Raw genomic sequence first — 57,671 nt, 5'->3', positions numbered from 1 at the left:
GAGAAGCGGCTAATGGACTTAATAATCGGCAAATTGCCGACATGTTCTTTATGAGTCAGCGTACAGTGGAATATAACCTATCTCGCATATTTGAGAAACTGCGAGTTCGCTCCAGAGCGGAAGCGATTAGGGAAGGTAAACGACTAGGCCTTATTGACAATGAAGAAATCCGGAACTAATCGAGGAAACAAGGGGGGGATAATTCAATGCGGTTTAAAGATGTATTTGCTATAATTGGACCTTCTATGGTTGGACCTTCTAGTTCGCATACAGCTGGTGCTGCTAGACTTGGCCGCGCAGCTAGACAGCTACTTGGGCTTCAACCTGAAAGAGCAGAAATTACTTTCTATGGCTCCTTCGCTGATACCTATAAAGGACATTGTACGGATTTAGCGATTGTAGGAGGCATTCTTGATTATGATACAGATGATAATCGTCTAGTTACATCGATTGAAGATGCTGAGAATCTAGGTATAGACATACATTTTAAAATAGGCTATGGGAATTACGGTCATCCTAATACAGCAAATATTTTATTGAATCATGGCAATGAGCAATTAACGGTTAAAGGCGCTTCTATCGGTGGGGGAAATATTGAGGTAAGCAAGGTAAATGGGTTTGATGTCAGATTTACGGGTAACTACCCGACAATCGTGATTACACATCTGGATCGGCCTGGCATGCTTGCTGAGATTACAGGACTCCTGCAGCGAGAAGGTGTAAATATCGGTCATTTATCCTTGGATCGTAAAGGACGTAGTGGTGAGGCGTTAACGGTAATAGAGATAGATAACCCTATCACACAGAAGCTTCTCACAGAACTACAGAACATGCAGCAGGTGAAGGAAGTCAGAACTGTAGAATTGATGAAAAGAGGTTAGTTATGAAATTTCGTACTTTGGATGAATTGCTTAATCTATGTGAGCAGTCAGGACAGACTATTTCAGATGTTATGATTGAGAATCAAGCAGATGAATCAGGTAATACACCAGATAGTGAATTTATACGTATGGCTGAGTACTATAGCGTTATGAAAGAAGCAGTTCGCAAAGGATTGACCGAGAACACCACTTCACGTAGTGGTTTGACTGGACTTGATGCTCAGCGTGTCCAAGAGCTTAATACACAAGGTGAACCTTGCCTTGGAGGTGAAGCGGGGCGTGCGATGGCATATGCACTTGCTGTATCGGAAGTGAATGCGTCGATGGGACGCATTATAGCGACACCAACTGCCGGGTCTTGCGGGATAATCCCTGGCGTGTTTGTAAGCTCCCAGGAACGATTTGGCTGGGAGGATGAACATCTCGTACGGGGCTTATTTTGCGCAGGAGCTATTGGCTATGTAATAGCCAATAATTCATTCGTCTCAGGCGCAGAGGGTGGTTGCCAAGCTGAAGTTGGTTCAGCTATTGGCATGGCAGCAGGTGCCATGGTAGAGCTGCGTGGAGGCACACCTAGGCAAGCAATTCATGCGGTTGGTTTGGCACTTAAGAATACACTCGGTCTTATTTGTGACCCTGTCGGGGGGCTTGTAGAGATACCGTGTATCGTTCGGAATGGGTTTGGTGCAGTAACAGCACTAGCAGCTGCTGATATGGCACTAGCAGGCGTTAGGAGCGTAATTCCATCAGATGAAGTCATTCAAGTTATGTATGAGGTTGGGGTAAGCATGCCCGAGAAGCATCGAGAGACAGCTAAGGGTGGACTTGCTCAGACACCAACAGGCAAACGAATCATTGATGAATTAAGGCGCAAGGAAAAGTAATAGACTTCATACAATAAACAGCTTAAGTATCAATCGATGCTTAAGCTGTTGTGGTTCAGAAATCCTTTTGATAAATTATTTATCACTCTGATCTACATGCAGAGTAGGTGCAGTGTTCTGCTCATTACGGTGATCGATCTCACCCTCATTTAAAGAAAAGCCTTTAAGCTCCCAAGTCGTCTTACCTAATATAACATCAGACGGAAATTCGTCTCCTCGTTTAAGTGAAGTCTCTTGTCCAGATTCGTTGGCATAGACCCCATCTGTTGCTACTTTCTCACCACTCATTGGATCCATAGTTTTATCATTTGACATATTACTTACCTCCTATGAACTTGAATACGGATATATTTCCCGAAAATTATACTATTATAGAGGTAATTACAACCATAGTGTAGAAATATGTACATTGGTGCAATACATTGTCGATGTGAGGGATATCTGTGAGGACTTTATCAAAATTTATGCTTGTCTTACTTTTTATCGGAATATTCTCAATTTATTTTGCCGTTCAAAACTTTCCTATCCTCCATTCTGATCAGCAACCGACCACTTTAAGTGACTGGCAATATCGCTGGGGTGAGTCTCCAGTTAATGAGAATGGAATACCTCTGTGGATTACAGAAACAGATACTGAGAAAACCAATTGGACTTCGATTGAACAGCCCTTTAATCCTGAGGGCAGAGGCGATTATAATGAGCTATGGTTCAAAGTATATATTCCGCAAGGAGCTTGGCGCGACCCTAGCTTAAAGCTGCAGGTTCATCAGAAGTATGAGATTTATACACAAGAGCGACTCATCTATCTGTACGGTGAAATGGATGCAATTAATCGTGATTTATATCCAGGTATTTCTGCACGCCTAATTTCGTTACCAAATGATGCGTTAGGGAATTTTATATACATACATATTTATTCAAATTCTGCAGAGATAGGTGTATCAGGGAAACCGATTATGGGTTCAAAGTCGGATATTTTATTAAATGTCTTTCTAAGAGATGTAGATAAACTGATATTTGGGTCATTTTATATTTTAATTGGTATCATATTTATGTATTCGTTTTTTATTTTTCGGAATCAAAAGTTATTTATTTCTTTTGCAACATTCTCGATTTTCTTTGGTATCTTTAGTATGTGTCGAATGACAAGTATATATTATTTGTATGACCATGTTTTATTATGGATGTATTTAGAGATGTATTCGTTAAATCTTGGGCTTGTTGGGCTGATTATGTTCATTGAACATATGTTTGGTGCAGGTATCTTCAAGTTTGTAAGGCGAATGTGGCAGTTTCATTTAGTCTATGGACTAAGCGCTGGATTATTATTATCGATGGGTATTGTATCGTTTACGACTTGCATGAATATTTATCAAGTGGTTATTCTGATCACGATGGTCATTAATATCTTAACTATTTATTGTGAAATGAAAAAAGGTCAACGAGAGGCTAAGCTTATCATGTACGGAAGCCTTATCATTTGTATCAGAGGGGCTTGGGGGATTACGGAAAGTTTATATGATGTGCAGACAAGTTGGTCTTATCTGTTATCCTACGGTGTAACTGCGTTTATCTTAATGATCTTATTGCAATTAGTTAAACGGATGATGGAGCTCATGTTAGTAGCTCGAAATTCAGAGAAATTATCGATGGTTTCTCAGATGGCTGCAGGTGTTGCTCATGAAATTCGCAATCCAATCTCTGTTATTTCAGGATTTGTGCAACTGATTAAGCAGGATCCTAGTAATATTAAATTCTTGGATTTAATCTCTTCTGAGATTAATCGAATGGATGGGATTGTAAGTGATTTTCTGTTATTCTCCAAACCAACCAAAGAGAGTATGTCCAAATGGAATGTGAACATGATCATGAAAGAATCACTTGAACTTTTCAAGGCGCAAATGAGTGAAAAAAGAATTTCGCTTGAATTTATTACGGATGAAGAATTGCCAATGATTAGGTGTGAAGCTAACCAGCTCAAGCAAGTATTCATTAATATAATCAAAAATGCGATTGAGTCCATGAAGGAAGAGGATAAGCTGATTGTCACGGTTCAAAGAGATGACCGTAATTGGGTAAGAATTCGAATTATCGACCAAGGAATTGGTATTTCACCCAAGGATCTGCTCAATTTAGGACAGCCCTTCTATACGACCAAAGAACAAGGCACTGGACTTGGTTTAATGATCTGTGTGCGGTTTATTGAATATCATGGAGGGACTTTGCAATTCCAAAGCAAAGTGAATGAAGGTACGACAGTTGATATTTTACTTCCTGTACATACACCAGTATTAACAAGTTCAGGTATGACATATTAAGCAAGATGTTAAGAAACGCGCTCATCCACTTACGGGGATGGGCGCGTTCTACTGTTAAGATACTTCTCCATTTTCTAAGTAATAATCTTTAGTTAGAATACGACGAATCAGAATACGGGAGACGCGCAAATGATCGACTTCATCAATCATGAATTCATATCCATTATGCACAATCTTCTGTTGTATTCTCGGAGGAATTTCTACCTGTGAATACATCCAGCCGCCGATCGTATCATAATTGTCGGTATCAATATCCGTGTGTAGTAAGTCATTAATTTGGCTTATTAGCATGAGTCCATCAACTGAATAGCTATCTTCTTCCATAAATTCGATAGTGGGGCGTTCTTCATCAAATTCGTCTTGAATTTCTCCAACAATTTCCTCTAAAATATCTTGTAGAGTTACTAGTCCGCTTGTACCGCCATATTCATCAATTAATAAGGCGAGCTTGGTTTTTTTCTTCTGCATGAGCTGAAGAAGCGAAGAAATTTGCATCGATTCTGGAACACTTAACACCGGACGAATCAGCGAGCGAAGATCTGCATGAAGGCTCTCATTCTGCAAGAAGTCCTTTATATGAATAAATCCGATGATATTATCTTTGTCTGGATCACAAACCGGGTAACGTGTTCGCATTTCTTGCACGGAGATTTGTTTGTTTTCTGCATACGTAAGATGTGCATATAGACAAACCATTTCTGTTCTAGGAATCATAATTTCTCTAGCATTTGTTTCAGTAAATTCAAAAATATTATCGAATAATACAAACTCAGCGTTATTGATCATTCCATTCTTGTGACTATTCTGCATAAGAATCCGAATTTCATCCTCAGTATGAGCAGATTCATATTCTTCATTCGGCTCAATACCTGATTTGCTGAGTAACCACTTCGATGATTGATTAAGAAACCAAATCAGTGGTCGCATGATCTTGTAGAAAATAATCATAGGAACCGCCAGCCACAATGTAACCTGTTCCGCCATCCGAATAGCGTACATTTTAGGGAATTGTTTACCTATAATGATGTGAATAACGGTAAGTAAGGTAAACGCTACTATTAAGGAAAGAGTATGAAGAAGAAAATTTGGTAGATTCCATGTTTCAAACAGGGGTCTTAGCAAGGATGCAACAGCCGGTTCACCTAACCATCCAATAGCAAAGGTTGCTACTGTCATTCCTAGCTGGGTAGCAATCAAATAAGCACTTATATTGTTTACGATATGTTTGGCAAATTTGGCTTGAATATTTCCGCTTTCTGCCATCTCATGGATTCGAGAACCTCGTACCTTGACGATCGCAAATTCAGCAGCGACAAATACGCCATTTAAAGCAACCAAGAACAAAACTAACAATAAACTCATAAATATGGGGATGGGGTCACTTTCCAAGCAACATCCTATCTCTCCGAGGGGAGAATGATAGGTTGCACCTCCTTTGGGTAAATAGTTTAGGGAAAACAAATAATTACATAAATTATGAAGGAAAAAATCAGAACAGTCAAACTTGAGTCAAAGGGTTAAGTCTGCTGTTGATTCATATGTATTCGCAATTAGTTGTCAAATATGCTTATCAAAAGCACATCAATCATGATAAAAAACAATAACCTGTGCTAGACACACAGGTTATTACCATTCTTAATTCGCTTTTAGGTTAGGAGTAGTGGAGTGCTCATGTTTACCGCTTGGTGCACTTACTAGCTTAGGTAGGGTTGGCTCCTCAGTAGTAGTCGAAGGCATGGAGCAACTACCATTTAGGATGCCACCGTCTTCGATAATAATCGTACGAACATAAGCGTTGCCGATTAACTCGCCTGTTCGTGTGATCACGATTTTTCCTTTGGCACTTATATCTCCCTTGACTTTACCTGCAATAATGACATCGCGTGCATGAATACGAGCTTGCGCAATGCCACCTTCTCCAATTGTAACGTCTTCTGCGCAGTCGACTTCTCCTTGGATTTGTCCTTCGATTCGGATTGAAGTTTCTGACATAATTTTGCCTTCACATAGGGTGTTTATGCCAATAATGGAATCGGGTGAACCTCCAGCATAATGACTCTTCTTTCTCACAAGCATACACTTATTTCTCCTTTCTTGAAGAGATTAAGAAGGGGACGGGGCTGATCTTCACATTGTCTTTGATGACCTCATAATGAAGATGTGAACCTGTACTTCTTCCGGTACTACCGACTAGACCAATTTGTTCACCTTTACGCACTAACTGGCCTTTTTTGACGAGTATTTTGCTGAGATGCATGTATTTGGTTTGAATACCACGGGTGTGATTGATTAGTATGTAGTTTCCAAAATCGGTATGAGCACCTGATTCAATCACTTTTCCTTCAGCAGCAGCGTAGACACTGTCACCTGTATCGCCGTCAATATCAAGTCCTGTGTGCATGGAAGCTTTGGATGTGAATGGATCCTTACGGACTCCAAATCCAGAAGAAATAAGGCGGGAATCTGAAGGCCAGATGGTAGGAGTTATCTCACGAATATACTGGGCTTCTACCAATTTCTTCTCAGAATCTGTTAGTGAACCTAGTAATACCTCAATGCTGCCTACAAGATCGTTCAAATCTGTCTTGGTATCACCAAGCAGCTTGATCCAATCCGCGTCTGAAATTGGTTCTTCTAGACCGCCTACGTCGGGTGTGACCTGCGGTGTTGTCCTGTTGTTGGGGTTAATGGAGCTTTGTGTGCTAGAAATCGAAGTTTCGGTCATGATGGATATCACATGCTCTAACTTCTGAATTTCCGCAAGCTTACTTTTGAATTGGTTGGCTTGCTCTGAGAAGTCAATTAATTCATTTTGTAATTTTTGCATCTCAGTGGATTGAATAGCGATCTTCTCACTAAATTGCTCTTCTTGTTGCTCATTTACCTGCTGCAGGGAAAGTGTTGTTTCATTCAAGTTAGATTTCATTACATACAAGGTGAGAAGAAAGCCGATCAGAGTAAGCCCTAACACTGTCGGAATAATTACAAAGGTGCTTTGCGGGAGCTTCATGCGAATAACACGGCGATTGGCGCCGGGAATGATCATTAGGGTGAATTCCTTTTTGCCCCAAATGAACTTCATGCATTCTCCTTTCCCTCCATAAAAACAACCCCTGTTTATAGTTGTATGCCTCTGAAATACGGGACATGACGAAAATTACAAGTTAAGAGTTTAAAAAAGAAGCCTATTATACATTCTCTTACTTTGAAAAGAGCAATTAATGAGGTCTCCTAGTATGCGTTTCCCCTTTTTTTGGATAGTTCTTTCGGAATCGGTTTATTAAGAGCCTTGTTTTCAGGATCGTACAACATTTTAATCGATTAGATCATTTTTCAAATTAGGGCTTGCTATTCAATTTTTTACAAAAATTTCCGATAAGAATAATTATAATATAAAAATTAATATATTTATGGTTATTTATGCAGAAAAAGAAGTATTTAGATAACTTTTAGAAGGGAATGAAAAGAAGTATATTATTTTGGAATGAGTGGTATTAACTCAAAATGTATGCTTTTTTTAAAGAGCTTTATTTATGAATATTCTTAAAGTATTGAGAAGGAGGTGATAAATATGAGGATTATTGTAAATATAAAAGGAGGAAATGGGTTTAAATTATATGAGGTGTTATGTGAAGAGGGTGTTCCTTGTAATAAATTTGTTCCACCACCTAATCGTATTTCATTACATAGTATTTCAAAGTATGACAAGATATTAATGAACGATGGATAACAGATTTTATCAACAAGCACATTAGAATTGTTCTTCCTGTGCTATCAAACAGATCGATGAATAATTAGTCGCCAATATTATTTGATAAATAAAATATTTTAATAAAATTCAGAAAAATATTTGCTATTTAGGAGGTATTTCATACTAATGAAATGGAAAAAGACACTCTCTGTAATGTTTACTATAATATTGAGTTTAAGCTTAGTTCAGTCTAGTATCACTTTTGCAGATCCTACGAAAAATGTTAATTCGATGATGGATGGATCATACAATCCTGTTACTGATGTATCGGGAAACCCATTACCTGAACTTCCAGAAATAGAAAACCCTGTAGTACCACCCATTGGGGAGCCGGAATCAGGAAATCCTATAGTACCTCCCCCTGAGGAACCAGAAGTTGAAGACCCAACGCTGCCACCGACCGATCTGCCACAAGAAGAATTAATTCCGCCATTTGAAGATGCTTCTACTCTGGCTGATAATATTGAACTTATAATGTATCCAGGTGAATCTTATTCATTTACGAATAATGGAAAAGTAACGCAGACCCTCCCTATAAATACATCTTCTACAAAAGGCATCTATTTTGATTCTGCTACATATAAAGCAGATGGGACACTATATACAGCTCATATGGATTATTTGTATGGAATCTCGATTACTGGTGGTTATACGACAATTGTTACAGCATCGGGTACTAGTGAGATGAAGGTGACAATAAAGCCAGATATTTCATATGCACATTCTTCAAACCCAGCTTTAAAACGGGAGACATTATCTTATGGAGACAACTATCGATTTATCAATGAGAGTACGGACTCTCAAACCTTATTAAGTGATGCGGCAAGCAGTAAAAATAAAATTTATGACTATGCCGTTTACAAAGAAGATGGTGAATTGAGTACTTCAGATATGAATTCGGTGGGAAATCCTTCTATTCCTAAAGGAGGAGAAATAATAATCACAGGTATTGGTGCTGCACCTGTTACTGTAGGTTTACCCTACGAAATGTTTTCGGGAAAAATAAGTGCAGAACCAGCTTATTCCCGTGTGACTTTAAATCAGGGCGAAAGCTATGAATTTACCAATATAAGTAGCAAGGCAGATTCCTTAGAAAGTAATGGAACTTCAAAGGATCGATTTGATTATGTGATCTATCTAGCTGATGGGACAGAGAGTTCACGTGGTAGCAATACTAGTTCAAAGCCTTCGATTGCATCTGGGAAAAAATGTGTTATTACACAAGTGACAGCGACTCCTGTTACATATGGTGTTCCTTATCGTACATTTGATGCACGGCATACTGGAGGAGATGCGATAAGTAGGATAACCGTATTGCCAGGTGAATCTATCGTATTTTATAACAATGGATCGCTGACTAATCCGATTAAAAATGATGCTAGTTTATTTAATGGTAAGGTTTTTGATTATGCAATTTATAACATGGATGGAAGTTCCTATTCTAATGATTTTCATGCGACAGTTGATCCAAGCATTCCTTCACACGGATATGGAGTATTTACGGTTTCAGGAGAAATAGCAATTATATTCGATTATACGGATGATTTCTCGGTTGAATATTCAGCGGAGCCTGCTTTTCATAGTGTGACTTTAAATAAAGGGGAAAGTGTCACTTTTATTAATCATAGCGAAGGACAAGAAGAATTGGAAAGTAATGCCTCAACATTAAATAATCTAAGATTCGATTATGTAACTTATTATCCTGATGGCACAGAACGCTACACAGGGAAAGCATCAAGAAACAATCCAACAGTTCCCGCAGGACATAAGTCAGTAATTACAGGAGCTTCAGATGAACCTGTGACGATGGGAGCACTCTATAAATTGTTTGATGTGGAGAATCGTTCAGATGAAGCAATTAGCAAAATAACAGTTTATCCAGGTGAATCCGTTATATTCTATAACAATGGATCACTGTATAATCCAATCAAAAATGATGCTAGTTCTTCTAAAGGTATGATATTTGATTATGCGATTTATAAAATGGATGGAACTTCCTATTCTGATGATTTTCATGCGACAGTTGATCCAAGCATTCCTTCATACGGATATGGAGTATTTACTGTTTCAGGAGAAACACCAATAGTATTCGATTATACAGATGATTTCTCAGTTGAATATTCAGCAGAGCCCGCTTATCATAGTGTGACTTTATATAAAGGGGAAAGTGTCACTTTTATTAATCATAGTGAAGGACAAGAAGAGTTGGAAAGTAATGCTACAACATCAAATAGTCGAAGATTTGATTATGTAACTTACTATCCTGATGGTACAGAGCGCTACACAGGAAAAGCAACATATAACAATCCATCAGTTTCCGCAGGACATAAGTCAGTGATTACAGGAGCTTCAGATGAACCTGTGACGATGGGAGCACTCTATAAATTGTTTGATGTGGAGAATCGTTCAAATGAAGCAATTAGCAAAATAACAGTTTATCCAGGGCAATCTGTTCTTTTTCGGAACAATGGCTCATTGTCTAATCCAATAAAAAATGATGCCTCAAAAGTTGGTGGAATATTTGATTATGTAATGTATAAAACAGATGGAACTGTTTATACTGATGGTTTTAATCAAAGATCGAGCAGTCCATATGTTCCAAGAGGTGGCGAAGCGGTTGTAACAGTTGCTGGTGATCAGCCCATAGTATTTGACTATACAGATGACTTTTCGGTTGAAGAAAGCAATGAACCTGCATATATCCGAGTGATCTTAAATCGTGGTGAAAGTTATTCTTTTGTTAATATTGGAAGTGAACAAGAAGGATTAGATAGTAATGCATCTTCAACTCAACAACGGTTATTTGATGTTGTGGTTTATCGAACTGATGGAATAATTCGCTCCAATCATCAAGCTTGGACTACGCCACCTGTTCTTCAACCTGGTGAAAAAGTAGTCTTTACAACTGCTTCTGAAAATGCAGTTACCTATGGTGCTATATATAGGATTTTCCGTGGAGAAGATGATAGCGGTGGGCATAATTCTGTCGTAATCAGTCCTGAACAAAGCGTTTGGTTTACTAATACAAGTAATCAACCTTTTCAGCTTGAAAAAACGGATGGCTTAGGAAATAATACCGATTTTGCTGTTTATCATGCCGATGGTACATTAGTGGCAAGTGGATTTGATACTTCTTCGGTACCAAGTGTTCCTTCCGGCGGAAAAGCGATTATAACTAATATTTCTAAAAAAAATGTGACTGTACGCTTTACAAAGATAATTCAATCAGAGTTTGTTTCTGAACCTGCCTTTCATCGTCATATTTTAACAAAAGGAATGAGTTATCAATATACCAACATCAGCTCTCAGAGAATACCTCTTAATAGTGATGCTGATTCTAATAATCAAAAATTATTTGATTATGTCATTTATGCGGCTGATGGTACACAGAGGGCTCAAGAGTTTTCTACTTTTGTTGAGCCATCAGTTGGTCCTGGTGAGAGAGTAGTCATAACGGTAGTTTCTGATTACTCAATTAATTTTGGAGCGGTCTATCGATTGTTTGAGGTTACTCCTGTGAAAACCCCGAGCAAAAAACAGATAACTATTAATCAGGGGCAAAGCTATGTCTTTCTTAATGAAAGAGCAGAAAATGCCACAGTTGAAAGTGTGATTTCTCCACATTCCAATGTATTGTTTGATTATGCACTCTACATGATTACAGATCAACCAATGGAAGCTGGAATGGACACTTCTGCAAAGTCAGTTATTTTGCGAACCAATGATTCACTAGTTGTAACTGTTACATCTGCTAATCCCATCACTTTTGAATATGATAGATCAGTTATTGTGCTATTGAGTTCGAAACCAGCTTTAGTCAAGAAAACGCTAGAAACAAATGAGCAGATCGCATTCCGGAATACTACTTATTACCAAAGTTCCGTTATTAGTGATGCAACATCTTCTAAAGGAAGTTTTTACGACTTTAAGATTCTGGATGACAAAAATAATCAACTCAGTAAAGGTGAACATGCCTATGGGGCGCAAATAATTGGTGGTAATTTAAGTATTCAACTCTTTAATACCTCTAAGGAAGTAATTCACTTTGGTGGACCTGAAAGGGCCTTCTCGATTGAAAACATAAAAATACTCTTTACCGATTTAATCGATATGGTAGAACAGCAAGTTTCCAGTCAGAAGGGTCAGATATCCTATTATCGATTTCAACCAAGGTCAACAGGAACCTATCGTTTTGCTATTAAAGAAACGGGAGAGAAGGATACCGAGCCTCAACTAGTTCTTTATCAAGATCAAGAATTAACTACGCAACTGATTACTTCCACAAAGGTAGAGCAGATATATGGAAATGACTATACGACACTCGAGTGGGATTTGGTTGCTAACCGTTATTATTATCTCAAGCTAACTGAGAAGGATACTCAAGCATTTAGCGCAGTGATTAAAGCTGCAAAGATGAATAAGCAAGCCAAGAGCGTATATGAATATGGGGCGGCAAATAGACTTACTAAAATCACTTTATCTACGGGAGATCAGATTCATTTTGAATATGATCAAAACGGAAATTTAGTTCAAAGAATTAAAAATATTTTCCCTTTTCAAAAACAATTAACTACTAAGATTATCGAGGAGTGAATATCGTTGAAAAAGTGGTATATGGTATTACTTTGTTTGGTATGTTTATTTAGTCAGTTTAATGGTATTGCATATGGTGAACAAATAAAAGCAATTTCAGGAGACGAAGGACAAGCTCCTTTCTCAGTCATTACTTTAAAGGGATTAGAAGAGGGATACAACAAAGACGAGGCATGGATAGATCGACAGATTGATTCTGGTTATTCGTTATATCAAATCTATCAAGCTTTAAATGCTGAACAAAATGGTGTGACATCTGCTGAAACGTGGCTAAGCAAAGAGCAGGTAAAAAAACAAGTAATTAATAATTCAGGTGTTGATTTAAAAGTGAATGAGGCAGCTGATCCTATTCATGGACAGAAGGATAAATTAACTAGCATTTATCCAACAACTGATCCTTTAGTGGATGATACTGCATGGAAACGGCTTAACTTGCAGGATACATCTTCTATGTACATGATTACATATGGATCAGATGGGATTTCTTTGGCTTCGGGAGATTTGCAAGTCAGCAGTGTTGACTTGGAATTACCGGGACTTATTCCGTTTAACTTAGCTCGAACTTATGATAGTTCACGTGCAAATGACCAAATTGGGGTGCATATAAATGAAAATGGTACTTATCAGAATGAAACTACAATTCGAAAAGAAGAACTTTCTACATCATTAGGTCGCGGTTGGTATTGGGAAGTTCCTTCCATAAATCTTCATGCTGGAGTGAAGAAAGTATATCTTCCTTCGATTGGTACTTTTAAGTTAACCGATACATTGCAACTTGAGGGGTATGCATGGAAGGATATAACTATACAAGCAGATTCTACAGTCAGTGTGAATGGGATTACAAGCACTTATCGAATTTCAATCCTTAATGGTTATGATTATTTACTTAGCGCAGAGGGTGCTTTGCTGCAAATAAAAGATTCGTATGGGAACAAGATTGATTTTACTTATACTTCTCAAAATGGTGTTTCTGTTCTTGATCAGATTCGTAATCAAGAGGGAAGTGCTCTGCAATTTTTGTATGAGGAATCTCAAATTACGGTACAGTTATCAGGAACAGCTCGTAAAGTGATCTATCAAAAGTCAGATGTGAATGGATATAAGGTATTAAACAGAGTAATTGATTCAATGAATCGTACTACGAAATACAGTTATGAAACAAACAATTCACGATTTAACTTTCTCCCCGGACTTACAGCGAACATTGAGGAGCAAGGAATTAATCAGGCAACTTTACTCACACAAATCATCCATCCATCCTCAGCGGTGACGAATATTCATTATATATCGTTGCTAAAAAAAATTGGACCAGTAGCAACTCAACATGTCTACAAAGTTCTTGGCCGTGATAATCAATATAGCACAACATTAGGTCAAGAGATTTTGGGAAGTGTTAGTTTTACTTATTCAGGTGAAGATTTGGACTCCTATGGGAAGGCTACTAACTGGGTGACTACGAGCCAAGATGGCAGAATTCAGGGAAAGTATAGTTTTACTAAATCATTTGGAGGTGAAAAGCAGCCTGATTGGATACGATTGAAGCAACAACTTCAAAAAGGCGATGAAACTACTTATACAAGTAACTATAGTTATGCTACAGAAATTAATCGGAATACGCCTCTACAAGTAGAGGAGTTTGCTGAACAAGCGGGTCTTGTATCAGATAAATTGGTCTCAAATTACACATATGATGATCAGGGAATGATAACATCTTCAAAACTCAGTACAGGGCAGGAATCAACGTATAAATATCAGTTCTCTGCTGCACCGTATCACTGGCAATTGCCCTTACGAACAGAAGTAAAAGTGAATGATACGCTAAAACGTATAGAGGAGTATAGTTATAATCCGAAAGGAACTAGTATAAAAAGTGTAGTCTATAACGGTTCTGGTGGGCTACTGCTCGCCCAATCTGATTATGTAATTGATGAGAAAGGGAGATTGAAAACCAGCATAATCAAAGATAATCGGAACGATATTCAGACTACTTATGCCTATGAATCTCCTTATGGGGCTTATCTACCTACTTCAGAGTCTACTACAGTGCACGATGCACTTTCAAAGACACAAGTGGTTACAGAGCGGTTCAACTACACACCAGCAGGACAACTACAAAATCATACGGACGGTTCTGGAAAAGAACAATTCTTTGAATATGATGCTAATGGGCGACTAACTAAGACGGTATTTCGAGATGGTACCGAGGCTTTAATTACGTATGATGATGTGAATCATTTAATTATTCGGAAAGCGGCAGATGGGATCATCACGAAACAACAATACAATCCGTTTGGTTTGATGGTGGAAGAACAAACTGCAAATGCAGCATATCAATTCGTTTATGATAGAGAAGGAAATCTTATTTCTTCTACTGATGCAGAGAAAAATACAACAAGATATACAACAGATGCTTTTGGTCGCCAGGTACAAACACAATTTCCTGATGGCACAACAGCTCTGAAAGAATATAATGTGGTTGGAAAAAATGTCATTAATACAGATGCAGTTGGTAATAAGATAAGGGGAAATACAGATTTGTTAGGTCGAATCATTTCAGTTGAGGAATGGAAGGAAGGTTCATTTGTTCCACTAGAGAAAAGGGAATATGATTTATCTAGTAATATTACATCAGTAACTGATGGAAACGGACAGCGCACGCAATATACGTATGATGCTATCGGTCAGTTACAATCTGTATTGACTCCTGATCAGCGAACAACACGTTATATTTATGGCTTGACAGGGCAAATTTTAAGTATGATTTATCCTGATACACAAGTAACTACTAAACAATACGATGAATTGGGACGATTAATTAAGCAAATTGATCCGCAAAATCAGTCAACAAGTTATTTTTATGATTTACGTAGTAACCTGATTCAACAAATTGATCGATTAGGAAGATCGACAGCCTATACGTATTCTAGTGAGAATTTACTTACAGGTGTAACGGGAACTGATTTTTCGGTTACATATACGTATGATGATAGAGGTAGAAGAAAGTCCATGACAGATGCTACGGGTACAACATCTTACACGTATGCACAAGCAGATGGATTTTTGCAAAGCATGAGTTATCCAGATGGAACACAAATTGATTTTGAGAACAATTCACAACAGCGAATTGGTTATTCAGTAATTGATACAGTGGGTGCTTCTTTAAAGATATCTGGCAAACTAAATGAAATGAATCGCGTTACTTCGATGGATGTAACAATAGGTTCAGCAGCTCAGGAGGCTGGTGTCACTTCAATTGCTTCTCCGCTTGATAATATGACGTTTGAGTATCAGGCAAACGGCTTGCTTAAAAGCCAATTACTTGGCAGTGGACTGCAGACTGGGTTCAAGTATGATGGATATCAATTGGCTAGCTTGACAACTCAGCAAAATAGAACAATGATGTCTGATTTTGGATATTTGTATGATAATAATAAGAACATCTCCTCTCGAACTCAAAATGGAGTAGAAGATCAATATTTGTATGATTCCTTAAATCGTATCAAGAGTGAGTCTGGTAGCCAGAATGAAAATTATTCTTATAATGCGAATGGGAATCGTTTGGACAGTGGGAGCGGGAAAATACATGGTTTGAAAAACGCCAATTACACCTATGATGCCCAAAATCGACTAGTGAAGGTGCAAGGTGAAGGCAAAGATGTGGTTTATAGCTATAATGGCGATGGTCTGTTATACGAGCGCAAGGAAAAAGATGAAATAACTCGATATTATTATGATGATGAAGCAAAGTTAGTAGCCGAAGCAAAGATTTCATCATCTGATGGATCAAAACTAAGTTATGTTTATGTATATGATTTAAATGGGCAATTAAAATCGCGCTTAGATAAGGAAAGTGGAAAAATCCAATATTATCAGTTGAATGGCCATGGAGACGTAATTGGACTGGTCGATGCTGAAGGTAAGATCCTTAACAGTTATTCGTATGATATTTGGGGCGGACCTCTAACAGCAAAAGAGACTGTACCGAATTCATTGCGTTATTCAGGTGAATATTGGGATGATACAACGGGTTTACAATATCTTCGGGCAAGGTGGTATGATCCAGGAACAGCTAGATTTATGAATGAGGATACGTATGAAGGGGAACAGAATAATCCGTTGTCGTTGAATCTTTATACGTATGTACAAAATAATCCATTGAAGTATGTTGATCCGAGTGGGCATATAGGGATATCGATGTATCCGAGTCCTGCATTGATATGTGCATCAGATCCCGAAAATTGTGAATTCAAGCTTAAAACACAAGTTGAAGTAAATAAGACAATTGCAATTGAAGCAGCTAATTTCTTATTATTTGATGATATAAATACTTTAAAAAATTCTGATACTTCATTAGATGAAAAGGCTCTTGCTTTAGCTAGCTTGGCTCCATGGGGGAAACTCATAAAACTAGAAAAAGTCGGATCGTTGGTTAAAAAGGGAGAAAAAATACTTGGAGATTGTAATTGTTTTACAGCTGGGACTAAGGTTCAAACAGACGAAGGGGAGAAAAATATCGAAGACATTGAAGTCGGAGATAAGGTTCTCTCAAAGAATGAAGAGACTGGAGAACAGGCTTACAAGGAAGTCACACATCTATATCGAAATGATAAGGAAATCATCTATGAACTTACTATAGGTGACCAAGTTATTGAAACGACCGATAACCATCCATTCTGGGTTGAAGGTAAAGGATGGGTTCTAGCGGTTGATTTGCAGGTGGGGGATAAGCTACAGCAGAGTAATGGTAATACCTTAACGATTGACACCATCAAGATTGTTAAGCATGATGAGAAAGTTAGGGTGTATAACTTTACTGTTGCTGACTTCCATACTTATTTTGTAAGCGATTTGGGGATTTGGGTTCATAATATAAATAAGTTCTGCGGTTCAGCTTCCGACTTAGCAGATTTGGCTAGGAACTCGAAGAAAAATGATGGTTTACAAGGTGCGAAAGTTTCAGCCGATTTAATACATGATGCTTCAATTGATTTCGTTGGTAAGGGAGCGAAAGTACAAAAGATTGACGGAGGAATGCTCTATACTAGCAAAGATGGGTTAAGTTCAGTTAGAACAGGGCAAAAGTATGGTAAGGGCGTATATGAAGCCAATTTCGAATCGTTTGATAAGAAAGGTAATAGACTCACGAATTACCATGTCGAACTTGAGTAATTATTGATTGGGAGTGATTTTATTGATAGTTCCTGTTTTGAAAAGAATCCTATTGCGTGGTGAGCCTGAGATAGTAGATGATTTCGTACTCCCTGCAAGTGCAGATATAGGAACTGCTGAGTCAGAGGGAGTTGAATACTTTTATTTTAGGATTTTGACTCCTAAAAGATTACTTTCAATTTTAGAAGAAGATAAGATACTAGATGGCAGAGCAACTTTTTTGGTGAATGAACTTGATTTGACGTTGGTGGAAAAAGAAATAAATTTAATATTGGAAGATTGTGTACGACCAACTTGGGATGAGGTAGCTAAGGCACTTAATCGTCACCTGAATTGGGAATATGATAACATCCAATACGAAACGCTTGATGAAGCAATGGGAAGACTAAATAAAGATACTTGATTTATAAGACCTTGGGGGCGGCAATCCTCAAGGTCTTTCTTTTACCCCCACCCAGTGCCGAATGAATCGGGCGGCAGTCTCAAATGAAACTTTACTCTCATCAGACCCATATGAAATTTCTCCAAATTCGTATGTACGTACTCCTTTAAGTTTTGAATAGTATAACCTACCTGAACGAGTAATCATCTTCATATAACCCTCAGAATCATCAGATACCACTGTATTTAGAGGCAAAAACATTAGCTTTGTTTTCTCACGGTTTTTCCAAAATAAATAGAGTCTGTAGATGACCACCATGAGCGGTCTTTTTAAGTTGAATCAGATTTGCAACTTATCAATAGCATAGCCCGACCACTATAGTATGAGCGGCGGATAAAATTTTTTTAGTTTGTTCTGCAACGATCTGGACATAAGAAGCGATGATTACCCTGAAAAGATAAACGGTGGGGGAGGAAACGTAATGAATGTCATAGGTTATGTCAGAGTTTCAACAAGTGGACAAGCCAAGGATGGTTACAGTTTGTCCTATCAGCAGGATGAAATACGTTCCTATTGTCAGGAGCAAGGTTGGTACTTACAAAATATCTTTACGGATGAAGGAATCAGTGGGGCAAAAGTAGATGAAGATGCTCTTGAGGTGGACAGAATAGGCTTTCAGAGCATGTTGACTGCCCTATCTACTCGAACCTATGATGCAGTTATTGTACTGAATACAAGCCGTTTATGGCGCTCTGACATCGTTAAAGTTCTCGTTCATCGAGAGTTTAAGAGATATGGCGTAGATGTAAAAAGTATCGAACAACCTACGTATTCGATTCATAAGAAAGACCCGTCAGATTTTCTTATCAATGGACTCATGGAATTACTCGACGCATACCAAAGGCTTGAAATTAGCATGAAGTTGAGCCGAGGAAGAAACAAGAAGGCACAGCAGGGCGGCTACGCAGGTGGACGAGCGGCGTTCGGCTACAAAGCTAGTAAAGGACACAAAGCAATTGAAATCAATCTGAACGAAGCTTTAGCTGTCCAACGCCTGTTTGAACTCAAGGAATTGTATCCTGATAGGTCACTATCAAAATTGGCATATCAGTTGAACTACGATGGTTTTACAACACAGCAAGGCAAACGATTTACAAAAGTGCAGGTCAAACGAATCTTAGACCGCAAAGCGTTCTACCAAGGACTCTATTTATATGGCGATATTCAAGCTGACGGGCTTCATCAAGCCATTATTTAGGTGGTGGGGCAGATGAACGAACAAATGGACACATATAGTCGCTACGTCGAGGAAGAAGACACATTCTACAAGCAGTTAGAAACGTTGGAACAATGCCAATGTGCCATATTCCACTATATCTTTCGGTATGGTGAACAGTTCAATAAGTTAATGGTTGAAGAAGTGTTACTGGGCATTAATCAATTAGATATAGATGTTCAATTGGAATTAGTACATCTACGACTGGCGAAAGCTTTTCTAGCATATGAAATGAATCTAAACTAACGCTATCTTATAGCGTTTATAGAGGAAGAATAGACACGCTTACCCTTCAATGTACACCTTTCTTGGTGAATACTAAACAGACGATGCGGCTATTCTTTTTCCCTAAACGCTATAAGTAGCAAGGGGGATACTCGACGTGAAGCACCATAAGCAACAGTTTATTTATGTTGGCGTTGATTTACATAAGCGGACGCATACCGCCGTTGTTATTAATTGTTGGAATGAGAAACTAGAAGTAATAGAATTTGAGAATAAGCCATCAGCATTTTCAGCGGTCATAACGAAGGTAAAAAGACAGACATGTTCAGGAAGGCATGACGGTCGTATTTGGACTGGAGGATGTGGGCGGCTATGGAAGGTCGCTAGCTGTTTACTTAGTCGAGAACCATTACCTAGTTAAAGAAGTTAACGCCGCTCTATCTAACTGGAAACATAGAAGTTATGCGATGACAGAGAAGCATGACAGTTGGGATGCAGAGAATATTGCAAAACTGTTACTGGATGAACTAGACAGATTGCCGACCGCTCAACCTCAAGACGACTATTGGATTCTAAAGCAGTTAGTCATGCGGCGATACAGTCTACGGGACACACTTGTTATGCTCAAGAATCAATTACATACACAGTTAAGTTACAACTATCCAAGCTACAGCAAGTTCTTTTCCGAAGTGGATGGGGCAACGGCTTTAGCGGTATGGCATGAATACCCTTCACCGTATTTACTGGAGGGCGTGACACTTGAAGACCTAACAACCTTTCTAAGAGAAAATAGCAGAAATGTATGTTCCACGAAGAAAGCTAAGTTCATCTTTGAAAGTGTTCAAGCAGATGGTGATACAAAGCGAAAAGGTCAGAAGTACCGTGATTTCCTAGTCCGTAGTCTTGTGAACCAAGTTCGGGATGTACACCGTGAGATGAACGATGTCGAGGACAATATCTGTGGCATCATGCAGAAGTTAGACTTCAAGCTGAATACTTTCACGGGTATTGATACCGTGACCGCTTCCGCTATCGTAGCTGAAATTGGAGATATTAGCCGATTTAGTAGTGCTGACAAGCTAGCGAAGTATGCAGGGCTTACACCAAGCCAAATGAGTAGCGGCGGCAGAGGTAAAGACCGCAATCAGAGACAGGGGAATAGAGCGTTAAACAAGATTCTGTGGGGGCTAGCGGTAAGACATGTTCAAACAGCTAGAACGTCCAAGAAGCCACTTAATTCTTTATTCCATGCGTACTATGAGAAGCGGTTAAGTGAAGGGGAAAAGAAGAAACAGGCAATCATATGTATTATGAGAAGACTAGTAAGCATCCTTTATAGCATGATGCGGAACAGTCGGAGTATCGTGTTCCACCTATGCCAGAACTGGCGGCGATAGCTTCATAAAGTTATCGTCGTTCCGTTTGCTAGAGTTAAGTTTATAACTAACGAAGGTGAGAAACCTATCGAGGAAATCGAGGTAGGGGATAAGGTTCTCTCTAAGGATGACGAAACCGGAGAAGTGGCATATAAAGAGGTCGTGGGGCTGTTCCAAAAACAGGCTGACGAAATCTACTATGTCCACATCGGAGACGAAATCATTAGAGGTTACAGGTGAGCATCCGTTCTGGTTGGATGGTGAGGGATGGACGTTTGTAAAAGACCTGAAAGTTGGCGACTTGCTTGTTTCAAGTGACGGTACTAAACTGGCAATAGACAAGATTGAAAAAGAGCCACGAGAAGCAACGGTTTACAACTTTGAGGTTAAGGACTTTAATTCATACTTTGTTTCTAACCTTGGAGTATGGGTTCATAACTGTGCATTGCAAAATGTATATAAATCAATTAAAGATTCACCTCTATATCCACAAGGATTCTCAGGTACTAAAAACGGAACTGTGAAAAATAAAGTGAACAATGGAGAATTGCTAGAGGAATTACGAGCAATTGAATCTGGAACATGGAACAAGATTTACAAGGATGGTGTGGATGCAAACGGTAAAAAAATCTCTATCCATTACTTCCAAAGTCAATCTGGACAGGTATTCAATGTTAAGACGAAAAATGGATGGAGTAACTCATCAAGTCAAATGCCTTGATAAAGGAGTGATATATTGAATTTACAAATTAACTTGGAGCAATCAGAAGAAATTCAAAAGTTTTTATGTATATTAAATCTCGGAATGCTCGATTCCTTGCTTGAAGGGGCTTTAACTTTTGAAGAAGCATATGCATACCTATATCGTCCTTATGTAGCACAACTGCTAAATGAGAATGAAGCCAATAAGGCAATAGTCGAGTTGTTTGAAGAGTGCTGCATGTTGGAGGATATACGTGATATTGCCCCCGAAAAGCTAAAGGCCGCAATTACACTGAAAAAACTAGAAACTATAAGTTTCCTTAAATCATTATCTAGTACAGGGAAGCCTATGTATTGGCTCAATAATTTTGATGAATAATTTAGAGACCTTGGGGGCTTGTCCTTCAAGGTCTTTTCTTTATAACCCCACCCAGTGCCGAATGAATCGGGCGGCTACGCCAAAGACAACTCTATCCTCATCATCTCCGTATGAAATTTACTCGAATAGGTGTATACACATACTCGTTTAAATGTTGAACATTATAACTTACCTGTTTTTAAAGCTTTATTCCCTCTACCTCCCGAATTCATCAGACACCACCATGGTTTGATTCAAATAACTCACCTTCGTTTTCTCACGACTTTTCTTGAATAAATTATAATTTCAAATATTCGAAATGGATAGGGAGCTGTTGGAGGCTGAGAATGAAGATTTTGATACTTAATGGATAAATATCCCGACCACTATAGTACAAGTGGTTTATAAAATATCTCTTTTCTTCCGCAACTATCTGGACATATGCAGTGAAGTTTATTGTTTAAGGACAATCCGGTAGACATGTTTCCAATGTCTCGAAGTAAACACTGTCTACATTATCAGAACACAGATGATTGAAGGTACTTGTACGAAGTCCTGTCATTCTTGCCAATTCCCGTTGAGAAATCCCCTTCTGTTCTAACAACTGTCTTAATTTTACTCAAATTTCCATGTCTATTCACCTGATGAGTAACACTTAACCGTACAACGTACTAAATATGAACCTGTTTGGCCTTCCTCGTAAGTCAGAACAGCTACTAATTAAACGCTGGTGCATGCGTGATGTTCTTCTCTGTCATGTTCTGTAAGTTTGGGTTTGTCTCCTACTACTTTAGCTCTTTCTCGGAGTATCAGTTTCCTCGCTTTGACCAACCATTCTTATTACCCATTTTGCTTCCTCCGTTCCTGCATCTTAGTCTGATTAAAACACAAATGACCCGTAAGAGGGTCACTTTTTTGCATAGCTTCCTTCTTATGGGTCACAGTTCAGCTCAAACTTAGTAGCGCTTATATATAGCTATAAATTAGTCGTAATTCACTAATTTTTTGCGACTCGTATAGCACTTACGGCACACTGGGAGATAGCTTTCATTGCCTCCAATAAAAACTTGTTGTCCGTGAAATACCGGTTCACCGTCATGTAAACGCATATTCATAGTTGCTTTGCGATCACAGTACCAGCAGATGGTTTTGATCTCTTCAATTTTATCGGCAAGTGCAAGAAGATGATAGCTGCCTTCAAATAACTCTCCCATGAAATCAGCACGTAGTCCGTATGCGATAACGGGTATGCTTAGCTCATCGACGATGGAAACAAGCTGCAATATATGATGCTTTTGAAGAAATTGAGCTTCATCAATAATAATGCAATTCGGATGTTCCGCGCGCGCGATTTCAAACATATCGGCATTTTCTTTAATAATGATCGCTTCTTTTTGCATACCAATTCGGGATGCGATGATGCCAACTCCACTTCGATTATCTATAGCAGGCGTGAGTAGCATGACCTTCTTGCCTTGTTCTTCATAGTTATGTGCAGTACGTAGCACCTCAATCGATTTCCCACTGTTCATTGTCCCGTATCGAAAATAAAGTTTAGCCAAACTTGCTCGTCCTCTCTCAAGTAAAATCAACAATCAACAATATCTTTTAATATCATAGCATGTTATACAAAAAATGCATCTTCTGTTCACAAATTAGGTGAAGAGAAATCGACATATTATGCTATAATAGGTTAAAATATACATTTTATCTTTTATAAAATAGGTTATTGAGCGAATTGGCAAATCGACGAATCAAGTCGCCATATCCGCGGAGAATCTGAATCAAATTACAGTTGATCTATAATTCATTGCGTTCGTATTGGTATATTGTGCAATTGCCTCAGGGATTTGACGTAGGGAATCGAGCTCATAGAATGCGCCCTGAGGTACAACATTCATCGCAACCTCATTATATTTCCATTCGATTTTGGCTTTCATATAAATGGCGTTAATCCCATTTTCTAGTGCGGGTAACATATCCGTGCGTACGGAATTACCAATCATCCATGTACGTGAATGATCAAAATCATATTGGTGTATGAGTGATTTGAGATATTCAGTCGTTTTGTGAATCGTAACAAAAATACGCTCTTGGAAGTAATTCGATAGATTTGCATTCTCAACTTTGCGCATTTGAATAGAGGGAGCTCCACCTGTGTATAAGCATAAGGTATGTCCTTCATTCTGTAGCTTGCTTAATGTCTCATGTAAATACGGATAAGGCTCTGCCTCTACATCATATACACTAAATCCTAGCTTTCGTAAGTAATCCTGTTGTTCCCCATTTGGCTGATGTCCGAATTGCTTGCAAAAATGACGATATGTTTCTACGAGTGAATCTGGAAATCTCTCAGGGATAAGTCCATGAATTTGAACACCCGCTAAATCCATCTCAATCTGACAATGTAGAATGTCATTCTCTTGTAGTCCGTATGGTCTAAACCAAGCGGCTAATGTCTGCGCAAATTGCTTAAGTATCGCATTGAAATATTTGTTGCAATGAATAAGCGTATCATCTAAGTCAAATAAAATTGTTTGTTTGGTCATTGTAATCTCCTATGATAAAGCTCGATAAAGCTCAACTTTTAAATTATATTTATAAATTTGAGGCTGTTGAATGTAGTAGAGCGGAGGCTTCTGAAGTACTATTTGAATCCATTTTGCTTAAGCCATGAAACATGCCGCCTTCATATATTGTAAACGAAGTCGTGCTGATATTGCCATACAATTGTCCTGTTGCAGCGATAACAATCTTTCCCTTTGTCGTAATATCACCGTGGACTTGTCCTGCGATAATCACATCACGAGCTGATATATTAGACTTAACTACGCCTTTTTCCCCAATAATTACATCACCTGTGCAATCAATTATACCTATAATAGTACCCTCCACACGAATAGTGGCCTCTGATTTTATTTTACCTTCAAATACGGTACCTTCACCTACGAGCGTATCAGTAGTATTGGGATTAATTACATGATTCTTAGATTTGAACAAAGGGATCATTCCTTTCGCTTCTCTTTAATCATTCAGATAAGGTGTGGGGTCAATCGGTGTTCCATCTTTCATGATCTCATAATGTACATGTGGTCCAGTGCTTCTTCCTGTACTTCCACTAAGTGCGATCTCTTGCCCTTTGGTTATACTGTCGCCTTCTTTAACGATAATTTTATTCAAATGCAAGTAGCGTGTTTGGAGGCCGTTCGAATGATTAATAATCATGTATTTTCCTGGTGAACGGTCGTAGCCAGTGAAAGTAACGACCCCATCCGCAGTAGCATAAACGACTGTATTACTGCTGGCCGATATATCAAGTCCTGAATGAAAGGAAGCACGCCTCGAAAAGGGATCGATTCTGTAACCGAATTCCGAAGTGATTGAACGTGATTCTGTAGGCCATATGGTAGGTGTAATAGATAGTTCATGCTGCTTCTCCTCGGCGTATTGCTTCGCTTCAATTAGAGAGTTTGTTACATCAAGCATCTGATGATCGAGTTGCAATAATAAGTGTTCGGTTTGCTCAGATAGCTTAATCATTTCTTCATTCGTGACCTCATTCAAATCTCCACCGATTCCTGAACGGAGTGGGAGTGTAGTAAAGTCATTTGGCTTAGAATTAAGTGCGATTACACCAGGAGGTGAATCCTTGGGCTTAACGATCCCTTTCACCGTTTCTTCTAATTTCTTCATCTCTTCAAGCTTCACTTGAATTTCTTTGGCTTGAGTCGAAAGTTCAATCACATTATTATGCAGTTCATTAATGGTCGTATCTTGCTCAGACATTGTAAGTTTAGACTGTGATAAGGTATTTTCCAGCTCCGCTGAGTAGCGAAGATTATCGATACGTAGATAATAGAGAAAGGCTATTCCAATTATAATCATGATGAAGATTAGTGAGATGAAGTAAAGCGTATATTTGGATATTCGGAATCTGACAACTGCTGAATTCGCATCAGGTACGATTAGAAAAGTTAGTTTCGTATTCTTAACTAAAGACATAGGGACACCTCCACAACGAATGTCTATCTTGCGATAGATAATAGGTAAATAGTAATAGATTCGTTAAGAGAATTAATAATCCTTGCTAAATTGACTAAATATTTAAAAATCATGATCAAATATAGCTCATTTATGACTTTTTGTCGGATTCGAAGTATAAGGTTTGTGGATTGAGCGCATCCTATCGCTAATAAAGATTACAGTCTTATTGGTGGCTGGGGGGACTTTAGTGCTACTTACTATCATTCTGTTGGGGTTATTCATTATTCAAATAGCTTCTATACTGTTTATTGAACATCGTCGTCCATCCAAAGCGCTTGCTTGGATGTTTTTATTGTGTATTTGTCCGATTATCGGATTTCTTTTATATTTCTTTCTAGCGAAGCGGTTTAGTCGAACTGTCAAAATAAAGCGGAGATCAGAGTGGTTGTCAGTCCGCTTCACCAATTCAGAGTGGACTGATGATAACAATGTACAAGTATGGAGTGATGGAGTCGAATTCTATGATGCCTTATATAAAGCTATAGAAAAAGCTGAAACGTACATATGGTTTCAATTCTATATCTTGGAGGATGATCAATCTGGACAGCGATTCCAGGAAATTTTATCTCGGAAAGCACAAGAGGGGGTGCAGGTCAAAGTACTTTACGATGGTCTCGGAAGCTATAGCTTGTCATCGAAATATATTCGTCAGTTAGAGGATAATGGGATTGAAGTATATGCATTCCTTCCTGTAATCAGCTCTTTATTCAATCGACAAATTAATTATCGTAATCACCGTAAAAATGTTGTCATCGATGGTACGACTGGATTTATGGGTGGTTTTAATATAGGGGATGATTATGTAGGGGCTAGTCAGAAGCTTGGCTACTGGCGAGACACACATCTAGAGTTGACTGGTAGTTGTGTCGTTTATTTGCATCGCTTATTTCAAGTAGATTGGGAGTTAGCTACTGAGCAACGCTTGATACAGGAACCGCCAAAAGATCGTGCAGCCACAGTTGAACCAGTATCCATTCAAATTATCGCTTCATTACCAAGCCTATATTTTGATGTTATCTATGAATCGTATTTTGATGCCATTACATCTGCTCGTAAATTCATTTACATGGAAACGCCTTACTTTATTCCAGATGCAGGCATCATGACGGCTTTGAAGGTCGCAGCTCTCAAGGGTATAGACGTTAAAATTATTATTCCATCTGTAACGGATCATGCCTTAGTTAAGTGGGCTGGCTTATCGTTCGTAGAGGAGATGCTGAAGTCAGGGGTTCGGATGTACGAATATAAAGCTGGCTTTATGCATGCTAAGGTGATGGTAATCGACGAGGGTATGGCTATTGTTGGTTCAGCAAACTTCGATGTCAGGAGCTTTTATGAAAATTTTGAGTTGAACGCGACTCTAAAAGATAAGAAAGTTGTTGGACGACTTATGGATGATTTTACCCGTGATTTAGATAAAAGTCAGGAGATCATATTAGCCGAGTTTAAAGAACGATCTAGAATGAATAAGCTTAAGGAGTCCTTTGCACGTATGATTGCGCCATTATTGTAAGCCTTGAAGAATCATACGTAAATTTTGTGGGGGAATGTGCTCTATGAGATCGCCTTTATTCAGTAGACGATCATGTATTGTATGGAGATTAAAATCCTGGATATTGCAATCAGCCCTTACTTCTTCCCACAGCAGAGGGGTTGATACAGTTGCCTTCCTCTTGGCACGAGGTGTATAAGGAGCTGAAAGCGTCTTCCCATACCAATGCTGTAAATAGTCGATATAAATTCGATCACCACGATCCTTCTTGAAACGTTCGATTGTGAACAGCTTCGGATACTTCTCTGATGCATAGCCTGCAATAAACTGACCAATTTTACGGAGTTCTTCAAAGGTAAAGCCTTGCTCAATCGGTATATAAATTTGAACGCCGGTTGCACCAGAGGTTTTGGGGATAGACTGAATGTGCAGTGACTGGAGAATGTCTCCGATCAATGCTGCTGCCTCCATAATACGAGGCTCTTCTTCTAAGCTTGGGTCCAGATCAATAACCCATTCAGCAGGTGTATTCACATCGATGTAATGGAAAGAAGGATGAAATTCAAGGCAAGCTAAATTCCCTAACCATAGTAATGTTGAAATCGAATCGAGATTTACATAACTAATATTAGCTGATGTCGCAGTGTGTACGTAGCTTGGCAATGGCTTTGGGGCATTCTTCTGATAAAAGAACGGTTCATTCACACCGTGGGGATATCGAATTGTAGTGAGCAATCGATTGCTGCAGTACTTTAGTAAATAGGGAGATAATCCAATCAGCTTATGGAGGTAGTCGAGTTTGGTTATACCAGCTTCTGGCCACAAGAGTTTAGTTGGATTTGTGATTGTAAGTGGCTGCCCATCAACCTGAATGGTGCCATAGTCATTCTTTACATTCATAAGTTATCACCTTCGGTTTATCTACATAATAGATAGGCTATGTAATCTGGTTTGTATGACAATTAGATAGGGGTATATCCTCGATCAAGCTTTGAATACTCGGGTGTCTTAAGGAGCCGCTAGGCGTCCATTCCATAAAATTTACTTTAACAACTAACTGGGGTTTAACCCAGAATAACTCTTTATTGCTAGAAGGGTAGTTAATAAAAGGATTATGATCCGTAATCAGAGGGGTAGCCTTCTCTGTTAGTTCAATCCAGCCTTGCATCGTGATTTTGCCAGTACCTGCATGACCAATATAGTCTAAATCTCCGCTTGGATTAACAAGGCCAAGTGCTAGTGAATGGACTATCTTATTTTTAAAACTGATACCACCTACAATTGCAAGCAAATCCCTATTTATTTTGTGTTTTTGCCACCTAGAATCCTTGCCGTTAATTGTGTAGGAGCTTGTGAGATTCTTACTTACAATTCCCTCGATGCCTTGTTGTTTAACTGCCTCAAATAACATGTGACCATCCGAAAAATTCTGGACAATATGAACCTGCTGATTCGGCTTCATGATGCTATTTAACTTGTCTTGCCTTTCAATTAAAGGCTCTTTCGTCACCCATTCATTCTGTAGATAAAGAACATCAAAAACCATATAAGTGATAGGGATGTTGTTAACAGCTGAATCGATACTGTGCTGATTACGCAATTGATCTCTTTTCATAATTTCATAAAAGGAAGGCTTCTGTGCTTCAAAAGCAATGATCTCGCCATCTAATATAAAGGAAGATGCGGAGCAAAATGTATTAGGGGATAACAATTCTGGATACTGTAAGGTTCGATCGTTTAATCTGCGATTCACTAATCGCATACTTACTCCATCGTAGTAAGCAAGCATTCTTACACCATCCCACTTCACTTGGGCAACCCAGTCCGGACCAATTGGGATCTTCTCTGCTCGTATAGGTTCGAACGGAATGACAGGGTTTAAGTCCATATGGATCTCCTTTAGGAAAAATAACATTTTAGAAAAATAACATCCGTAATCCCCAAAATGTATCCTAGTCTATTTCCAGGAAAGTTTATTTTGGGGACTCGAATGGTATCTAGGTTTATTTGATGGTTATGTGACCGCTTTTTTGGGTGAACGACCCACCCGTTTCTTCTTGGTAGTTGTTGCTTTAGTTGATTCCTTAGCGGGCTTAACAGGATTTCCGGGTTCAGTTGGAATCATAGCCGCTGGCTTCATGGTATCTAAACTTGCTTGCAAAGCTGACATTAAATCAATGATATTAGATTCTGGTGCTTGTGGTGCTGTTTTAATTTCCTGCCCAGCAATTTTCTGCTGGATGGCATCCTGCAAAGCAAGACGGTATGAATCTTGGTATTTAGCAGCATCAAAAGGTGTAGACAGCTGTTCAATTAACATTTTGGCCATTGTCATTTCTTTGTCATCGACAATAATTTCCTCTGGAAGATTAGGAACTTGCGTAATTTGCCTGATTTCATCAGGGTAGAAGATAGTCTCCATCGCTATACAATTATCAATGACACGAATCGCAGCAAGGGAGCTTTTGGAACGGATTGAAACTTTAGATATGCCGATTTTACCCGTTTGGCGCATCGACTCAAGTAACAGGCTATAGGCACTCTTCCCGGTATCTGCTGGTGATAAATAATACGTTTTCTGAAAATAAATAGGATCAATGTCTGTTAAGTTAACGAAATCCAATATTTTAATTTCCTTGGTTGCTTCTCCAGAAAGCTTCTCTAGCTCTTCTTTCGTAAAGGTTACAAATCGTCCAGGTTCATATTCGTAGCCACGTGTAATTTCAGACCACTCTGTTTCACGATCACAGGTTGGACATTTACGAACATACGATAGTGGTGTGTTACAGGTTTCGTGTATATATCGCATGGATATATCCTTGTCTTCAGTTGCTGAGAACATGCGGACTGGTACGTGTACAAGCCCGAATGAAATTGCCCCTTTCCATACTGTGTGCACGAAGCTCCCCCCTTCAAGATGATGAGAAATTTAAAATGATGCAAATGAAAATGCTCTACATCATAATCAGTGCTTGCACTATAGAAGCTTATGCAGATTGTAGCGAAGGGGGCGGGATTTTCCTGAAGAAGCGCCTTTGCCACCGGATTTCTACCGCTATATGCGGTATTCGATCAAGAAATCTGGTGGCAACAGCGATCGTAGGGACAATCCGTCCACGCAGCGGTCATCTAACGAATCCATTACAAACTTCAAGCACTGATTCTGGTGTTGAGCTAGTGAAAATGAATGCTTGTAGTATACCTTGATTTGCTTATCTGTATGAATGAAGGTAATGGGTGAAGGAGACATTAGGATGAAAATGTCTGCAAGCAGACAGATGGAGGATGCATGAATGGATAACTTGGATCAAGGTGGAACTCAGAAGGACTCCAATAAGCGATTGTCGGACTCTAATCATGAGGGACGTGATAATTATTTTATGGATATTGATCGAATGATTAATGAGGGTCTTGGAGGTGGGAATGTCACAATGCAGAACGGATTGATTGAAGCATCAACAACCGATACAATTGGGGAAAGTGAATCTGAGGTTGAAGAAGAATTGTGATTTGCTACAACTCCCATCAGAGGGCTATAATAGGTACAAATCAAGAAGGCGTGTGATGTGTACGTGGGGGATGAGTTTGCACTAATCGAATTGCTAACACAAGGCAAGCAATCTACCTTATGGCAACGTGAACATGGTGTCGGAGTCGGTGTTGGCGACGATGCTGCTGTAACTGGCCTTACTCCTGGTTATTCACTTGTTATGGCTTGCGACACGATGGTTGAAAACATTCATTTTGCATGCTGGTCAATGCGAGATGAGGACGTCGGGTATAAGGCGATGGCTTCTAATATTAGCGATATGGCGGCAATGGGAGCAATCCCTCGGTATGCGCTGGTCGCTTTATCTGTGCCACAAGGCACGGATGAAGGTCGACTCGAACGCATCTATGCGGGGCTCTACGAGTGCGCAAGCACATACGATGTTGCAGTAGTGGGCGGCGATACAACTGCCTCACGTGAGGGGATCGTGATCACGGTCACGATCATCGGTGAAGTTGAAGCAGGCAAAGCCCTGCTTCGATCTAAGGCAAAGACGGGCGATGCCGTCTTTGTAACTGGTGCCCTCGGCGGCTCAGCCGCAGGGCTTGCGCTGAAGCAGTATGCGTGCGCGGAGCATAGCGCGGGCGATGCTGCTGCGCAAATGCAGATGGCGCCTGAGCTGCAGGCGCTAGTGCAGGCGCACCAGCGCCCAGTGCCGCAGGTCGCCGCAGGGCGGCTGCTGCTGCGCACGGGGCTTGGCCGTGCGCTTAACGATATCTCCGATGGCATTGCCAGCGAAGCCGCTGAGATCGCAGAAGCGTCTCGCGTCGGGCTGGTCATCGAAGAGGCTCTGTTGCCGCGACCAGCAGGCCTTGCTGCAGCTGGGCTTGCCTTAGCTGTACCGCCGCTTGCGTGGATACTCTACGGCGGCGAAGATTATGAACTCCTTGGCACGGTTGCCAAGGAGCATGTTCCCGCACTGCAAGCCGCGTTCGTTGAAAGCGGCTTGCAATTGCATGTCATCGGGTATACGACCGATGACTTTACGGGTGTCCGTCTGCTGCGCGCAGACGGCACGACAGAGCCCCTCGAGAAGCGGGGCTATAATCATTTTTGCCGAAAGGAATGATTCGGCTTGAAGCCTATTTATAAGTATCATGCTGATAATGAACAAGCAACTGAACAATTAGCGGGGCATCTGGCTGCTGTTGCTGTACCAGGTACAGTGATTACACTAGATGGTGATCTCGGTGCAGGTAAAACCCGGTTCTCCCAAGGATTTGCTAGAGCAATTGGTGTATCGAGATTAGTAAATTCGCCGACGTTTACGATTATTAAGGAATATGAAGGGACTAAGCTTCCCTTTTATCATATGGATGTATATCGGATTGGTATAGAAGATACCGATGATTTAGGCTTAGATGAATATTTCTATGGTGATGGCGTGACATTGATCGAATGGTCCAAGCAGGTCGAAGATATTCTACCGAGTAATCGACTCGAAATTGTGATTGAACGAACAGGTAATCAGCTGACAGAACGCATCTTTCGACTCATCCCGCATGGTGAACCCTATGTGGCGTGGTGCGCAGCTTTTAAGGGGAACGGATGGATATTATGATGAAATCAAACGAAATTGAAATGAAGCAAGGCTACTTACTTAGTATGGACACATCGACTTCAAATATGACCATTGCGTTATTGAGCGGTGGCCAGGTCGTTCAGGAACATGAGACTGAAGCAGTTCGCAATCATTCGGTTCAACTATTGCCTAATATTAAAAGTATGCTAACGAGTGAGGGAATTAAGCCCAAAGACTTAGCTGCGATTGCAATTGGTCAAGGCCCAGGCTCCTATACAGGAGTTCGAATTGGTGTGACAGCTGGGAAGACACTCGCTTGGTCGCTAGGAATTCCACTAATTGGCATCTCTTCGCTAGAAGCGATGGCACACAGTGGCTACAGACAAGTTATTCAGTCTCAAAACACAGGGAATTTGACTATAAATGTCGAATCAGGCACTGTGAAGGATAAAGTGCGTTATATCATACCCTTAATGGACGCTAGACGAAGTCAAGCTTTTACAGGTATATATGAATGTCGTGAAGATCAAACATGGAATTGCCTTAAGCAGGATGGCATTCGGGTCATTTCAGCGTGGCTTGAGGAATTATCCGTAATGTTAAATCATAATTCAACTTCAGCTAATGGAGCCGGACTTCCTGATGAAATTATTTTTGTGGGTGAAACAGAACTCTTCACAGATGCAATTAAAAGTTTCGCTGATGAATGGTCTGATCGGATGGGGAGTGGGGCAGTCTACTCGTCCTCATCGCATATTAAAGCTGCTGATGTTGGTTATCTAGCTAATAAGCTGTGGAATGAGGATACATTTAAATCAGATGATTTTTATGATTTTGTACCTAACTACACACGACTTGCTGAAGCGGAGGCTAATTTACTCAAAGCAGCACAAGAACGGGAGTAAGGTGGGGAACGATGGATCAGCAATCACAATGGATGGAGCCACCACAGGAAATACATTCCTTGGAGTTTCGTCATATGACATTAGAAGACATTCCGCATGTCGTTAATATTGAACGAGAATGCTTTACCACACCTTGGTCAGCAACTGCATTTACCAATGAGCTGACGAATAATCATTTTGCTAAATATATGATTATGGAATGTAACGGAGATATAGCCGGTTATGGTGGCATGTGGATCATTATGGATGAGGCGCATGTTACGAATATTGCGGTGAGGACTATGTACCGTGGAATTAAGCTCGGCGAGCGGCTTCTATCTGAATTACAGCGTACTGCTGCTTTTCTTGGTGCTGAGAAGATGACACTTGAGGTGCGTAAATCCAATATCGTAGCTCAGAATTTATATCTGAAGCTTGGATTTAACAGTGCAGGTGTCAGACCTAAATATTACACCGACAATAATGAGGATGCCTTGATTATGTGGGCTGATTTGCCGAAGTATACAGATGATTGAGAGATGGTTAATATGACTGATAACAAGAGTACTTACATCCTGGCAATTGAAACGAGCTGTGATGAAACAGCTGTTGCCATTATTGAGAACGGCCGATTCATACGCTCAAATGTCGTGTCATCTCAAATAGAAACGCATCGTCAATATGGAGGTGTCGTTCCTGAGATTGCTTCTCGTAAGCACGTTGAGTCCATTACCCTTATTATGCAGCAAGCGCTTGAAGAAGCTAAGCTGACGACAGATGATCTATCAGCGATCGCTGTCACACAAGGTCCTGGGCTTGTTGGTGCGCTTTTAATTGGGATCATTGCAGCTAAAACGCTAGCTTTAACACTTGATCTACCGCTTATCGGTGTGCATCATATCGCGGGTCACATCTATGCGAATCAACTGGAGAATGAATTGCTATATCCTTCAATTGCTTTAGTTGTGTCAGGAGGTCATACAGAGCTTGTGCATATGAATTCGCCCGGCAGCTTCCACATTATCGGGCAGACACGTGACGATGCAGCAGGTGAAGCTTATGATAAAGTCGGACGAGCACTTAATTTACCATACCCTGGCGGTCCTCACATTGATCGTCTTGCGCATGAGACCGATCATGAGGTTGTTATGCCACGTGCATGGCTCGAACCTGATTCGTATGATTTCTCCTTCTCTGGACTTAAATCATCAGTGCTTAACAAGCTTAATCAAGCACAGATGAAAGGCGAAACGATCGTGCCTGCGGAGATTGCTCGTGGCTTTCAGGAGTCCGTTATTGACGTCCTCGTAACGAAGGCAGAGCGCGCCGTTCAAGAGTTCGGCGCACGCCAATTGCTGCTCGCTGGTGGCGTGGCGGCAAACCGCGGCCTGCGTACGCGTCTTGCTGAGCGCTGCTTGCAGATCGGTGTTCCACTCATCGTACCACCGATGAGCTTATGTACAGATAACGCGGCGATGATTGGCGCCGCCGCTCAGATCAAATGGGATAAACGAGAATTCGTTTCCCTCGACTTCAAAGCGGACCCGATGCTGCCACTTGAAACTTGGTAAATCGAGATGTCATGCTTTTAAATTATATTATGGCTAAAAGCCCGTCGTCTCTACTATAAGAGATGGCGGGCTTTTATGTGTTATACAAGTGGGTGGCATGACTCTTGGTGATTAGAGCAGCATAGGAATTGCATTAACCACATGTAATGTCCATTCTTGATTCTTGATCGACATGCATTCAGGCTGTTTATGTAAATACAGAACTGTACACAGGGCTTGTGTATGAAGTTATGCACAGGCCCTGTGGATAGTGTGTATAAGTGCCTCAATCTCTTATGTAACCTACTGTTGCTATGGTTGCAAAACTGGAATAAAATCTGAGTAACTTTTGCGCGAATTTTTGTGGATAATGTGGATAAAGCTGTGCAGAAGTGCATAAATAAGCGAAAAAACAGGGATTAACTCACAAATTGTATGTGGATAAAATTGTGAAGAAGTAATATTGTGAATATTTTTGATTGTTATACACAGCCCCGCATTCTATTCGTGAATGCGGGGCTGCAATGATTCGTATTTATTTGAGACTTAGTAATTCCTGAGCTGTCTTCTGCTCTTGTTCTACTTTGGATTTAGATTTCTCGGTTAATAGTGTGTTCCACGCTTCTTTGGTTGAGTCGTGGTTGCGGACATTCAGAAGTAAGTAAGATTTATATTTATCGCGTTGCTTCTCAGAAGCATTCATATAGCTAGTAAACAGAGAAGATACATAGGCAACAGGCATCGTTCTTCCGATTGTCTGATAAGAGGCTGCAGCGTTAACAAAGACGTTATCCGCTTGTTCATTTGGTAAAATGCTTTCAAATATTTTCATTGTTCTAGTGCTCGGGAATTTATATAAGTAAAAGGATGTCGTATATCGAACATCATCGTTAGGATGAGTTTTCATAATGATTTCTAGTTGATCCACAAGTGGGTCAGTTGGGAGTGAAGCAATCAGATCTGGCAGGGCAATTCGATAAGCCGACGGACTCTTGGTATCAACGGCTAGTTCGAAAAATACACCTAATTTGGACATATAATGTTGTTCAATGAAATCCAGTACTTCTTTGCGTTCTTTGTTGTAAGATTCGTATAGTGCTTGGACAAGCTGCTTCTGATCAATTAACTTCAGATATTCTAAGCTGTCATTAGCCAAATTATCTAGCTGACCATTAGTTTTCACATTAATCTTAGGCAAAGTCTCTTGAACTACACTGACGAGTTTATTCAAATCTGTGTAGACAATGGTTTTAGGATCAATTAGAACGGTCTTGGTTGGCGCTTCGTATACGACTTTATGACCAAGGGCTTCAGCAACAATACGAGCAGGTATAAATACACGATCGCCAACTAACTTAGCAGGAACATCAAGCTCGGCATATTGCTTACCATTCTTATAAATAACTTTATTCCCAACAGTCAATTCAATTTGAATAGAGTCTTTAATTGCTGTAACACTTTGTTTATCCTTGTCCCAAATAATATGAGCTTCATCATTCGTTATTCCTAGCCCTACTAATAAATCACGTAAGGGTGTTAATGTACGTCCATCTTCAATAAAAGGCTGAGCAAATACAAAGGAAAGTGCTTGATTCCCAACTTTCATATTAACGTCTGAAGCATAAGCACTCCCTGGGTTCAGGTACGATGTTGTTAAAGTAAGTGCCAATGATAGATATAGAGCCATCTTTTTGTTCATTATGATCTGCCTCCGTTATATGAGTGTGAGAATGCTGCGATTATAGTTAATAGTAATCGATAGTTGTAACGGATGGCAAACGATTTCAGAACTGAACTTTCGAGCTAAATCTTGGTTATTTTCTTGTCGGATCTTGTGGATCCAGGAAAGAAGGTCGTTTAATTCTGGCTGGAACTGGAGAACGCACGAGAACATCTAGTAATGCACGTCCGTTGAATGGTATAAGTGGCCATAGATATGGAGTCCCCAGTGAACTTGTTGTTAAGAGTAAGATGAACCAGGCAGTGCAGCCTAATACTAATCCCCATACATGCAACCATGCTGTAAGAATTAATAATGAAATTCTCACAAGCCGGGTCGCTAGACCAAATTCATAGCTTGGAGTTGCGAAGGTTCCCATAGCAGCAATGGAGAAATAGAGGATGACATCGTTGCTAAGCAGACCAACTTGAATCGCAATCTCACCAATCATTAGGGCAGCTACGAGTCCGAGAGTAGTTGCTAATGAAGAAGGTGTATGGATTGCCGCCATTCGTACGACATCTATGCCTATTTCGACAAGTATCAACTGGACAATTATCGGTACTAGTCCAGGATCTTTGGGAAATACAAACTCCAGTTCAAGCCAGCTCACAGGCAGTAATTGCGGTTCTAGATAGAACATGAACCAAATCGGAAGCAAGAACACGGATGCTATCATTGCTAGTAAACGAACCCAGCGCAAATAAGCACCGACAATCGGTTTCTGTCGATATTCTTCTGCATGCTGTACATGGTGAAATAGTGTTGTGGGAGCAATGATAACACTAGGTGATGTATCTGTGAAAATGAGTATATGGCCTTCTAATAAATGTATGGCTGCAACATCAGGCCGTTCTGTGTAACGTACTAGTGGAAATGGATTCCAATTATGCTTGAAAACAAATTCTTCGATCGTTTTATCAGCCATTGGTACGCCGTCAATATCGATGCTTTGTAGTTGTTCTCTGATCTTCTCAATCAGCTCGGGATCAGCCACATCCTCTAAATAGGAAATGACGACATCTGTTTTCGATCTTCTGCCAATTTGCGTGTATTCCATTCTTAGTGAGGGATCACGTAATCTTCGACGGGTAAGAGCTGTGTTAAAAACGAGCGTTTCCGTATAACCATCACGTGCACCACGAACCACGCGTTCATTATCTGGTTCAGCAGGTGTGCGAGCAGGATATGTTCTAGCGTCAATAATGAGCGCTTCATTAGATCCTTCAGTTAATAAGACTAGTGGTCCTGATAAGACAGCGGTAACGATCTGTTCGACATTCGTTGTCTTATCTACTTCTAAATAGCCGATATATTTATGGAGTAACTTATGAACAGCATCAGTTGTCAACTCGTCATTATGAAGTGTTGATAAATTGATCGTAATCAAATTCATAATGTCATCTTTTGCAAAACCGTCGACAAAGAAAAGCGCAAATTTTTTACCGCCGTAATCTAATTCACGATGAATGACATCAAAGCTTTTATCAACACCTAAGGCAGTTTTTAAATAGGTAACGTTATCGCTCAGTTCAGTTGTAAGCTTGATCATTGATAATACCTCCAGATGGAATGGACTTACAAACAACTAGCTTTTTTAAGTTATATCCATTATCGAGGTACTTAAATCAATTCTAAATTTATTTGTAATAATTTTGAATTTTATGTTATATTTTCAATGTGAGGAGATGTACATTTAATTTGAAGGGTTGGGTGATTGAGTATGTTGAAAGAAATGGTAGCTTACTTGCAAGGTAATAGGGATGTTCTTGCTTTAGTTGGTAATGGACAAGCTTCATTAATAGGTGTTACAACTATAGAGCAAAAGGCGCTTATTGAAGTAATCAGCGGCAATAAACAGAGCACGATTACTCCCAAGTCAATTTGGTTGTAATGGAGGATTAGATGTCTAGAACTAGGATTTACAGCATTATGATGCTACTAATTGCGGCTCTAGTTGTCGCAGTTGTATTCATTAATGTGTCACTAAATACAATATATATCGGAGTCGATCTCAATAAAACATCCGAGGGGAAATGGATTGTAAGCTACACAGATCGACAAGGCTGGGGCGCACATAATGGTATTAGAGTTGGTGATCAGATGCTGCAAATCGACGGAGCCAATCCTGACCAACATTCGACAATTAAATTTAACTCGATTGAACAAGCAAAAAGCATAGAAGTAATCCGTGATGGTAGGCATATTATTGTTTCTGTTGACGAAGATTTCAATTCAACTAAAGCGCGCAATAATTTGAGAATTCCAATTATTATTTTCCTCGTACTCTATCTTTTTTCCTTATTTCTCTTTATTAAAGCAAGGAAAGATAGCTCGGCGCATTTATTGATATTGTTTTTTATGACAACTGCATTATGCTATCTAGGCAGCATGCCATCCGGGATGAGATTTGCTTACGCACAAGTATTCGTCGCAATAGCTTTAACCTTGGTTCCGATTCTACTTTTAAATTTTTTGTACAGCTATTTTATAAAATACAATATTAAAGTGTTGAATCCTAAATTGATCTACGGTTTCTATGGGATAAATTCATTGTTTTTTATATTTGTAGTTGCATCTATATACACAGACTTTGGATACAAGGTTCATCCATCTTTGGTAGCTAACGGATCATTGCTGCTTTTTTCATTCGGTTATATCTATATGATTTATATTTTAGTAACTAGATATATTCAATTTCGTAAGACGATTTATAATCCGATCTTTAAATACATGATTATCGGGAATTTACTATCTTTCTTTCCCTTTATATTCTTGTATGCTTTGCCACGATTATTGTTTAATGAAATCTTCTTATCAGCCTACGTTGCCGCAATCGGTTTACTTCTATTTCCAATTGTGTATGTCTATTTAGTTGTATCTAAGAAACTGCTAGATATTGATTTTATAATTGATCGTTTACGTTATTATTGTTGGTTTGCAATACTACCATCTCTTATTATTTCTTTAAGCCTATTTTTATTTGTAGATTTCAGTAGATTTACATTAGCCCACTTTCTCTTCGCTTTCATTATCGTCTATATCATGATTGTTATTCTGTTGTACGTGAAGGAAAGATTGGAATCACCTTTGAACACGACTCCTTTCAAGAAGAAACTGAACTTTCAGCTAAGTTTAAATCAGTTCTCTGAGCAAATTAGGAAGGTTAATAAGCAAGCTGATTTAGAAGATTTAATCATACAAGAAGTAACAAGAATGCTCCCTATTTCGTCAGCAGCTATTATAGAAGTGGATAATGAATATCAATGCGTAGAGATTCGAAAAGAAAGCAATCAACTACCGGATGTTAAGTTTATAGAATTAACGAACCAGACGAGTAGGACGCATGAAATTGGTGAGCTCCTTAACTTGAATATAGGTATTTGTATACTAATTGGTAAGAAGCAGAAGACGCATTACTTACTGTGGATTGATAATAAGCAGAATCGTATGAAATACAATCCGGATGAACTCATATGGCTGCGAACACTAGCCAATTATATTGGGATCGTATATGAGAACCTGGATATGTTAGCAGGTATTATTTCGGAGTTTGAACTTAGAAATGGGCAAGATTCTCCAGCCTGGGTATCACGACTCGTCTTTCGACTAGCAGAGAATGAAAGACGTCGACTTGCTTCGGATTTGCATGATTCGGCCTTACAGGATCAATTGTTATGGTATCGAAAATTTGAAGATATTTTGTATGATAATAACTTTCCAATTGATGTTCGCATTCGTATGGAAGAGATTAAAGAAGGACTGCTTGATGTTATTCATCAGATCAGGCAGACATGTAATGAGCTTCGACCACCGTTTCTTAAAGAAATGGGAGCTGTCGAAGCAATTGATCAACTATGCGTTAATGCTGGATTGAATGCAAATTTTAATATTGAATTTGAACATGATCAGCTTGATTTGAAATTAGATGATGAATATGTACTGATGTTCTATCGTATTACACAAGAGTTATTACGTAATACAATGAAGCATGCATCAGCTACTGAGGTAGAACTAGTAATTCGGAATGATGATAAGACAATCACATACGAATATGTAGATAATGGCGTTGGAATGGATTTAGTTCATTCCAAATCCACCTCCAAAAACATGGGAATATCGGGTATCCGCGAACGAGTCGCAAGCTTGAACGGAGAGACCATATTTCAATCAGCAATAGGAGCGGGATTCAAGGTAACGGTCATTCTACCGATCATGTAATAGACAAGCAAAGAGCGCGTTCACCCTATATCTTGAGAACGCGCTTCTTATATCATACTTACATTAAAGTTTCCCATTCTGCATATAGTTGTTCAAGCTCAGCCTTCTTGCTATCGATAAGAGCTGTTTTCTCACCTACTAGTAAATAGTCATTGAAGACGGCTGGATCTGTTAGTTCTGTTTCTAAAGCAGTTAACTCAGATTCAATTCGAGCTATTTCAGCCTCGAGTGCTTCAATTCGCCGTTGCCTGGTTCGTTCTTCTCGCTTCGACTGCTTGTTCGCCTCGAAATCTCCTCGCTTCTCTTCCGTAACTCCTGCTGCATGACTAGAACTATTCGCAGATTGAGCATTGCTTCGTCGATCATTCTCCTGTATTAGCCGCTGTGCTTCCATATCAGCAAGTTCTGCTTTTTTCTCGACATAATCATCGTAGTTGCCAAGATAGTCTGTTATACCATCAGGAGTCATCTCCATGATATGCTCTGCCATTTTGTTGAGGAAATAACGGTCATGTGAAATGAATAATAAGGTACCTTCATAATCCATGAGTGCAGACTCCAAAACTTCTTTGGAGTAAAGATCCAAATGGTTGGTCGGTTCATCTAAGATTAGCACATTTGCTTTCTGTAGCATTAGTTTAGCTAGAGAGACACGAGCTTTCTCGCCTCCACTTAATGAGCGCACTTTCTTAAAAACATCTTCGCCAGAAAATAGGAAATTACCAAGAGTCGTACGTATTCGTACTTCATCTAGATGGGGGAATGTATTCCATACTTCCTCTAGAACACTATTATTTGGATTTAGATGTGTTTGTTCTTGATCATAGTATCCAATACGCACATTGGTACCCCAATCGACTATACCTTGATCTGCTGTATGTTGATCTATTAGAGTACGTAATAGTGTGGTTTTACCTATTCCATTAGGGCCAAGTAGGGCTGCAGTTTCGCCGCGCTTCATGGATAATGAAAGATGTTTAGCCAATGTTTTACGTGTTACTCCTTCACCAACAGATATGGATAATCCGCGAACGTTCATAACATCGCGCCCTGATGGCTGTTCAACCTCGAATGTGAAAGAAGCGCGCTTCAGATTGCCCATAGGCATGTCCATGCGATCCATTTTATCTAATGCTTTACGTCGACTTTGTGCTCGTTTAGTTGTGGATGCTCGAACGATATTGCGTTGTACAAACTCTTCTAATCGAGCAATTTCATCTTGTTGCTTCTCAAAATGCTTCATTTGTATTTCATAATCAGCCTCTTTGAGCTCGATAAAACGCGTATAATTGCCTGTATATCGTTTGGATGTCGTACGTTCAATTTCATAAATACTTGTTACTAGTGCATCTAAGAAATAGCGATCATGTGAAACGACAAGAATTGAGCCAGGATAGGAGCGCAGATAGCTTTCAAGCCAGGTCAGAGTTGAGATATCCAAGTGATTCGTAGGCTCATCGAGAATAAGCAAATCTGGTTCTTCAAGCAACATTTTGGTAAGTGCCAGACGAGTTTTCTGCCCGCCGCTTAGCGTTCCAATTAAAGTGTCCGGAGGCATTTGACTAAAGCCCATACCGTGTAAAATACCACGTATTTTCGCTTCAAATTCATAGCCGCCATGCTTTCGGAACCATTCGGATTTCGCATCGTATTTTTCGAGGATAAGTGTGTATTGCTTTTCATTTGCATGGATAACCGGATCCGCCATTTGTTCCTCTAATCCGCGGAGTTCCTTCTCAGCTTCTATTAGCGATGTAAATACAGATAGCATTTCTGCACGGATCGTTTGATCTACACGTAATCCTGAGTTTTGTCGAAGATAGCCAATTCTTGTTTCCTTAGATTTGAATATATCCCCCGAATCATAAGGTATTTCCCCGGCAATAATCTGCAGGAGGGTTGACTTGCCTGCGCCATTGACGCCTACCAGACCAATTCGTTCCCGTTCTTCAATCTGTAAGGATATATTTGATAATATGGTTGTGACACCATAGCTTTTGGACACACCACTTACTTGCAATAGCATAATGCTGTAAACCTCCTAATTCTATTCAGTCTATTCAGCAAGAAGAAACGGCTTCACCGTTCTCAACTAATTGACGAGAAATTTGGGTACCTCATGACAACAGTTTACAGGAAAATGTGTGAAATCAAAAGAGTCAACGTTTTCTTCACATAATCTTGATATGTTGCTAAAGCTTTATCTCTAGAAGTTGGGACACAAAGCACAATATGGTACAATAGAAGCAATAAAGTCTACTAATGGAGAATGAAACTCACAATGAACATGTACCGACGTAAAATAGAAATGCGAGAGCGAATTGAAGCGAAACGAGGCGGCCTTGTATATGAGGAGCGTCAAATCAAAGAGAAGTTGATTGTTTCTGAACTAATCAAGGTGTGCATAGATACGTTCGGAGAATCGGATGATGGAATTCTGATGACTTATATGCCATTTCGCAGTGAAGTGGATATAACGCCTGTTATGGAATGGTGTTGGTCAAAGAATATAGGTGTTGTTGCACCTAGAACAGTTAAGCAGACAAAGCAAATGATTCTACATGAAGTTAAGGGCTATAATGATTTCTCGGTAGGTGGATGGGGGATTCGTGAGCCACTAACATCACTTCCTGTTATATCTGATTTGTCCTCTATTCGGATGATTCTTGTTCCTGGACTTGCCTTTGATCACAAAATAGCAAGACTCGGATATGGGGGCGGTTATTATGACCGTTTCTTTAAACGGTTCGGAGAGAATGGGCTCAGGGAGCCCTTATTAGTGGCTGCAGCGTTCGATTTACAAGTTGTTCCCGAAGTACCTATTTCGTGGAATGATGTTAATATGGATTATCTAATAACAGAATCATTGCAGCTTCGAGTGCAATCCAAATAAAATAAATAAGAATATGAGGTGAAACGATGGCAGATTCAGAATTCACACATTTGAATGAGCAGGGACGAGCACGGATGGTTGATGTGTCAGATAAAGAAGTCACGAAACGTGTGGCGACTGCAAGAACGACTCTGACTATGAGTCATACAACACTTCATTTAATCAAGCAAGGACGTATGAATAAGGGAGATGTGCTAGCAATTGCTCAAGTAGCAGGTGTAATGGCAGCCAAGAAAACATCAGAATGGATTCCACTCTGTCATCCCATTCCACTTACGGGTATTAATATTGTATTTGACGACAATGACAGTAACGAATTATATATAGAAGCAACAGTTCGAACTACAGGTGTAACAGGTGTCGAGATGGAGGCACTAACAGCTGTTTCAGCTGCAGCTCTTACCGTGTATGATATGTGTAAGGCTGTTGAAAAAGAAATTATGATCGGACCAACGATGCTAATTATGAAAACCGGTGGTAAAAGTGGAAGTTATCACAAAATAGATACTATTTCTTCATCATAAATTTGTTACATTAGAATTGGGGGCTGAATCGATGCACTGGAAGGTAGCGATATTGACAGTTAGTGATCGAGGTTCTCGAGGTGAGCGAGAAGATACAAGTGCTCAAGTGATTCGAGAATTAGTCGAAGAAGAATTAATGGGAGATATCATTGAATATCGAATCGTACCTGACGAGACTGACGAGATTATGGCAGCACTCATCGAGATGTCCGATTATTTTGAAGCGGATTTGATTATTACAACGGGAGGAACAGGACTTAGCCCACGTGATGTAACACCTGAAGCTACACTTGCTGTAATCGAACGGGATGTTCCCGGTATGGCAGAAGTCATGCGGATGAAGTCGATGGATAAGTCGCCAAGATCGATTCTATCGCGTGGTGTAGTTGGGATACGAGGTAAATCACTCATTATGAATTTGCCTGGTTCTCCAAAAGGCGTAATGGAGAACTTAGCCACAGTTATGGAAGTTCTACCTCACGCATTAAATATTCTTACGGGCGTAACAAAGGAACATAATGATGAAAGCTAATTCTATGCTAAGAGAAGTTAAGGTTGAGGAAGCGGTCGGGATGATTCTTTCACATGATCTGACACAGATTATCCCAGGACAATTCAAAGGACGATTGTTCGCTAAAGGACATGTCATTCGCGAAGAAGATATACCCTCTTTACTGTCTATTGGCAAGGAACATATCTATGTAATGGATTTACAATCAGGCTACATACATGAGGATGAAGCAGCGCTTCGAATGGCACAAGCGATTGCAGGTGATCGAATTAAGCTGACCCAGCCACACGAAGGTAAAGTAATGCTTAAATCAACAATGCATGGTCTCGCTAAGGTGAACAAACGATTTATAGATGAAGCCAATCAATTAGACCAAGTTGTTATCTCTACGATTAAGACGAATACGGTCGTTAAACCGGAGCAATCTCTTGTCGGTACACGTGTCATTCCCTTGATCATTGAGGAAGCGCAGGTTGCATCGGTTGAGCAAATTGCAAGGCGGTATGCAGATCTAGGAGAAACATTAGTTTCAGTTAAACCATTTCTCAAGCTACGTGTTGGGTTAATTACAACAGGCAGTGAAGTTTACAAAGGCCGAATAAAGGACAAATTCGGTCCTGCTGTCAAAGCCAAGGTTAATGAGCTGGGCTCTGAAGTCATTGACCAACTATATACCACTGATGATTGTGATCAGATTATTGAGGCTATTCGGCATTTTGAGAGACTAGAAGTTGATCTTATTTTGCTCACCGGAGGTATGTCGGTTGATCCTGATGACCGTACACCGGGAGCAATTAGAGCATCAGGTGCTCGTGTCGTTTCGTATGGGACGCCTATGCTGCCTGGTTCAATGTTAATGATCGCTTATCTTGGATCAATCCCAGTTATGGGATTACCAGGCTGTGTCATGCATGATCAGTATACTTCATTTGATGTGTTTCTACCGCGGATTTGTGCAGGTGAAACGATTAGTAGAGAAGAAGTGACTGTACTTGGCTATGGAGGATTAATGTAGTTAATTTATTGAATCGATTGATGATTCTTATAGAGGAAGAGACGTGAGATTATGGGTATCGGTTTATCAGAATATTTGTTAATTGCTGTCGTATTATTGATTTTATTTGGTCCTAAGAAACTACCAGAGATGGGCCGTGCATTAGGTAGAATGATTCGTGAATTTAAGAACAGTGCGCAAGGAATTCTGGATGATGAAGATGATTCCGCTTCCAAGCCAAAACCTGCAGCAACAGAGCCAGCAGTTCCTGTGAACGTGGAAGAAAAGAAATATAGGAATACGGATTCTAGACGCTTACCGGATTAATTGTTAATCATTTTAATTAAGGGCTAGGTATCGTGTACTTGACTTATAAATTGCAGGAATTCGAATGTGAAGGAAGTAGGTGTAGCTTTCATGGAACTAAATCAAAAAACAGACCTCGTAGAGCACTTGGGAGAATTACGTCGTCGTGTGATGTGGGTGGCACTTATTCTTGTGATCGGAATGGTTGGAGGAATTGCTGTCGCTAAGCCCGCTATCTTATTTATGCAGAATGTTCCACCTGCAAACGGGATGAGTTGGCATGCATTCTCCCCGTGGGATAATTTACGTCTGTATATGAGCTTTGCTTTTGTAATCGGATTCCTAGTTACACTACCCGTTTTGTTGTATCACTTGTGGGCTTTCGTTAGCCCAGGATTGAGCGTCAGGGAGCGTAAATCAACTCTACTCTATTTACCTTTTGCCGTATTACTTTATTTGCTTGGACTTGCTTTCGGGTTGGGCGTTGTGTTTCCGCTCGCATTTCATTTCTCAACTTCGCTTGGTTCTAGCTTGAATATTGAAGAAACGTTTGGCGCAGCACAGTATTTTTCATTCATGTTCAATATCGTCATTCCTATTTCGATTATTTTTGAGTTGCCAATTGTCGTGATGTTTCTGACGAAACTGAGAATATTAAATCCTACTCGGCTTATTAAGCTTCGTCGTATTGCATACATGGCACTTGTCGTGATAGCAGCCATCATAACGCCGCCTGATGCGATATCAATGATTCTTGTATTTGTACCGATGATCATCTTGTATGAATTTTCCGTTTACTTATCTCTATTTATTTATCGTAAACAATTGATTGGCGATTTAGAAAGAGAGCAGGCATTTAATGCTGAACAGATGTAATTTACATAACCGAAGGTATTGTCTATAGGAATTGGACATAGTTTCGGTTTTTTTCTTTCATAACTTCTTATCAAAATACTTGCAAAAGTCACCAGAAATCAGTATCATAAAAAGTGTTGTTAGCACTACATAGCTTTGAGTGCTAAAGTTCTAAAAAAATCCAATAAACCCATTTAATTAAAGGAGGCAATTTTCCATGATCAAACCGTTAGGTGATCGCGTAGTCATTGAAGCTGTTGCTAAAGAGGAGACTACTGCAAGTGGTATCGTTCTTCCAGATACAGCAAAAGAAAAACCACAAGAAGGTAAAGTTGTTGCTGTAGGTAGCGGCACACTTAAGGACGGAGAGCGTCTTCCACTTGAAGTTAAAGAAGGGGATCGCATTATTTTCTCCAAATATGCAGGAACTGAAGTGAAATTCGAAGGACGCGAGCTACTTATTATGCGCGAAAGCGACATTCTTGCGATTTTAGCCTAATATAGCGCAAAATAAGATTCAATTTATTGGTCTACTATTGTAGACCGCTTAGATGGAATCTATAACGACCATATATGATAACTCCGAAGGATGAACTTCGGGTAAAATTTGAGGAGGTTCTTGACGATGGCAAAGGATATTAGATTTAGTGAAGACGCACGCCGTGCAATGCTTCGTGGTGTTGACGCTCTTGCGAATGCAGTTAAAGTAACTTTAGGACCAAAAGGACGTAACGTTGTTCTTGAAAAAAAATTCGGTAGCCCATTAATTACTAATGATGGTGTTACAATTGCTAAAGAAATCGAGCTTGAAGATGCATTCGAGAACATGGGTGCACAGCTTGTTAAAGAAGTTGCAACTAAAACGAATGATGTAGCTGGTGACGGTACAACTACAGCAACTGTTCTTGCTCAAGCGATGATTCGTGAAGGCTTGAAGAACGTAACAGCTGGCGCAAACCCTATGGTTGTTCGTAAAGGGATTGACAAAGCAGTTCGTGCAGCAGTTGAAGAATTACAGAAAATTGCTAAGCCAATCGAAAGCAAGCAATCCATTGCACAAGTTGCAGCGATTTCTGCAGCTGATGAAGAAGTTGGCGAATTGATCGCTGAAGCTATGGAAAAAGTTGGTAAAGACGGTGTTATCACTGTTGAAGAATCCAAAGGCTTTGCAACTGAGCTTGAAGTTGTAGAAGGTATGCAATTTGACCGTGGATACAACTCACCATACATGATTACGGATACAGATAAAATGGAAGCTGTTCTAGACAGCCCATACATATTAATCACTGACAAGAAGATCACAAACATTCAAGAAATTCTACCAGTTCTTGAGAAAGTTGTTCAATCCGGTAAACAACTTCTAATCATCGCTGAAGATGTTGAAGGTGAAGCACAAGCAACTCTAGTTGTGAACAAACTTCGTGGCACATTTACTTGCGTGGCTGTTAAAGCACCTGGATTCGGCGATCGTCGTAAAGCAATGCTACAAGATATCGCTGCATTAACTGGCGGTCAAGTGATCACTGAAGAGCTTGGTCTTGATTTGAAATCCGCAACTGTTGACCAACTTGGTAGCGCACGTCAAATTCGCGTAACTAAAGAAAACACAATCATCGTTGACGGTGCTGGTGCGAAAGCAGATATCACAGCACGTGTGAACCAAATTCGCGCACAACTGGAAGAAACAACTTCCGAGTTCGATAAAGAGAAACTACAAGAGCGTCTTGCTAAGCTTGCAGGCGGCGTAGCGGTAGTTAAAGTTGGTGCAGCTACTGAAACTGAGTTGAAAGAGCGTAAATTGCGTATTGAAGACGCATTGAACGCAACTCGTGCAGCTGTAGAAGAAGGTATCGTATCCGGTGGTGGTACAGCTCTAGTGAACGTATACGCTGCAGTTGCAGCAGTAAACGCAGTATCCGCTGATGAGCAAACAGGTGTGAACATCGTTCTTCGCGCTCTTGAAGAGCCAGTTCGCATTATCGCAACGAATGCAGGTCAAGAAGGCTCGGTTATCGTTGAGCGCTTGAAGAAAGAAGCAAACGGCGTAGGCTACAATGCTGCTACTAACGAATGGGTTAACATGATCGAAGCGGGTATCGTTGACCCTGCTAAAGTTACTCGTTATGCACTGCAAAACGCAGCATCCGTTGCAGCTATGTTCTTAACAACTGAAGCGGTTATCGCTGATAAACCTGAAAAGAATGCACCAGCTATGCCTGACATGGGCGGCATGGGTGGAATGGGCGGTATGATGTAAGAATAGCTCTCAAGCCCTTATACAGTAAGGGTTTAGTGCGAGGACTTACTCAATATTTAACATTTATTTAACGGAGAGGTTTCTCATGAGTTCACTGAACTTGTGGGAAGCCTCTTTTTTCTTTGTTTTTGTCACATGGAGATATACGCTATTTGTGGTGTCATCATCCTTATGGCCAAGCCCATGGTATCTTGTAACGGAACGCCAGCCTCAGCTAATAACGAGCAATGAGAGTGTCTTAATGAGTGAGGTGTGAGCTCATGATTTAAACCTGCTAGCTTTAATATTCGAGTCATGCGGTTTTCATCCTTTTTGATGTAGATCGGGTAACCGTGTTTTTTAACCAAATCAACAAATACAAAGTCGTGGTTATGATACGTCTTCTGATGCCTCATCTTGACTTCGTTTTGTATAGCCAGATGCTTCTCCAACTCATTGAACACAATGGGATCAAGCTCAATTTTTCTTTCGGAAGTAATTGTCTTAGGTGGGAGCTACGTATACTTTAATACATTGTTGATGGGGTTATAGTATGTTTTGGTGATACTTAAAGTAAACTCGTCCGCATTGAAATCCGACTTCTTGAGAGTGCATAGCTCACCGTCACGAATATCGCTATATGCGAGAGTCAAAAATATGAGGTAATCCCCATCGAGACCATGTTTCTGTGCAGTCTTTAGAAATAATGCCAACTCTTCCTTTTCTAGAAACTTTGGTATCTCTTTCTTGCTCTCGATTTCCTCCACGGTTCTTTGAGGCCTGGGAAGGGTAGCATATTGAATAGGATCCAGCTTAATCACGTCGAGCTCAACCGCCTTTTTAAAGATCATCAACCGAGTGGCTTTTTACATATCTAAGAGGAAAATCCTTCCTTGTGTCGAAGTATGGCTTAAGGAGGATGATAAAATGTCTGAAGAAAACCGCACAGTAGTAGTAACATTTACATTAATTAATGGGACGCAGAAACAAGCTAAATTCTATGAAAAAACAAAGCGAGAAGTTATGGAGTTAGTATTGGAAAGAGGTAGTCACAGGATATTTCCGCATGAAGATGCAGGGTTGATTTTCTTGGATAAAGTTTTATATATCGAATTTGAAGAATATTAAGCACCCAACGGTGCTTTTTCTTTTGAAGTCACTCTATTGAGTGGTTTTTCTAATGATATAGAGGAAAAACCTTGCTTGTGTCGAAGTATGGCGATAGGGGGCGATTTTATTGAGTAAAGTGAACATTTTTGAAGGTGTTAAATTACCTGATGGTTTATCTGCAAAACCTTTTTGGCTGCTGTTTGCTTCATTAATTACATGGGTTGTGATTGTCTCTATGTTCAGGAATAAATTAGGTAAGGCTGTAGGTACACTTGCATCTGTTGGAGCAATAATTATTATTGCGATATGGGGTTGGTATATGTTCTTTAAATAAAGAGGGAAAACCTTCCTAGTGTCGAATAGTGACACATATAGACAATGGGGACAAAAGGACGGTGATTGTATTAAATGGGACAAACGGACCAAATTAAAAAATGTTTCATTGTGACTCCGATAGGTGCAGATGATTCGCCTATACGAAGACAAGCTGACGGAGTTATTGATGCAGTAATAGAACCTATACTAAAAGATCTAGGTTATCAAGTGATTGTAGCTCATAGGATGAGCGAAGGAGGTTCAATTACACGACAGGTAATCGAGAATGTCTTAAATGCGGAGCTAGTTATTGCAAACCTAACAAATTTAAATGCCAACGTGATGTATGAGCTAGCAATAAGACATGCAGTAAGAAAACCAGTAGTCCAAATCTGTGAAAAAGGAACGCCATTACCTTTCGATATAAGTGAACAGAGAACTATATTTTATACAAATGACATCAAAGGTTCAGTTGAACTTTCCGACCAATTTAAAGGCATGGTAGAAAAAGCGTTAACAGATGTGATGCCAGATAATCCTATATATAGAGCTATTCAAAGTGAAAGTATCATACAAAGTGTGGATATTACAGACTCAGATAAATACTTGATTCAAAGGATGGATGATTTAGAAGCTAAAATTATGGGGGTAATTACATATAATAATCAAGACAATAATGTTAATGTCTCCTCTACTATAAGTTTTAATGAATATAAAATAATAGAGCGTATATTACATGAATGTTATAGCGAATTAGGTACATTGCCTTTCAAAGAAATTAAAATAAGATTATTTGAAAAGGGAATTGACGTAGAATCAATAATATTGAAAAGATTTATAGATAAAGTTGCAAAAGACATAAAAAAACAAGAGAATATTGGTTGAATAAGCACCATAACCGGTGCTTTTTCTTTTGCAGATACTCTTAATATTTATTTATCTAGCGGTGGTCAAACAACCCCCTCTACTGGTGGTCAAATAGCCCCCACTAGTGGTGGTCATTTGACCCCCCAAGAAAGAAAGAAAGAAAAAAGAAAAAAGATATATATATTATGTCGAACATTCTGTTCAACATGTAGCTATAAAAATAGATTAAAAGTCACTCTATAAATGAGTGGCTTATTTACGTTTAAGAGAGGAATGAATTAAATGCAATGTCTATATCCAAATGGAATGAAGCTAACAAGAGAACAGAAAGAAACAATTAACAACACATGGGAACGAGCGAAGGAACGCTTAATGAGGTTAGCTGAAGCTATCGGTAATGTATTTAAATCCATAGTTGATCGGATTGACTGGACTATGTTTCGAGTGATGGTGAACAGAAAGTATAAGACCGAACGGCAACATAAGAAGCACCAGAGAAAGCTAGAGCGCTTATTGGTCAGCCAGGTATTAGATCGCAGCCCGATGAGAAAAGTCAATCGGAGTTATTGTTAGGAGGGATGAACTTGAAGTGGTTAAAAGTTGATCAGACAGGAATAACCCTTTACGGAAGACTCGCAGAGTTCATATCTATTCTCACTGAGATCATCCCTGTTCTATTCGGGATATCTATAGTGCTCTCATTAAGTAGAGGTAGTTATGATGGTGCGATATTTATTGCACTCATGTGGATCGTGTGGTTATCGTGTAAACAAAAATGTTGGAGATGAAGCTTAGTGGATGAGAGTTAGATTATTAGGGATCAATTGCTCTCACACTATATGAGCTTCATACAAGCATTTTAGAACACATGTTCTATTCGGATGATACATTGGTCGTCCTTAGTAGTTAGAAGCTTACAGTGAGCCTGTCAGAGCCTTCACGGGTCCTTCTGACGAATAAATTACACTGCGGGTGCTTGCGAGCCCGAAAACCCTCTAGATTTCAATTTCAAAATTCACTTTCGCTTTCTCTTTGGGGTTACCCAATCGGAAGCTTCTTTAATTCCCGCTTCGAATTAATACCTATAATTTAGATAGGTTGAATATGGAGATAAAAGCGAAAGTACGGTATGTAATTAAAACGAAAGCTTCAATTCGTCCCTCCTTTGTACCACGCATAAAATGATTCCTTTGGAATCTTTATTTTCCTACCAACCCTAACGTGATGGATCGTGCCCGACCGTACTAAAGCATATGCTTGATTAATGCCGCATCCTAAGATTTTCCTGATATCAGATACCTCAAGTGTATCTTTCTCGAAATCTTCCTTATTGGTTTTTAACAAAGTCATAACCTCAACTCAGCTCCTATTTTTCTGCATAATTCCAGTTAAAGCTTCTTAATAAAAAGCCTGCTAACGGATATTCTTATAAATGGTCCAGATGTTCGGCGATTGAAATAAAGTGTGTTAACTATTCTTGATGCTACAGGTCAGTTGTAAGCTAGCTGATACTCACACACACTCCTACCCAAAAGACCCATGAGTCATTTGAGCTCCATTATTTATCTGATTTGATTTCTTGTCCATAGTTATCACTCCTTTTTGCAATTACTATACCATTATTTGGGAATTTGTCGAAACCTATGATATTTTCGTAAAGGAAAGCTGATTTGAGAAGGTGAATTTACATATAAGCCTGATCGAAAGGATGGACCATATGAAATATCATTTGATGCTACAGCAAGCAGCTAAAGAAGGAAGTAGACTCCATATAATCACTCAAGATGGTGAAAATGTAATTGGTTTTGCGGAACAGTATTTAAATGGTTACATCAAGTTGAGACTTAGAGATGGACTAATTTATATATCGCATAATGAGATTGTGAAGCTATTTAAAACAAAGTGATCTGCAAAAATTCCTACTAACCTTTGTTATCTGCAAACATTTGAGGGTTGTGATTTCGAGCCCAAAAACGTTGTTAATGTATGCAGGAAAATGTAACAACATGCCGAATTGTAATACATCAGATCTAAGGGATGGCAATGTTTAAGCGTCATTAACTTTAGTAAAGCGAATTATTTAAAAATTAAATTTTTAAAATTGTTATACTTAAAATAATAGGAGTGATTTTTTTGGACAAAGAGGAGTTTGAAGATGCGGAATATGACGTAAGTGGAAATAAAGCATTTAGTGGTAATTTCTTCTTGATTCCCCTTACTATGATGATAGTAGCAATAGAAAATAATTCAATGTGGCCTGTTATTTATACCGTTATTGCCCTTGTGATTATTGGGTTAATCTATCGTTACATTCATTTATTTATTTTAGATTGTATACTTGCGTTATTGTTTACCTCTTATTGGATTTATGCTGGTTGGTATGCAGGAAATGGTTTATTAGAGGAGGGTGTCGACGGTGCAAATTATGGAGGATTATTGTTTGGGCTACTAATTGGCCTCTTATTAAATAGGGTACATCTCAAAAGAATATTTAGAAGATAATAATCTTGGTATTTTCCCTACTAACCTTAATTGGTCGGTAGGGATTTATTTAAGTATAGCTTTTTTGAAAAAGTTCATGAATTGGGTAATGTAAAAGTTTAACAGCGGAAAATTATGTATTGTAGTACAATGAATTTATAAAAAGTGATTATAAGGTGAAATAAATACAAATGATCGGAGTCGGTCCCTTGAATAAACATGAATTTAAGGATGCAATGCATGAATATGAATCGCAAAAAGCTGATACAGCGCTCTTAATATCTCAATTCTTTTTCATTCCAATGATTATATTCTGGATTGGAACTGAAACAAAAACAATGGTACCATTCCTCATTAGTCTGGCAGCTTCAATAATAATGTGGTTAGCACAACGTTTTATTAATTTGGGTGTAATTAAATCTATAGTCGGATTGGTTTTTACGTTATTTTGGGGCACCTCTGGTGGCGCTATTGGATACGGAGTTAATTTAGAATATGAAGTATATGGCGCAGAATATGGACTATTAGTAGTTGGTTTATTGTTGGGATATTGGGTAAATGCGACTTGGTTAACAGCGATATTTAGAAGAAGATAACCTAGGCATACTTTTTGACTGGGTTATTTTTTTGTCTTGAAATAAGAACTTGTGTTCTTGTATAATAGACGAAATAATCTTATACAGGAGCAAATACCATGAAACAAACAACTAAAAGGAATAGAAGTAGCTCATGCAATTTTGGTTCACACAGAAAAAAGAGGAAACGCCCCAACAGTGAAAGAGTTAGGAAAAACACTTGGATATAGTACTCTCTCGTCCTTATATGGACAATTAGATCGTTTACATGAAAACGGGACTATTAGTTGGGGAGAAGGTCAGATTAAGACTGTTCAAGTTCTGCAACCAGATTTAGTAAAAGAAGAATACAAAACTCACATGAAAAAACATGAAGAGATTTATTCAAATTATTAATATTAATGATTAGGTAACGAGAAAGAACAAAAGAGCAAGAGGGGCGTGATTCCCTCATTGCTCTTTTTATAATTGAATTGCTTCAGGGCTAATCATTTCCAACCTTCGAGAATATAAATTAAAGGTTGTTTCAATTCGTGAGTGTCTCAATCGCTCTTGAATCAAAAATCGATCTACAATTTTTCCAACTCGCTAGCAAGGGGAGTTTATCGTCAAGTTGACGTGAAGGTATTCCTAATCTTATGATCCCCTTACAACGTTGTTAGAATGTGGTCATGTTAAATATTTAACAAAAATTTAACGCGGTCATAGTCTCGCATGTAATATAAGGTTAATAATATTACACATTAAACGTGAAAATCCCTTATATAGCGAGGTTTCTTCAAAAACTATTAACGATGTTACAGAGTATACCTTCATGGGCGGCATGATGTAATAAGGGGCTTTAACCCCTTATATATCAAGTGTTTCCGCTAGCGGAAACGCTGTTTGGCAACATTTTGGTCACATCGAAATAAAAAAGGCTTCTCACGAGTTCGAATTCGAACTTGGTGAGAAGCCTTTTTGTTACCACAAAAAAATATAGGGTTTGCAAGCTGTGTGGAAACATAAATCATTATGGGAGATAAAAACTATCTCTATTGCAAAATTTATACATAGTCGCATGGAAGTTGAACGTTCCCCTCAAGGTCAATGTACTTCCGAATCGTCCGTTGCATCTCTTTTCAGTAAATAATGTTCGATGAATTAGTACTATGAAATTTAAAAATGAGCTTTATATTAGTTATACTAGTGTATAATCCTCAAAAGAGCTAGCTTCTTGATTATTGCTATATAACTTGCTAGTATAGTAACTGTAGCTTGGTGAACTTGTAGCAGGAATATTTCCAAGAAAGTACACTTGGATCCTAATACGTTTCGAAAGTAACTTGAGCGTGTCACAAGCATCCTTGGTTATTCCAAGGTTGCTTTTTTGCTATGCATATAAAAAAGACAAGACAGGAGTAGTAGGAATTATGAAAAAAATGAAGTTAGCATTTCTAGGCTGCGGATATTTAAATGAGATTGTTGCAACTGCTTTACATAACGGTTATCTTCCGGAATATGAGCTTGTTGGTGCAATGGGCAGGAATCCTTTACGGACAGAGGCTTTTGCCGAGCGCCATGACTGCAAGCCTTGCCATAGTATAGAGGAGCTTTTGGCACTAGATCCGGATATTATTGCAGAGGCTGCCTCTCCTCAAGCAGTAAGAGAGTACAGCGAAACAATTTTAAAAGGCGGATCCAACTTGGTAGTATTGTCTATTGGGGCTTTTGCGGATGCTGAGCTATATAACCGAGTAAAAGCAACCGCAGCAGAGCATAATACAAAGGTTTATATTGCAAGCGGTGCAGTTGGCGGTTTTGATGTTCTCCGTACTGCAGCCCTAATGAGCCCAATCAATGCAACAATGACATCTAAAAAATCATTACGTTCCTTGTTTTACACTCCGCTCTTTAAAGAAGAGCTAATGAATATTACAGAGCCAGAGCAAGTCTTTAGCGGAAATACGAAAGAGGCTATTGAAATGTTGCCGTTTCACTTTAATGTGGCAGTTGCCACAGCACTTGCCAGTGCCGGCCCTGAACAGACAATTTTGAATATCGATGCAGTTCCCGGCTTTAGAGGGGATGAATATAAGATCGAAATTGAAGGAGAAGAAGTAAAAACGGATCTTAATATTTATTCCAGAACATGTAACATTGCTGGCTGGAGTGTAGTTGCAGTGTTGCGAAATATCGTATCACCAATTGTATTTTAACGGTCGCCATAGCGGCTAATTCAGCAAAAATCGTAAAAATCCATTGAAATGCACATAATAGGCTCTGCTACTACAGTTAAAAATCCAGAGTGTGCAAAAACATCGAAATAAGCTCTGTCGCAACCGTTAAAGTAAATATACTTGTAACCACTCTGTGGTATTTTGACCACACAATGACCACATTTTGACCACGAACTCATCGGAAGTATCATTCTCAGCAACACATAATGTACAAATTTACTTTAAACATTGGATTTAATAGATCGATAATGCAGCAAAAAACTCAATAATCTAATTAAGAAGGCCTTTCATCAATTCACTGAATTGTTGAGAGACCTTTTTTATTAGGTGAGGTTACTAAGATTCTTTTTTCACCCATAAAGGTCCTGTTACATACCAAATAACAGTAACAATACCGAATCCAGGCAATGCTTCGAAAGTGTTATATGCTTCTCCGGTTATTGAAAGTATAATATAAAAAACGCCCATAACTATTAGATAAATTAGTACAGCAAGCAGCCATTTTTTAAAGTAATACATTTCATAGTGGTAATCTTTTTTCTTGTTTGTTTTAACTCTATTAATTTTATTATCCAACCATTCAATAATCGTTTCTCCAAATGCTAATGTTACACCTAAATAAATACCAGACAAACTATGACTATAAGAAAAAGGTTCACCGATTAATAGTGAGACAATATTAAAAATAATTAATAGCAAATCGTCTACAGGAATAAGTATTAAGAAAAGCTTCCCAAGTGGTATTATCCCCTTTAAGTAGACACTCAAAAAAACCGTCATGTTATCATGAGGGTTGGGAGTGACTCTTGGAGGGGATATTTTTATGGCTAAAAAAGGACAATCATTTCAAACATATACAGAAGAATTCAAACTGAAGGCGGTCAAAG

Annotated in this window: 58 protein-coding genes and 2 pseudogenes (1 of these 60 running past the window's edge); 41 read left to right on the top strand and 19 right to left on the bottom strand. The window is 39.3% G+C overall.

Translation table 11 applies throughout. The annotated features are described in order from the left end of the window. The 3 genes in view from AC1DOK_RS22130 to sdaAA are tightly spaced (at most 27 nt apart) and all read left to right on the top strand, a layout consistent with a single transcriptional unit that may run on beyond the window. A protein-coding gene (locus AC1DOK_RS22130) for a response regulator (protein WP_477556473.1) crosses the window boundary here: on the top strand, positions 1 to 179 show its 3' end. 508 nt of this gene lie to the left of the window's left edge; 179 of the gene's 687 nt are visible here — the last part of the coding sequence; the start codon falls outside the window, past its left edge; its stop codon occupies positions 177 to 179. Positions 180 to 206: 27 nt separating this feature from the next. Further along, the gene (gene sdaAB / locus AC1DOK_RS22125) at positions 207 to 881 is read left to right on the top strand and encodes an L-serine ammonia-lyase, iron-sulfur-dependent subunit beta (RefSeq protein ID WP_477556472.1); all 675 of its coding nucleotides are present in this window, start codon (positions 207 to 209) and stop codon (positions 879 to 881) included. 2 nt (positions 882 to 883) lie between these two features. Continuing rightward, positions 884 to 1,765 carry an L-serine ammonia-lyase, iron-sulfur-dependent, subunit alpha gene (sdaAA, locus tag AC1DOK_RS22120; RefSeq protein ID WP_477556471.1) on the top strand — a complete coding sequence of 294 codons (882 nt, stop codon included), beginning with the start codon at positions 884 to 886 and terminating at the stop codon, positions 1,763 to 1,765. A 75-nt stretch (positions 1,766 to 1,840) separates the two neighbouring features. Here sdaAA and AC1DOK_RS22115 read toward each other — a convergent pair whose 3' ends face one another. Then, on the bottom strand, positions 1,841 to 2,080 hold the full coding sequence (locus AC1DOK_RS22115; RefSeq protein WP_477556470.1) for a hypothetical protein: 240 nt from the start codon (positions 2,078 to 2,080) through the stop codon (positions 1,841 to 1,843). 149 nt (positions 2,081 to 2,229) lie between these two features. On the opposite strand from AC1DOK_RS22115, the gene AC1DOK_RS22110 reads away from it, so the two are divergent. Beyond that, complete coding sequence (locus AC1DOK_RS22110) at positions 2,230 to 4,083, top strand: ATP-binding protein (RefSeq protein ID WP_477556469.1); 1,854 nt, start codon at positions 2,230 to 2,232, stop codon at positions 4,081 to 4,083. A 54-nt stretch (positions 4,084 to 4,137) separates the two neighbouring features. Here AC1DOK_RS22110 and AC1DOK_RS22105 read toward each other — a convergent pair whose 3' ends face one another. The 3 genes from AC1DOK_RS22105 to AC1DOK_RS22095 all read right to left on the bottom strand — a co-directional run bounded on the left by AC1DOK_RS22105 (position 4,138) and on the right by AC1DOK_RS22095 (position 7,165). Further along, positions 4,138 to 5,445 carry a hemolysin family protein gene (locus tag AC1DOK_RS22105; protein WP_477556468.1) on the bottom strand — a complete coding sequence of 436 codons (1,308 nt, stop codon included), beginning with the start codon at positions 5,443 to 5,445 and terminating at the stop codon, positions 4,138 to 4,140. A 273-nt stretch (positions 5,446 to 5,718) separates the two neighbouring features. Continuing rightward, complete coding sequence (locus AC1DOK_RS22100) at positions 5,719 to 6,159, bottom strand: bactofilin family protein (RefSeq protein ID WP_477556467.1); 441 nt, start codon at positions 6,157 to 6,159, stop codon at positions 5,719 to 5,721. Between the two features lie 4 nt (positions 6,160 to 6,163). Beyond that, entirely contained in the window at positions 6,164 to 7,165 is a 1,002-nt protein-coding gene (locus AC1DOK_RS22095) for a M23 family metallopeptidase (protein ID WP_477556466.1), read from the bottom strand. Between the two features lie 489 nt (positions 7,166 to 7,654). Between AC1DOK_RS22095 and AC1DOK_RS22090 the strand changes: the two genes are divergently transcribed. The 9 genes and pseudogenes from AC1DOK_RS22090 to AC1DOK_RS22050 all read left to right on the top strand — a co-directional run bounded on the left by AC1DOK_RS22090 (position 7,655) and on the right by AC1DOK_RS22050 (position 21,936). Continuing rightward, positions 7,655 to 7,813 carry a hypothetical protein gene (locus tag AC1DOK_RS22090; protein ID WP_477556465.1) on the top strand — a complete coding sequence of 53 codons (159 nt, stop codon included), beginning with the start codon at positions 7,655 to 7,657 and terminating at the stop codon, positions 7,811 to 7,813. 147 nt (positions 7,814 to 7,960) lie between these two features. After that, positions 7,961 to 12,427 carry a hypothetical protein gene (locus AC1DOK_RS22085; RefSeq protein ID WP_477556464.1) on the top strand — a complete coding sequence of 1,489 codons (4,467 nt, stop codon included), beginning with the start codon at positions 7,961 to 7,963 and terminating at the stop codon, positions 12,425 to 12,427. Between the two features lie 6 nt (positions 12,428 to 12,433). Further along, positions 12,434 to 17,596 (top strand): polymorphic toxin-type HINT domain-containing protein, encoded by a 5,163-nt coding sequence (locus tag AC1DOK_RS22080; RefSeq protein ID WP_477556463.1) that lies wholly within the window; start codon positions 12,434 to 12,436, stop codon positions 17,594 to 17,596. A gap of 37 nt (positions 17,597 to 17,633) precedes the next feature. After that, a complete protein-coding gene (locus AC1DOK_RS22075; protein ID WP_477556462.1) occupies positions 17,634 to 17,999 on the top strand; it encodes an Imm8 family immunity protein in 366 nt (121 codons plus the stop codon). Between the two features lie 460 nt (positions 18,000 to 18,459). Beyond that, positions 18,460 to 19,236, top strand: coding sequence for a recombinase family protein (locus AC1DOK_RS22070; protein ID WP_477556461.1), 777 nt, complete (start codon positions 18,460 to 18,462; stop codon positions 19,234 to 19,236). A gap of 12 nt (positions 19,237 to 19,248) precedes the next feature. Beyond that, positions 19,249 to 19,500, top strand: a complete 252-nt coding sequence (locus tag AC1DOK_RS22065) for a hypothetical protein (protein ID WP_477556460.1) — start codon at positions 19,249 to 19,251, stop codon at positions 19,498 to 19,500. A gap of 136 nt (positions 19,501 to 19,636) precedes the next feature. Continuing rightward, positions 19,637 to 20,884: pseudogene (locus AC1DOK_RS22060) on the top strand (IS110 family RNA-guided transposase). A 34-nt stretch (positions 20,885 to 20,918) separates the two neighbouring features. Continuing rightward, positions 20,919 to 21,576, top strand: a pseudogene (locus AC1DOK_RS22055) (polymorphic toxin-type HINT domain-containing protein); the annotation flags it as partial. A 15-nt stretch (positions 21,577 to 21,591) separates the two neighbouring features. Next, positions 21,592 to 21,936 carry a DUF3969 family protein gene (locus AC1DOK_RS22050; protein ID WP_477556459.1) on the top strand — a complete coding sequence of 115 codons (345 nt, stop codon included), beginning with the start codon at positions 21,592 to 21,594 and terminating at the stop codon, positions 21,934 to 21,936. 439 nt (positions 21,937 to 22,375) lie between these two features. On the opposite strand, the gene AC1DOK_RS22045 is transcribed toward AC1DOK_RS22050, so the two are convergent. The 5 genes from AC1DOK_RS22045 to AC1DOK_RS22025 form a co-directional block, all read right to left on the bottom strand. Further along, the gene (locus AC1DOK_RS22045) at positions 22,376 to 22,519 is read right to left on the bottom strand and encodes a helix-turn-helix domain-containing protein (protein WP_477556458.1); all 144 of its coding nucleotides are present in this window, start codon (positions 22,517 to 22,519) and stop codon (positions 22,376 to 22,378) included. Positions 22,520 to 22,898: 379 nt separating this feature from the next. Then, on the bottom strand, positions 22,899 to 23,477 hold the full coding sequence (locus AC1DOK_RS22040; protein WP_477556457.1) for a thymidine kinase: 579 nt from the start codon (positions 23,475 to 23,477) through the stop codon (positions 22,899 to 22,901). A gap of 222 nt (positions 23,478 to 23,699) precedes the next feature. After that, positions 23,700 to 24,464 (bottom strand): HAD family hydrolase, encoded by a 765-nt coding sequence (locus AC1DOK_RS22035; RefSeq protein ID WP_477556456.1) that lies wholly within the window; start codon positions 24,462 to 24,464, stop codon positions 23,700 to 23,702. A 49-nt stretch (positions 24,465 to 24,513) separates the two neighbouring features. Beyond that, complete coding sequence (locus AC1DOK_RS22030) at positions 24,514 to 24,924, bottom strand: bactofilin family protein (RefSeq protein ID WP_477556455.1); 411 nt, start codon at positions 24,922 to 24,924, stop codon at positions 24,514 to 24,516. 15 nt (positions 24,925 to 24,939) lie between these two features. Continuing rightward, entirely contained in the window at positions 24,940 to 25,917 is a 978-nt protein-coding gene (locus AC1DOK_RS22025) for a peptidoglycan DD-metalloendopeptidase family protein (RefSeq protein WP_477556454.1), read from the bottom strand. 229 nt (positions 25,918 to 26,146) lie between these two features. Between AC1DOK_RS22025 and cls the strand changes: the two genes are divergently transcribed. Next, a complete protein-coding gene (gene cls, locus AC1DOK_RS22020; RefSeq protein WP_477556453.1) occupies positions 26,147 to 27,472 on the top strand; it encodes a cardiolipin synthase in 1,326 nt (441 codons plus the stop codon). On the opposite strand, the gene ligD is transcribed toward cls, so the two are convergent. From ligD to ku, 3 genes are all read right to left on the bottom strand, one after another. Beyond that, positions 27,464 to 28,351, bottom strand: coding sequence for a non-homologous end-joining DNA ligase (gene ligD, locus AC1DOK_RS22015; RefSeq protein ID WP_477556452.1), 888 nt, complete (start codon positions 28,349 to 28,351; stop codon positions 27,464 to 27,466). The genes cls and ligD overlap by 9 nt on opposite strands. A gap of 37 nt (positions 28,352 to 28,388) precedes the next feature. Then, positions 28,389 to 29,339 (bottom strand): ATP-dependent DNA ligase, encoded by a 951-nt coding sequence (locus tag AC1DOK_RS22010; RefSeq protein WP_477556451.1) that lies wholly within the window; start codon positions 29,337 to 29,339, stop codon positions 28,389 to 28,391. Positions 29,340 to 29,465: 126 nt separating this feature from the next. Beyond that, positions 29,466 to 30,350, bottom strand: a complete 885-nt coding sequence (ku, locus tag AC1DOK_RS22005) for a non-homologous end joining protein Ku (RefSeq protein WP_477556450.1) — start codon at positions 30,348 to 30,350, stop codon at positions 29,466 to 29,468. 35 nt (positions 30,351 to 30,385) lie between these two features. Here ku and AC1DOK_RS22000 point away from each other — a divergent pair, with 35 nt between their 5' ends. From AC1DOK_RS22000 to tsaD, 7 genes are all read left to right on the top strand, one after another. Beyond that, the gene (locus AC1DOK_RS22000; RefSeq protein ID WP_477556449.1) at positions 30,386 to 30,658 is read left to right on the top strand and encodes a hypothetical protein; all 273 of its coding nucleotides are present in this window, start codon (positions 30,386 to 30,388) and stop codon (positions 30,656 to 30,658) included. A gap of 86 nt (positions 30,659 to 30,744) precedes the next feature. Beyond that, positions 30,745 to 30,960: a hypothetical protein gene (locus AC1DOK_RS21995; protein WP_477556448.1), complete on the top strand. Its 216-nt coding sequence runs from the start codon at positions 30,745 to 30,747 to the stop codon at positions 30,958 to 30,960. Positions 30,961 to 31,017: 57 nt separating this feature from the next. Then, positions 31,018 to 32,070 (top strand): thiamine-phosphate kinase, encoded by a 1,053-nt coding sequence (gene thiL, locus AC1DOK_RS21990; RefSeq protein WP_477556447.1) that lies wholly within the window; start codon positions 31,018 to 31,020, stop codon positions 32,068 to 32,070. A 6-nt stretch (positions 32,071 to 32,076) separates the two neighbouring features. Beyond that, the gene (gene tsaE / locus AC1DOK_RS21985; protein WP_477556446.1) at positions 32,077 to 32,562 is read left to right on the top strand and encodes a tRNA (adenosine(37)-N6)-threonylcarbamoyltransferase complex ATPase subunit type 1 TsaE; all 486 of its coding nucleotides are present in this window, start codon (positions 32,077 to 32,079) and stop codon (positions 32,560 to 32,562) included. Next, a complete protein-coding gene (gene tsaB, locus AC1DOK_RS21980) occupies positions 32,559 to 33,428 on the top strand; it encodes a tRNA (adenosine(37)-N6)-threonylcarbamoyltransferase complex dimerization subunit type 1 TsaB (protein ID WP_477556445.1) in 870 nt (289 codons plus the stop codon). The genes tsaE and tsaB overlap by 4 nt, the downstream gene beginning before the upstream one ends. 11 nt (positions 33,429 to 33,439) lie before the next feature. Then, entirely contained in the window at positions 33,440 to 33,943 is a 504-nt protein-coding gene (gene rimI, locus AC1DOK_RS21975; protein ID WP_477556444.1) for a ribosomal protein S18-alanine N-acetyltransferase, read from the top strand. A 3-nt stretch (positions 33,944 to 33,946) separates the two neighbouring features. Beyond that, positions 33,947 to 34,978, top strand: a complete 1,032-nt coding sequence (gene tsaD / locus AC1DOK_RS21970; protein WP_477556443.1) for a tRNA (adenosine(37)-N6)-threonylcarbamoyltransferase complex transferase subunit TsaD — start codon at positions 33,947 to 33,949, stop codon at positions 34,976 to 34,978. Between the two features lie 514 nt (positions 34,979 to 35,492). Here the strand turns inward: tsaD and AC1DOK_RS21965 are convergent. Beyond that, positions 35,493 to 36,656: a copper amine oxidase N-terminal domain-containing protein gene (locus AC1DOK_RS21965; protein ID WP_477556442.1), complete on the bottom strand. Its 1,164-nt coding sequence runs from the start codon at positions 36,654 to 36,656 to the stop codon at positions 35,493 to 35,495. 115 nt (positions 36,657 to 36,771) lie between these two features. Continuing rightward, a complete protein-coding gene (locus AC1DOK_RS21960; protein WP_477556441.1) occupies positions 36,772 to 38,229 on the bottom strand; it encodes a spore germination protein in 1,458 nt (485 codons plus the stop codon). A gap of 171 nt (positions 38,230 to 38,400) precedes the next feature. On the opposite strand from AC1DOK_RS21960, the gene comX reads away from it, so the two are divergent. Together comX and AC1DOK_RS21950 are read left to right on the top strand one after the other, a co-directional pair. Beyond that, positions 38,401 to 38,571 (top strand): competence pheromone ComX, encoded by a 171-nt coding sequence (gene comX / locus AC1DOK_RS21955; protein WP_477556440.1) that lies wholly within the window; start codon positions 38,401 to 38,403, stop codon positions 38,569 to 38,571. 11 nt (positions 38,572 to 38,582) lie between these two features. Continuing rightward, positions 38,583 to 40,898 (top strand): ATP-binding protein, encoded by a 2,316-nt coding sequence (locus AC1DOK_RS21950; protein WP_477556439.1) that lies wholly within the window; start codon positions 38,583 to 38,585, stop codon positions 40,896 to 40,898. Positions 40,899 to 40,956: 58 nt separating this feature from the next. Here the strand turns inward: AC1DOK_RS21950 and AC1DOK_RS21945 are convergent, their stop codons facing one another. Further along, complete coding sequence (locus tag AC1DOK_RS21945; protein WP_477556438.1) at positions 40,957 to 42,924, bottom strand: ABC-F family ATP-binding cassette domain-containing protein; 1,968 nt, start codon at positions 42,922 to 42,924, stop codon at positions 40,957 to 40,959. A gap of 255 nt (positions 42,925 to 43,179) precedes the next feature. On the opposite strand from AC1DOK_RS21945, the gene AC1DOK_RS21940 reads away from it, so the two are divergent. The 8 genes from AC1DOK_RS21940 (at position 43,180) to groL (ending at position 49,238) form a co-directional block, all read left to right on the top strand. Beyond that, positions 43,180 to 43,791: a 5-formyltetrahydrofolate cyclo-ligase gene (locus AC1DOK_RS21940; protein WP_477556437.1), complete on the top strand. Its 612-nt coding sequence runs from the start codon at positions 43,180 to 43,182 to the stop codon at positions 43,789 to 43,791. 26 nt (positions 43,792 to 43,817) lie between these two features. Then, on the top strand, positions 43,818 to 44,315 hold the full coding sequence (moaC, locus tag AC1DOK_RS21935; RefSeq protein ID WP_477556436.1) for a cyclic pyranopterin monophosphate synthase MoaC: 498 nt from the start codon (positions 43,818 to 43,820) through the stop codon (positions 44,313 to 44,315). A 31-nt stretch (positions 44,316 to 44,346) separates the two neighbouring features. Beyond that, on the top strand, positions 44,347 to 44,847 hold the full coding sequence (locus tag AC1DOK_RS21930) for a MogA/MoaB family molybdenum cofactor biosynthesis protein (RefSeq protein ID WP_477556435.1): 501 nt from the start codon (positions 44,347 to 44,349) through the stop codon (positions 44,845 to 44,847). Further along, positions 44,837 to 45,841: a molybdopterin-binding protein gene (locus AC1DOK_RS21925; RefSeq protein WP_477556434.1), complete on the top strand. Its 1,005-nt coding sequence runs from the start codon at positions 44,837 to 44,839 to the stop codon at positions 45,839 to 45,841. The genes AC1DOK_RS21930 and AC1DOK_RS21925 overlap by 11 nt, the downstream gene beginning before the upstream one ends. Positions 45,842 to 45,892: 51 nt before the next feature. Further along, positions 45,893 to 46,147 (top strand): twin-arginine translocase TatA/TatE family subunit, encoded by a 255-nt coding sequence (gene tatA / locus AC1DOK_RS21920; protein WP_477556433.1) that lies wholly within the window; start codon positions 45,893 to 45,895, stop codon positions 46,145 to 46,147. A 90-nt stretch (positions 46,148 to 46,237) separates the two neighbouring features. Further along, positions 46,238 to 47,002 (top strand): twin-arginine translocase subunit TatC, encoded by a 765-nt coding sequence (gene tatC, locus AC1DOK_RS21915; RefSeq protein ID WP_477556432.1) that lies wholly within the window; start codon positions 46,238 to 46,240, stop codon positions 47,000 to 47,002. A gap of 196 nt (positions 47,003 to 47,198) precedes the next feature. Then, a complete protein-coding gene (groES, locus tag AC1DOK_RS21910) occupies positions 47,199 to 47,480 on the top strand; it encodes a co-chaperone GroES (RefSeq protein WP_477556431.1) in 282 nt (93 codons plus the stop codon). Between the two features lie 126 nt (positions 47,481 to 47,606). Beyond that, complete coding sequence (gene groL, locus AC1DOK_RS21905) at positions 47,607 to 49,238, top strand: chaperonin GroEL (protein ID WP_477556430.1); 1,632 nt, start codon at positions 47,607 to 47,609, stop codon at positions 49,236 to 49,238. A 131-nt stretch (positions 49,239 to 49,369) separates the two neighbouring features. Here groL and AC1DOK_RS21900 read toward each other — a convergent pair whose 3' ends face one another. Together AC1DOK_RS21900 and AC1DOK_RS21895 are read right to left on the bottom strand one after the other, a co-directional pair. Beyond that, on the bottom strand, positions 49,370 to 49,633 hold the full coding sequence (locus tag AC1DOK_RS21900; protein ID WP_477556488.1) for a tyrosine-type recombinase/integrase: 264 nt from the start codon (positions 49,631 to 49,633) through the stop codon (positions 49,370 to 49,372). A 99-nt stretch (positions 49,634 to 49,732) separates the two neighbouring features. Next, a complete protein-coding gene (locus AC1DOK_RS21895; RefSeq protein ID WP_477556429.1) occupies positions 49,733 to 50,071 on the bottom strand; it encodes a hypothetical protein in 339 nt (112 codons plus the stop codon). Between the two features lie 73 nt (positions 50,072 to 50,144). Between AC1DOK_RS21895 and AC1DOK_RS21890 the strand changes: the two genes are divergently transcribed. The 5 genes from AC1DOK_RS21890 (at position 50,145) to AC1DOK_RS21870 (ending at position 52,297) form a co-directional block, all read left to right on the top strand. Beyond that, positions 50,145 to 50,345 (top strand): hypothetical protein, encoded by a 201-nt coding sequence (locus AC1DOK_RS21890; protein ID WP_477556428.1) that lies wholly within the window; start codon positions 50,145 to 50,147, stop codon positions 50,343 to 50,345. Between the two features lie 109 nt (positions 50,346 to 50,454). Further along, positions 50,455 to 50,661: a hypothetical protein gene (locus AC1DOK_RS21885; protein ID WP_477556427.1), complete on the top strand. Its 207-nt coding sequence runs from the start codon at positions 50,455 to 50,457 to the stop codon at positions 50,659 to 50,661. Positions 50,662 to 50,735: 74 nt separating this feature from the next. Beyond that, the gene (locus AC1DOK_RS21880) at positions 50,736 to 51,527 is read left to right on the top strand and encodes a hypothetical protein (protein WP_477556426.1); all 792 of its coding nucleotides are present in this window, start codon (positions 50,736 to 50,738) and stop codon (positions 51,525 to 51,527) included. Between the two features lie 288 nt (positions 51,528 to 51,815). Further along, a complete protein-coding gene (locus tag AC1DOK_RS21875) occupies positions 51,816 to 52,082 on the top strand; it encodes a hypothetical protein (protein WP_477556425.1) in 267 nt (88 codons plus the stop codon). A gap of 11 nt (positions 52,083 to 52,093) precedes the next feature. Continuing rightward, a complete protein-coding gene (locus AC1DOK_RS21870; protein WP_477556424.1) occupies positions 52,094 to 52,297 on the top strand; it encodes a hypothetical protein in 204 nt (67 codons plus the stop codon). Positions 52,298 to 52,658: 361 nt separating this feature from the next. On the opposite strand, the gene AC1DOK_RS21865 is transcribed toward AC1DOK_RS21870, so the two are convergent. Then, the gene (locus AC1DOK_RS21865) at positions 52,659 to 52,859 is read right to left on the bottom strand and encodes a helix-turn-helix domain-containing protein (protein ID WP_477556423.1); all 201 of its coding nucleotides are present in this window, start codon (positions 52,857 to 52,859) and stop codon (positions 52,659 to 52,661) included. A gap of 367 nt (positions 52,860 to 53,226) precedes the next feature. Between AC1DOK_RS21865 and AC1DOK_RS21860 the strand changes: the two genes are divergently transcribed. From AC1DOK_RS21860 to AC1DOK_RS21840, 5 genes are all read left to right on the top strand, one after another. Beyond that, entirely contained in the window at positions 53,227 to 53,415 is a 189-nt protein-coding gene (locus tag AC1DOK_RS21860; RefSeq protein ID WP_477556422.1) for a hypothetical protein, read from the top strand. A 227-nt stretch (positions 53,416 to 53,642) separates the two neighbouring features. Further along, entirely contained in the window at positions 53,643 to 54,011 is a 369-nt protein-coding gene (locus AC1DOK_RS21855) for a hypothetical protein (protein WP_477556421.1), read from the top strand. 188 nt (positions 54,012 to 54,199) lie between these two features. Then, positions 54,200 to 54,586, top strand: coding sequence for a hypothetical protein (locus AC1DOK_RS21850; protein WP_477556420.1), 387 nt, complete (start codon positions 54,200 to 54,202; stop codon positions 54,584 to 54,586). 141 nt (positions 54,587 to 54,727) lie between these two features. Next, positions 54,728 to 54,961, top strand: coding sequence for a LexA family protein (locus tag AC1DOK_RS21845; protein WP_477556419.1), 234 nt, complete (start codon positions 54,728 to 54,730; stop codon positions 54,959 to 54,961). A gap of 1,016 nt (positions 54,962 to 55,977) precedes the next feature. Then, positions 55,978 to 56,763, top strand: a complete 786-nt coding sequence (locus tag AC1DOK_RS21840) for an aspartate dehydrogenase domain-containing protein (protein ID WP_477556418.1) — start codon at positions 55,978 to 55,980, stop codon at positions 56,761 to 56,763. Between the two features lie 357 nt (positions 56,764 to 57,120). Here the strand turns inward: AC1DOK_RS21840 and AC1DOK_RS21835 are convergent, their stop codons facing one another. Further along, the gene (locus tag AC1DOK_RS21835; RefSeq protein WP_477556417.1) at positions 57,121 to 57,564 is read right to left on the bottom strand and encodes a hypothetical protein; all 444 of its coding nucleotides are present in this window, start codon (positions 57,562 to 57,564) and stop codon (positions 57,121 to 57,123) included. Positions 57,565 to 57,671 lie beyond the last annotated feature (107 nt).

It is taken from the genome of Paenibacillus sp. P5_B5, assembly GCF_056400365.1.
Note: the sequence above shows the minus strand (reverse complement) of the source record. Positions and strands in the feature narration are given on the sequence as shown.

Coding starts and splice junctions, on each gene's coding strand:
- sdaAB (WP_477556472.1), top strand. CDS start 207: ATGCGGTTTAAAGATGTATTTGCTATAATTGGACCTTCTATGGTTGGA.
- sdaAA (WP_477556471.1), top strand. CDS start 884: ATGAAATTTCGTACTTTGGATGAATTGCTTAATCTATGTGAGCAGTCA.
- AC1DOK_RS22115 (WP_477556470.1), bottom strand. CDS start 2,080: ATGTCAAATGATAAAACTATGGATCCAATGAGTGGTGAGAAAGTAGCA.
- AC1DOK_RS22110 (WP_477556469.1), top strand. CDS start 2,230: ATGCTTGTCTTACTTTTTATCGGAATATTCTCAATTTATTTTGCCGTT.
- AC1DOK_RS22105 (WP_477556468.1), bottom strand. CDS start 5,445: ATGAGTTTATTGTTAGTTTTGTTCTTGGTTGCTTTAAATGGCGTATTT.
- AC1DOK_RS22100 (WP_477556467.1), bottom strand. CDS start 6,159: ATGCTTGTGAGAAAGAAGAGTCATTATGCTGGAGGTTCACCCGATTCC.
- AC1DOK_RS22095 (WP_477556466.1), bottom strand. CDS start 7,165: ATGAAGTTCATTTGGGGCAAAAAGGAATTCACCCTAATGATCATTCCC.
- AC1DOK_RS22090 (WP_477556465.1), top strand. CDS start 7,655: ATGAGGATTATTGTAAATATAAAAGGAGGAAATGGGTTTAAATTATAT.
- AC1DOK_RS22085 (WP_477556464.1), top strand. CDS start 7,961: ATGAAATGGAAAAAGACACTCTCTGTAATGTTTACTATAATATTGAGT.
- AC1DOK_RS22070 (WP_477556461.1), top strand. CDS start 18,460: ATGAATGTCATAGGTTATGTCAGAGTTTCAACAAGTGGACAAGCCAAG.
- AC1DOK_RS22065 (WP_477556460.1), top strand. CDS start 19,249: ATGAACGAACAAATGGACACATATAGTCGCTACGTCGAGGAAGAAGAC.
- AC1DOK_RS22035 (WP_477556456.1), bottom strand. CDS start 24,464: ATGACCAAACAAACAATTTTATTTGACTTAGATGATACGCTTATTCAT.
- AC1DOK_RS22030 (WP_477556455.1), bottom strand. CDS start 24,924: ATGATCCCTTTGTTCAAATCTAAGAATCATGTAATTAATCCCAATACT.
- AC1DOK_RS22025 (WP_477556454.1), bottom strand. CDS start 25,917: ATGTCTTTAGTTAAGAATACGAAACTAACTTTTCTAATCGTACCTGAT.
- ligD (WP_477556452.1), bottom strand. CDS start 28,351: ATGAATGTAAAGAATGACTATGGCACCATTCAGGTTGATGGGCAGCCA.
- AC1DOK_RS22010 (WP_477556451.1), bottom strand. CDS start 29,339: ATGGACTTAAACCCTGTCATTCCGTTCGAACCTATACGAGCAGAGAAG.
- AC1DOK_RS22000 (WP_477556449.1), top strand. CDS start 30,386: ATGATGCAAATGAAAATGCTCTACATCATAATCAGTGCTTGCACTATA.
- AC1DOK_RS21995 (WP_477556448.1), top strand. CDS start 30,745: ATGGATAACTTGGATCAAGGTGGAACTCAGAAGGACTCCAATAAGCGA.
- tsaB (WP_477556445.1), top strand. CDS start 32,559: ATGATGAAATCAAACGAAATTGAAATGAAGCAAGGCTACTTACTTAGT.
- rimI (WP_477556444.1), top strand. CDS start 33,440: ATGGATCAGCAATCACAATGGATGGAGCCACCACAGGAAATACATTCC.
- tsaD (WP_477556443.1), top strand. CDS start 33,947: ATGGTTAATATGACTGATAACAAGAGTACTTACATCCTGGCAATTGAA.
- AC1DOK_RS21965 (WP_477556442.1), bottom strand. CDS start 36,656: ATGAACAAAAAGATGGCTCTATATCTATCATTGGCACTTACTTTAACA.
- AC1DOK_RS21960 (WP_477556441.1), bottom strand. CDS start 38,229: ATGATCAAGCTTACAACTGAACTGAGCGATAACGTTACCTATTTAAAA.
- comX (WP_477556440.1), top strand. CDS start 38,401: ATGTTGAAAGAAATGGTAGCTTACTTGCAAGGTAATAGGGATGTTCTT.
- AC1DOK_RS21950 (WP_477556439.1), top strand. CDS start 38,583: ATGTCTAGAACTAGGATTTACAGCATTATGATGCTACTAATTGCGGCT.
- AC1DOK_RS21945 (WP_477556438.1), bottom strand. CDS start 42,924: ATGCTATTGCAAGTAAGTGGTGTGTCCAAAAGCTATGGTGTCACAACC.
- AC1DOK_RS21940 (WP_477556437.1), top strand. CDS start 43,180: ATGAACATGTACCGACGTAAAATAGAAATGCGAGAGCGAATTGAAGCG.
- moaC (WP_477556436.1), top strand. CDS start 43,818: ATGGCAGATTCAGAATTCACACATTTGAATGAGCAGGGACGAGCACGG.
- AC1DOK_RS21930 (WP_477556435.1), top strand. CDS start 44,347: ATGCACTGGAAGGTAGCGATATTGACAGTTAGTGATCGAGGTTCTCGA.
- AC1DOK_RS21925 (WP_477556434.1), top strand. CDS start 44,837: ATGAAAGCTAATTCTATGCTAAGAGAAGTTAAGGTTGAGGAAGCGGTC.
- tatA (WP_477556433.1), top strand. CDS start 45,893: ATGGGTATCGGTTTATCAGAATATTTGTTAATTGCTGTCGTATTATTG.
- tatC (WP_477556432.1), top strand. CDS start 46,238: ATGGAACTAAATCAAAAAACAGACCTCGTAGAGCACTTGGGAGAATTA.
- groES (WP_477556431.1), top strand. CDS start 47,199: ATGATCAAACCGTTAGGTGATCGCGTAGTCATTGAAGCTGTTGCTAAA.
- groL (WP_477556430.1), top strand. CDS start 47,607: ATGGCAAAGGATATTAGATTTAGTGAAGACGCACGCCGTGCAATGCTT.
- AC1DOK_RS21900 (WP_477556488.1), bottom strand. CDS start 49,633: ATGAGGCATCAGAAGACGTATCATAACCACGACTTTGTATTTGTTGAT.
- AC1DOK_RS21890 (WP_477556428.1), top strand. CDS start 50,145: ATGTCTGAAGAAAACCGCACAGTAGTAGTAACATTTACATTAATTAAT.
- AC1DOK_RS21880 (WP_477556426.1), top strand. CDS start 50,736: ATGGGACAAACGGACCAAATTAAAAAATGTTTCATTGTGACTCCGATA.
- AC1DOK_RS21875 (WP_477556425.1), top strand. CDS start 51,816: ATGAAGCTAACAAGAGAACAGAAAGAAACAATTAACAACACATGGGAA.
- AC1DOK_RS21865 (WP_477556423.1), bottom strand. CDS start 52,859: ATGACTTTGTTAAAAACCAATAAGGAAGATTTCGAGAAAGATACACTT.
- AC1DOK_RS21860 (WP_477556422.1), top strand. CDS start 53,227: ATGAAATATCATTTGATGCTACAGCAAGCAGCTAAAGAAGGAAGTAGA.
- AC1DOK_RS21840 (WP_477556418.1), top strand. CDS start 55,978: ATGAAAAAAATGAAGTTAGCATTTCTAGGCTGCGGATATTTAAATGAG.
- AC1DOK_RS21835 (WP_477556417.1), bottom strand. CDS start 57,564: ATGACGGTTTTTTTGAGTGTCTACTTAAAGGGGATAATACCACTTGGG.